General features: G+C 58.6%; 44 protein-coding genes and 1 pseudogene (1 of these 45 cut by a window edge). 31 read left to right on the top strand and 14 right to left on the bottom strand.

Features of this window, described 5'->3' with window-relative positions; genetic code table 11:
* A partial coding sequence (locus tag IGW04_RS07870) for a cadherin-like domain-containing protein (protein WP_194712501.1) occupies positions 1-1,306 on the bottom strand: 1,306 nt, incomplete at its 3' end.
* A gap of 1,115 nt (positions 1,307-2,421) precedes the next feature.
* Between IGW04_RS07870 and IGW04_RS07865 the strand changes: the two genes are divergently transcribed.
* The 18 genes from IGW04_RS07865 (at position 2,422) to IGW04_RS07780 (ending at position 21,324) form a co-directional block, all read left to right on the top strand.
* Complete coding sequence (locus tag IGW04_RS07865; RefSeq protein ID WP_194712500.1) at positions 2,422-4,089, top strand: sensor histidine kinase; 1,668 nt, start codon at positions 2,422-2,424, stop codon at positions 4,087-4,089.
* 53 nt (positions 4,090-4,142) lie between these two features.
* Positions 4,143-4,847, top strand: a complete 705-nt coding sequence (locus IGW04_RS07860) for a LuxR C-terminal-related transcriptional regulator (RefSeq protein WP_228526919.1) — start codon at positions 4,143-4,145, stop codon at positions 4,845-4,847.
* 465 nt (positions 4,848-5,312) lie between these two features.
* Positions 5,313-5,459: a Flp family type IVb pilin gene (locus IGW04_RS07855; protein ID WP_194712517.1), complete on the top strand. Its 147-nt coding sequence runs from the start codon at positions 5,313-5,315 to the stop codon at positions 5,457-5,459.
* Between the two features lie 170 nt (positions 5,460-5,629).
* Positions 5,630-5,809: a Flp family type IVb pilin gene (locus IGW04_RS07850; RefSeq protein WP_228526918.1), complete on the top strand. Its 180-nt coding sequence runs from the start codon at positions 5,630-5,632 to the stop codon at positions 5,807-5,809.
* Between the two features lie 315 nt (positions 5,810-6,124).
* Positions 6,125-6,685, top strand: a complete 561-nt coding sequence (locus IGW04_RS07845) for an A24 family peptidase (RefSeq protein ID WP_194712499.1) — start codon at positions 6,125-6,127, stop codon at positions 6,683-6,685.
* 139 nt (positions 6,686-6,824) lie between these two features.
* Positions 6,825-8,054, top strand: a complete 1,230-nt coding sequence (locus tag IGW04_RS07840) for a P-loop NTPase family protein (RefSeq protein WP_228526917.1) — start codon at positions 6,825-6,827, stop codon at positions 8,052-8,054.
* An 82-nt stretch (positions 8,055-8,136) separates the two neighbouring features.
* Positions 8,137-8,982 carry a Flp pilus assembly protein CpaB gene (cpaB, locus tag IGW04_RS07835; protein WP_194712497.1) on the top strand — a complete coding sequence of 282 codons (846 nt, stop codon included), beginning with the start codon at positions 8,137-8,139 and terminating at the stop codon, positions 8,980-8,982.
* Between the two features lie 43 nt (positions 8,983-9,025).
* Positions 9,026-10,660 (top strand): type II and III secretion system protein family protein, encoded by a 1,635-nt coding sequence (locus tag IGW04_RS07830; protein ID WP_267253683.1) that lies wholly within the window; start codon positions 9,026-9,028, stop codon positions 10,658-10,660.
* A 10-nt stretch (positions 10,661-10,670) separates the two neighbouring features.
* Complete coding sequence (locus IGW04_RS07825) at positions 10,671-10,958, top strand: hypothetical protein (RefSeq protein ID WP_194712496.1); 288 nt, start codon at positions 10,671-10,673, stop codon at positions 10,956-10,958.
* 33 nt (positions 10,959-10,991) lie between these two features.
* Complete coding sequence (locus IGW04_RS07820; protein ID WP_194712495.1) at positions 10,992-12,257, top strand: pilus assembly protein TadG-related protein; 1,266 nt, start codon at positions 10,992-10,994, stop codon at positions 12,255-12,257.
* 10 nt (positions 12,258-12,267) lie between these two features.
* Complete coding sequence (locus IGW04_RS07815; protein WP_194712494.1) at positions 12,268-12,750, top strand: TadE/TadG family type IV pilus assembly protein; 483 nt, start codon at positions 12,268-12,270, stop codon at positions 12,748-12,750.
* Positions 12,747-13,217 (top strand): TadE/TadG family type IV pilus assembly protein, encoded by a 471-nt coding sequence (locus tag IGW04_RS07810; RefSeq protein ID WP_194712493.1) that lies wholly within the window; start codon positions 12,747-12,749, stop codon positions 13,215-13,217. Before IGW04_RS07815 ends, IGW04_RS07810 begins: the two co-directional genes overlap by 4 nt.
* Before the next feature lie 97 nt (positions 13,218-13,314).
* Positions 13,315-14,478 (top strand): AAA family ATPase, encoded by a 1,164-nt coding sequence (locus IGW04_RS07805; RefSeq protein WP_194712492.1) that lies wholly within the window; start codon positions 13,315-13,317, stop codon positions 14,476-14,478.
* 60 nt (positions 14,479-14,538) lie between these two features.
* Complete coding sequence (locus IGW04_RS07800) at positions 14,539-15,897, top strand: CpaF family protein (RefSeq protein WP_407672074.1); 1,359 nt, start codon at positions 14,539-14,541, stop codon at positions 15,895-15,897.
* A 10-nt stretch (positions 15,898-15,907) separates the two neighbouring features.
* The gene (locus IGW04_RS07795) at positions 15,908-16,885 is read left to right on the top strand and encodes a type II secretion system F family protein (protein ID WP_194712490.1); all 978 of its coding nucleotides are present in this window, start codon (positions 15,908-15,910) and stop codon (positions 16,883-16,885) included.
* Positions 16,886-16,921: 36 nt separating this feature from the next.
* Positions 16,922-17,866, top strand: coding sequence for a type II secretion system F family protein (locus IGW04_RS07790; protein ID WP_194712489.1), 945 nt, complete (start codon positions 16,922-16,924; stop codon positions 17,864-17,866).
* Positions 17,867-17,885: 19 nt separating this feature from the next.
* Positions 17,886-19,076: a LytR C-terminal domain-containing protein gene (locus tag IGW04_RS07785; protein WP_194712488.1), complete on the top strand. Its 1,191-nt coding sequence runs from the start codon at positions 17,886-17,888 to the stop codon at positions 19,074-19,076.
* A gap of 262 nt (positions 19,077-19,338) precedes the next feature.
* Positions 19,339-21,324, top strand: coding sequence for an Ig-like domain-containing protein (locus tag IGW04_RS07780; RefSeq protein ID WP_194712487.1), 1,986 nt, complete (start codon positions 19,339-19,341; stop codon positions 21,322-21,324).
* 72 nt (positions 21,325-21,396) lie between these two features.
* Here IGW04_RS07780 and IGW04_RS07775 read toward each other — a convergent pair whose 3' ends face one another.
* From IGW04_RS07775 to IGW04_RS07755, 5 genes and pseudogenes are all read right to left on the bottom strand, one after another.
* Complete coding sequence (locus tag IGW04_RS07775) at positions 21,397-21,852, bottom strand: hypothetical protein (protein WP_194712486.1); 456 nt, start codon at positions 21,850-21,852, stop codon at positions 21,397-21,399.
* A 270-nt stretch (positions 21,853-22,122) separates the two neighbouring features.
* Positions 22,123-22,881: a flocculation-associated PEP-CTERM protein PepA gene (gene pepA, locus IGW04_RS07770; protein ID WP_194712485.1), complete on the bottom strand. Its 759-nt coding sequence runs from the start codon at positions 22,879-22,881 to the stop codon at positions 22,123-22,125.
* Positions 22,882-23,170: 289 nt separating this feature from the next.
* Entirely contained in the window at positions 23,171-23,920 is a 750-nt protein-coding gene (locus IGW04_RS07765; protein WP_194712484.1) for a PIG-L deacetylase family protein, read from the bottom strand.
* A gap of 868 nt (positions 23,921-24,788) precedes the next feature.
* Positions 24,789-25,880, bottom strand: a complete 1,092-nt coding sequence (locus IGW04_RS07760) for an acyltransferase family protein (protein WP_194712483.1) — start codon at positions 25,878-25,880, stop codon at positions 24,789-24,791.
* 479 nt (positions 25,881-26,359) lie between these two features.
* A pseudogene (locus tag IGW04_RS07755) lies at positions 26,360-26,506 on the bottom strand (IS5/IS1182 family transposase); the annotation flags it as partial.
* A gap of 935 nt (positions 26,507-27,441) precedes the next feature.
* Here IGW04_RS07755 and IGW04_RS26200 point away from each other — a divergent pair.
* The 4 genes from IGW04_RS26200 to IGW04_RS07735 all read left to right on the top strand — a co-directional run bounded on the left by IGW04_RS26200 (position 27,442) and on the right by IGW04_RS07735 (position 30,605).
* Positions 27,442-27,702, top strand: a complete 261-nt coding sequence (locus tag IGW04_RS26200) for a glycosyltransferase family 2 protein (protein ID WP_194712513.1) — start codon at positions 27,442-27,444, stop codon at positions 27,700-27,702.
* A 58-nt stretch (positions 27,703-27,760) separates the two neighbouring features.
* Complete coding sequence (locus IGW04_RS07745; protein ID WP_194712482.1) at positions 27,761-28,201, top strand: glycosyltransferase family 2 protein; 441 nt, start codon at positions 27,761-27,763, stop codon at positions 28,199-28,201.
* A gap of 290 nt (positions 28,202-28,491) precedes the next feature.
* On the top strand, positions 28,492-29,568 hold the full coding sequence (locus IGW04_RS07740; RefSeq protein ID WP_323744831.1) for a glycosyltransferase family 2 protein: 1,077 nt from the start codon (positions 28,492-28,494) through the stop codon (positions 29,566-29,568).
* A complete protein-coding gene (locus IGW04_RS07735; RefSeq protein WP_194712480.1) occupies positions 29,565-30,605 on the top strand; it encodes a glycosyltransferase family 2 protein in 1,041 nt (346 codons plus the stop codon). Before IGW04_RS07740 ends, IGW04_RS07735 begins: the two co-directional genes overlap by 4 nt.
* 70 nt (positions 30,606-30,675) lie before the next feature.
* Here the strand turns inward: IGW04_RS07735 and IGW04_RS07730 are convergent, their stop codons facing one another.
* The 3 genes from IGW04_RS07730 to IGW04_RS07720 form a co-directional block, all read right to left on the bottom strand.
* On the bottom strand, positions 30,676-31,659 hold the full coding sequence (locus IGW04_RS07730) for a glycosyltransferase family 2 protein (RefSeq protein ID WP_194712479.1): 984 nt from the start codon (positions 31,657-31,659) through the stop codon (positions 30,676-30,678).
* Between the two features lie 62 nt (positions 31,660-31,721).
* Entirely contained in the window at positions 31,722-32,597 is an 876-nt protein-coding gene (locus tag IGW04_RS07725) for a glycosyltransferase family 32 protein (protein ID WP_194712478.1), read from the bottom strand.
* 124 nt (positions 32,598-32,721) lie between these two features.
* A complete protein-coding gene (locus IGW04_RS07720) occupies positions 32,722-33,618 on the bottom strand; it encodes a glycosyltransferase family 32 protein (protein ID WP_194712477.1) in 897 nt (298 codons plus the stop codon).
* Between IGW04_RS07720 and IGW04_RS07715 the strand changes: the two genes are divergently transcribed.
* Together IGW04_RS07715 and IGW04_RS07710 are read left to right on the top strand one after the other, a co-directional pair.
* A complete protein-coding gene (locus tag IGW04_RS07715; RefSeq protein WP_194712476.1) occupies positions 33,617-33,769 on the top strand; it encodes a hypothetical protein in 153 nt (50 codons plus the stop codon). The genes IGW04_RS07720 and IGW04_RS07715 overlap by 2 nt on opposite strands.
* Positions 33,770-34,185: 416 nt before the next feature.
* Positions 34,186-35,649 (top strand): oligosaccharide flippase family protein, encoded by a 1,464-nt coding sequence (locus IGW04_RS07710; RefSeq protein WP_323744830.1) that lies wholly within the window; start codon positions 34,186-34,188, stop codon positions 35,647-35,649.
* Between the two features lie 76 nt (positions 35,650-35,725).
* On the opposite strand, the gene IGW04_RS07705 is transcribed toward IGW04_RS07710, so the two are convergent.
* From IGW04_RS07705 to IGW04_RS07695, 3 genes are all read right to left on the bottom strand, one after another.
* Entirely contained in the window at positions 35,726-35,917 is a 192-nt protein-coding gene (locus IGW04_RS07705; RefSeq protein ID WP_194712474.1) for a hypothetical protein, read from the bottom strand.
* A gap of 118 nt (positions 35,918-36,035) precedes the next feature.
* Positions 36,036-36,434, bottom strand: a complete 399-nt coding sequence (locus IGW04_RS07700) for a GtrA family protein (protein WP_194712473.1) — start codon at positions 36,432-36,434, stop codon at positions 36,036-36,038.
* A gap of 57 nt (positions 36,435-36,491) precedes the next feature.
* Positions 36,492-37,541, bottom strand: coding sequence for a glycosyltransferase family 2 protein (locus IGW04_RS07695; RefSeq protein ID WP_228526929.1), 1,050 nt, complete (start codon positions 37,539-37,541; stop codon positions 36,492-36,494).
* Positions 37,542-38,186: 645 nt separating this feature from the next.
* Here IGW04_RS07695 and IGW04_RS07690 point away from each other — a divergent pair.
* Positions 38,187-39,218 carry a VWA domain-containing protein gene (locus IGW04_RS07690; protein WP_194712472.1) on the top strand — a complete coding sequence of 344 codons (1,032 nt, stop codon included), beginning with the start codon at positions 38,187-38,189 and terminating at the stop codon, positions 39,216-39,218.
* A gap of 266 nt (positions 39,219-39,484) precedes the next feature.
* Positions 39,485-40,690: a GGDEF domain-containing protein gene (locus tag IGW04_RS07685; RefSeq protein ID WP_194712471.1), complete on the top strand. Its 1,206-nt coding sequence runs from the start codon at positions 39,485-39,487 to the stop codon at positions 40,688-40,690.
* Between the two features lie 21 nt (positions 40,691-40,711).
* Here the strand turns inward: IGW04_RS07685 and IGW04_RS07680 are convergent, their stop codons facing one another.
* Positions 40,712-43,249, bottom strand: a complete 2,538-nt coding sequence (locus IGW04_RS07680) for a PAS domain-containing protein (protein ID WP_194712470.1) — start codon at positions 43,247-43,249, stop codon at positions 40,712-40,714.
* Here IGW04_RS07680 and IGW04_RS07675 point away from each other — a divergent pair.
* The 3 genes from IGW04_RS07675 to IGW04_RS07665 all read left to right on the top strand — a co-directional run bounded on the left by IGW04_RS07675 (position 43,248) and on the right by IGW04_RS07665 (position 45,210).
* Complete coding sequence (locus IGW04_RS07675; protein ID WP_194712469.1) at positions 43,248-43,388, top strand: hypothetical protein; 141 nt, start codon at positions 43,248-43,250, stop codon at positions 43,386-43,388. The genes IGW04_RS07680 and IGW04_RS07675 overlap by 2 nt on opposite strands.
* A gap of 342 nt (positions 43,389-43,730) precedes the next feature.
* A complete protein-coding gene (locus IGW04_RS07670; RefSeq protein ID WP_228526916.1) occupies positions 43,731-44,438 on the top strand; it encodes an alpha/beta hydrolase in 708 nt (235 codons plus the stop codon).
* A 208-nt stretch (positions 44,439-44,646) separates the two neighbouring features.
* Positions 44,647-45,210 carry a glutathione peroxidase gene (locus IGW04_RS07665; RefSeq protein WP_194712468.1) on the top strand — a complete coding sequence of 188 codons (564 nt, stop codon included), beginning with the start codon at positions 44,647-44,649 and terminating at the stop codon, positions 45,208-45,210.
* A gap of 43 nt (positions 45,211-45,253) precedes the next feature.
* Here IGW04_RS07665 and pstS read toward each other — a convergent pair whose 3' ends face one another.
* Complete coding sequence (pstS, locus tag IGW04_RS07660; protein ID WP_194712467.1) at positions 45,254-46,294, bottom strand: phosphate ABC transporter substrate-binding protein PstS; 1,041 nt, start codon at positions 46,292-46,294, stop codon at positions 45,254-45,256.
* 252 nt (positions 46,295-46,546) lie between these two features.
* On the opposite strand from pstS, the gene IGW04_RS07655 reads away from it, so the two are divergent.
* Positions 46,547-46,903: a hypothetical protein gene (locus IGW04_RS07655; protein WP_194712466.1), complete on the top strand. Its 357-nt coding sequence runs from the start codon at positions 46,547-46,549 to the stop codon at positions 46,901-46,903.
* A 106-nt stretch (positions 46,904-47,009) separates the two neighbouring features.
* Positions 47,010-47,346, top strand: partial view of a CYTH and CHAD domain-containing protein gene (locus IGW04_RS07650; protein WP_194712465.1) — the start only. 1,193 nt of this gene lie beyond the right edge of the window; only the first 337 of its 1,530 coding nucleotides appear in the window; the start codon lies at positions 47,010-47,012; its stop codon lies beyond the right edge, outside the window.

The following is a 47,346-nucleotide window of genomic DNA, read 5'->3' as shown; positions in this document are numbered from 1 at the left end:
CATTGTCGGCAACCGTGCCGTGGTCGGCTGTAACCGCGCCAGATACGCTCAGCACCTGGCCGTTGGTAGCAACGTCCACATCGCTGAAACCTTGCAGCAGCTGTGCTGCGGTCACGGTGTATGCGGTGTCTTCGGTGCCTGCAGCCAGAACAGCCGTGGCGCTGCCGGTCACTGCATCATTGACTGCCGCGAGGTTGAACTGCTGGCTGGCTGCCACTGTGCTGCCGTTGCTATCGGTGACGCTGTAGCTAAGAGTGACTTTGCCGTTGTAGTTCGCGGCTGGCGTCATCGTGTAGGTGCCATCGCCATTGTCGACGACCGTGCCGTTGCTGCTTTTCAGGTCAGCTACTGACAGCTTGTCGCCATCGACATCACTGAAGCCCTGCAGCAGATCAGATGCCTTGACGGTGTAAGCCGTATCCTCGGTGCCGCTTGCCAGAGTCGCCTGCGTACCGGACAGGACTGGCGCATCGTTAGTGCCGATAACGTTGACTGTAACAGTGCGCTCAACCGTACCGCCTCTGCCGTCGCTGAGCACGACAGTAAAATGTTCCACTTTGGTCTCGCCCGCAGCCAGATATTCCACTGCCGAAGCGTTTACGCTGTAGTTCCATGTGACCACGCCGCCTTTGCCGGTGCCGGTGGTGTCTCCGCTGATGCTAGCTGTTAATTGACCCAATGCGCCTGCTGTGGAAGTAACCACTGTGGCTGTATGAGTGTCAGCCAAATCTGCGTCAGTGAAGGCAATATTGCCTGTAGTGACAAGGGTCCCCGTCGGGATGATTTTTTCTGTTACCTGGCCTGTCAGCGTTTCGGCGCCAATCACTGGCCCGTCATTTTGACCCAATATGTTCACTGTTACGCGGGCTTGGCTAAGAGTGCCGTTACCCAGGCGGATCGCATAGACGAATGAGTCGTGTACAACTTCATTGCCTGCCAATGTATTGATACTCGTTCCGCTAGGGCCTGCCACCCCATCTGTTACCGCGCCAAGTGCAAACTCAATTTTTCCATTATTAATCCGTACCCAGTTCTGCTGCTCGGTTTTTTCCCATCCCGAGACACCGTTTGCATTCACGTCTTTTATCAATAACTCAAAGTCAGCAGTTAATGGATTTCCATTGCCGTCGTCAACTGAATAAAGCGTTTTCGCATTGCCGCCGAGATCATTACCCATGACGTCCAAGGTAAGGACGGAGTTGGTATTGTTATAGTTCGCCAGCCCTAAGATTTGATCCTCAGAATAGTTGTATACGTCATTGCCTGCTTGGGGCGTATTCGTGAAAGACGTCTGGTTAATTGCCATGAAAATTTTCCCTTGGATTTCTTGATTTATGCAATGAAGAGATGACTAGCAGTCGAATTATTCGCATGTACTTTGCGCAGGCAAAAAGCGGCCCATTCCTATATCAACAGACTTTTTGTTTGCCTTACCGCACAGCGTATTTCTCTGTGATTTTCTTGCGGCCCACCTCTGCCCCCTCCAAGTCGTAAATGAAATTCATCACGCTTTCAGGTAACAAAGTCAAATATTTATAAATTCTCAATGTTGCGTCAGCAAATGTAGGACAAATTCTTACAATGCACTTCATCAGTTCCTACAAGCTTGATGCATGGTACCCGGCGATTCCTCGACTTGAATGGACGATAAATCCCCTCTTACATAGGACATACAGACTGTTTTTAAATCGGGAAAATAGTTGCTTTGTACTACTTCTTGCCTTGTAACAAGCTACGTGTATTACCATCGGTTGCTATCAAAGCAAGCTATCTTCAAAAAGAATGTAGCGAACATCACACATCGATGCAGGCATGGCGCTGAAGGGCTTTATTTGACCTGGTTGCTTTCAGCAGATTTGCTTACACATGATCTATAGCCCATTGTCAATTAACTGACCATCATTAATTCACAAAGAGTAAGCACGCTTCCGGGCTTTAAAGTTAAATCCTGCCCAGCCTCATAATTAATCATTAACAGCGCCACTTCGGCAGAGCAGCCGATGCCGCCTCTACACGTGGAATGGGCCAAGACTCCGTCTTATCCCGACATGAGCCACAAACCGCTCGCAGCAGATGCCCTGAAAAGCCTTTCGGTCAATCTTTTACATTAACTAGCTTCAACAACTTCTACACAAAATAATTTCCTGAATGAAAATATGTAAACCGTAGGAAACGAAGGGAGGCGGCAAAAGATTTCGCCTTGTGTTGTTGCAAAATATCAACATTTTTTTAAGCAATCCAATTTTTAGAACGATTGATATCCGCACCAATTTTCCGGTGGTAAGATCGTCGCAGCCTACTAGCAGTAATCCCATCTTAAATAAAGGTTTGTTTAATCCGTTAGCAATTTAACGATCGCTTGATGCACGAAGCGAAGCAACTTGCTGACCTGTTTGCGATGCCTAACTCTGTGAACCGAGCATGTTCAAGAACAAGAACGACAGTCATGGCCAGTTAGGGCTGGATTTTTCGGATGGGTCGATGGTGGCCCATATCCGGCTGCTGCTCGCTGTCTCGGCCCTGCTGACCATTTTTACCGAGTCCGCACCCGAACCCGACCATCTGGACTTGGCCGTGTTTATCGGCTACACGCTGCACACCACCGCGCTGTTCGTGCTTTCCCTGCTGCACAAGCCGATTGCCCGCAGCAGGCTGATCCCCTGGCTCGACGCCTGCTGGTACGCGATGATGGTGATCTCCACCGGCGGCAGCGGAAGCCTGTTCTTCCTCTTCTTCTTCTTCGCCATCCTGACCGCCTCCTTCCGCTGGGGCTTCGAGGAAGGCGCGCGGGTGACCGTGGCGTCCACCCTGCTCTTCTTTGCGGCATGCGGCCTTGAACAAACCGTCGACGTGCCTTCCACCCTGCTGCTGCGCGCCACCTTCCTGCTGGCGCTGGGCTACATGATCGCGCGCTGGGGGCAGTCCGAAATGGCGCTGCGCAATCGGCTGGCGTTGCTGCGCGACGTGAACCAGCTCTCCAACCCGCGTTTCGGCGTCGACCACACCGTGACCTCGGTGATGCGCAAGACCCTGGAATTCTTTGGCGGCGACAGTTGCGTGCTCGTGGTGCGCAACGATGACCAGCCCACCTGCATCTACCGCACCGTCAAGCGCAATGCGCCGGACGAGATCGCCCGGGCGCAGCATGTGGACGCACGGGCCATGGCGCCTCTGCTCGACTTCGCGCGCGAGCAGGTGGCGCTGTACCAGTCTCCCGCCTTGCCCGGCATCAGGCTGCGGGCAGGCTGGCGCATCCATGACAATGCCACCGGCCACTGGAGCAAGGGCGCCGGCCAAGATGGCGACAGCGTGGTGGAACTGCTGGACAGCCCGGCATTCATCGCCGCGCCGGTGCCGCTGCGGCGCGGCGAAGGCCGCATCTACGTGGCATCGAAGCACAGCGACCTCACCCGCGCCGACGCGCTGTTTCTTGCGCACATTGCCGCGCAGGCCTTTCCCGTGATCGAGAACATCGAACTGCTGGACCGGATCGCCTCGGAAGCCGCGTCCCAGGAACGCAAGAAGATCGCCCATGACCTGCATGACGCGGTGATCCAGCCCTACATCGGCCTCAAGATCGCGCTGCATGCCATGAGCCGCAAGGTGGCGCCAGAAAATCCCCTGGCGGAAGACCTGCACCGGATCAGCGAGATGGCCAGCCAGGTCATCACCGACCTGCGGCAGTATGCGGGCCGCTTCAACAACGGCGCGGTGCAAGGCGAATCGGCTTTCCTTGCCAGCCTGCACCGGCAGGCCGAGCAGGTGCGCAAGTTCTATGGCATCGACATCACCATCAGCGTGGACGGCAACTTCTGCGTCAGCGACCGGCTGGCCGCCGAGGTGTATCACGTCATCAGCGAAGGCCTGGCCAACATCCGCAAGCACACCAGCGCCCGCCGCGGCGCCGTCCGGGTGGGTTGCGCGGAAGGCTGGCTCAACATCCAGATCGAGAACGAGGGCGCAGGCGCGCAGCCGGCCGACTTCACCCCCCGCTCCATCGCAGACCGCGCGGCGGCACTGGGCGGGCGGGCCAAGGTGCTCAAGGCCAACGGCGGACGCACGGCAGTCCATATAGAGATACCGGTATAAGCAAAACCAGAACAATCATGAACACGACAACGACAATACAAACAGGCACAGACATGGAAACCACGCAGCGCGCCATCCGGATCATGCTGGTGGACGACCACCAGACCATGTTGTGGGGGCTGGAACAGCTGGTACGCAGCGAAGCGCCGCGCATGGAAGTGGCAGGCACGGCGCGCACCGCCGAAGAGGCCGTGAGCGCGGCGGCACGCCTGGCGCCGGACGTGATCCTGCTGGACGTGGATTTGGGCGGCAGCTGCTCGGTCGACGTCGTCCCGGTGCTGATTGCCAACGGCGTCTCGCGGGTGCTGCTGCTGACCGGCACCAGCGACCAGGACATTCTGGACCAGGCCATCAAGCGCGGCGCGCGCGGCATCCTGCACAAGAAGGCATCGCCGGCGGAAGTGATCAAGGCGATCGACAAGGTCCACCAGGGCGAGCTGTGGCTGGACCAGACCGCGCTGGGCCGCGTGCTGGGCCACCTGCTGAACCCGGCCGCCGCGCCCAAGCCCGACCCCGACGCCCACCGCCGCGCCAGCCTGACGGCCAAGGAACGCAAGGTGATCCAGGCGGTGGTGGAAGGCAACGGCGCGCTGAACAAGGCGATTGCGGAGCGGCTGTTCATCTCGGAATACACGCTGCGGAATCACCTGACGTCCATCTACCAGAAGCTGCAGGTGGCGAACCGGCTGGAGCTGTATGTGTATGCGGTGAAGCATGGGCTGGGGGTGGAGCAGGAGAAGATGAAGGCGGTGGGTTGAATGCTGCATGGGCTGCTGATGGCCAGGGCTGCGGCTTCCGGCTGTGATGGCACCGAACCGGCGAGGCCTGAGCGCACAATCAGTATCACGCTCCCTCGCCGCCCATGGCCAGGCGCTTGCCATGACGGGCATTTTCCTTCTACCCACGACGCATCCCGCGCACACCGCTGCGGCAGCCATGCCGTACGCAACTTGCTGAAACGGCCCGCCCGGGCCGGCCGCTGATTCATTCATCACCACATCCGGCGCGACGGATTGCCGCCGGGCCAGTGGCGCAATTTTTCCCATCGACATCAGGTACGAAAGTACTAGTTCCCTCATCAAACAAGGGTTATCGAGTCCTACATGGAAAAGGACTTTTGTCAGTCTCGCTCCTACACGCCAATCTTTATAGTTCATCCCATCAGGAAGCATTTTCCGCTGCCTGATACGCGGTTCAAGCGGTTCTGAAAATCGGAGAGTGGGATGTATTCATTAAAGGGCGTGCCGAAAGGCTTCATGCGTTTTCTGCAGGAAGAAGATGGCGTTTCCTTTATCGAATGCGCACTCGTGGCCTCGCTAGTGGCAGTGGTTGCTGGTATTGGACTGCTGGCGCTGGGCAAGGTGATGTAAGGCTGGTTCTTATTCCGGGCTTCGGCAGTGGAATGGACAGACAAGGAGCGGGAGGTCGCCGGGATTTATGCTTGGATGGACAACGGCTAACAATAAAATCCGCGCAGTGGCATTGGCATTGACAAAGAAATTAAAAGATCTCTTGTAGATAAATTTGAAAAGGAAATATCATGGAATTCATTAAGAATTTTATGCAGGAAGAAGACGGCGTTACGGCAATTGAGTATGGCCTAATTGCGGCGCTGATTGCGATCGCAATTATCGTTGGCGCCAAAGCAGTTGGCACCAACCTAAATGGCTTGTTTAATCGAGTAGCTACTTGCTTGACCACCCCAGCCACCTGCACTTAATTCCACAGCCCAATATTTTAAGCCGTCTTCGGGCGGCTTAATCTTTTACAAAAAAGAGGGAAAGACAAATACAACAGCCTAGACAGAAGTGTCGGATTATCTTGCTCGACTGAGAGGAGGCACAAGCGCCCTCTACCGAATATGCGCTGTTTGCATCCTTCATTTTAATATTATTTTCTTTTTGATTTAATCAATATTGAATTGACGATTTCTCTATGGCCGCAGATATAACGCTGTGTAATTTCTGCAATCAGCCATAGCAACCTCTGTCAATAAATAATCCTACTGCATCCTTACAGAAAAAGTCGAAATGAAATGATTGAGTTTGGAATTTTCCATCTTGGCAATTTCTTCATTGGTCTGGAGTTCGTTTTCCTTTCGGCTTTTGTCATTACTGCAGCCATTTATGACATTCAACTCCGGCGAATACCCAATTGGCTTGTGCTGAGCGGAATTGCAAGCAGCCTTCTATGGGCAACCGCCTCAGGATATGGATATGGTCTTATCTTCTGGGCAGCCGGACTAGCGGTCGGCTTTTTTTCTTTTCTGCCGCTTTATATTTTTCGCGCAATGGGCGCGGGAGATGTAAAGCTCATGGCACTTGTTGGCAGTTTCCTAGGTGGTTTCGCCGCTTTTCAAACCGTAGTCCTGACGCTGCTCGCAGGAGGCGCACTAGCACTGATGGTCATGGCTTTTAAACGCAGTTGGAAACTGGTTTTTTCCAACCTCAGCGTGATGATGGCAAACATAGCGATCGCCGCAATGTGTAGGCAATTGCCAAAGACTGAAATGCCTGCACAGTCCGCTGGCAACTTACCTTACGGCGTCGCCATTGCTGCTGGCACCCTGGTCTACGTAGGCTTTTTCCGTCAATGAAACCGGAGCTTCCACAAGGCGCAAAAATTACAAGGCTGAAAAACCTATGTCTAGCTTATTGAATTCGCCCATCTTGGAGCAATCAAGCCAGTCTTCAGCATCGTCCATTCCAGCCCCGCGCTCGCCCGAGCAGACGGGTTTGCCCTTCCTTTTCCTGGTCGAACTAGTTTCGAAGGTGCTGTTCCTGCGCGGTCAAGTGCGGCTGGTGGAACTATCTTCGCATCTGAAGCTTTCTAACAGCGTGCTCGACCCGCTGATTACCTTCATGCGCGCGGAAAAACTATGCGAAGCAGTCCGGCGCGGCGGTAGCAACACCGATGCAGACCTCACATTCACCCTGACCGACACCGGCCGCGCCCGCGCCGCCGAATTTCTGAGCCGCAGCGCCTATGCCGGCCCGGCGCCGGTCACCGTGCAGGATTATTGCGCTCAAGTAGAGGCCCAAAGCGTGGCCCACATGCATGTGCTGCGCGAAGACATCGCACAGGAATTCGAAGGCATAGTCGTCAGCCCAACCGTGCTCGAAAAATTCGGTGCCGCGATGAATTCCGGCCGCGCGCTCTTCATTTATGGCCCGGCCGGCAGCGGCAAGACCTTCCTTGCAGAATGCCTGGCCGGCCTTCTCAAGGGCAATATCTGGGTGCCTTATGCCATCCTGGTGGATGGCGAAGTGATCCAAGTTTACGATCCGGCCGTCCACCATGAAGCAGCGAGCGAAGTAGCGCAAGCCAACCTGCTGGACAAGCGCGACGCACCCGACCCACGCTGGGTGCGCTGCAAGCGTCCCGCAGTATTGACCGGCGGCGAACTGACGCTGGACATGCTGGAACTGCAGTTCGACCCCGGCACCCGCTACTACCAGGCGCCGCCGCATCTGAAGGCCAACAACGGCATCTTCATCATCGACGACCTCGGCCGCCAGCGCTGCTCGCCGGCCCAGTTAATGAACCGCTGGATCGTGCCGCTGGACCGGCGCATGGACCACCTGGCGCTACACACCGGCCACAAGTTCATGGTGCCTTTCGATGTGGTGGTGGTGTTCTCGTCCAACTTCGGGCCGGAGCAAATGGGCGACGGCGCCTTCCTGCGGCGGCTGGGCTACAAGATCGAGATCGGCGCGCAGACCGAGCCGGACTACGAGCGCATTTTCCGCCAGGCCTGCGAAGACCACCGCGTGCCCTACTCGCACGATGCCTTCCAATACATGCTGCGCGAGCGGCATCAGAAGGAAGGCAAACCGCTGCTGGCCTGCTATCCGCGCGACCTGGTGTCGCAGGCGCGCGACCTGGCCCGCTACGAAGGCCGGCAGCCGGAACTGAACCCGCAGGTGCTGGACTGGGCCTGGAACAACTATTTCGCCGAGCGCTGAAGGCCGGCATGAACCGCAACGATGTTGAACGCAACAGCGGCCGCAACAGGCCTAGCCTGCCGGCCCGACCAGGGGAACTGAAATGAGAAATACCCGCGCAATGATGATGATGGCCATCGCCGTCGTGCTGGCCTTCGCGGCCGTGATCGTGGCGGCGCGCTGGATAGGCGCGCAGACCCAGGGCAACTCGGGCAAGATCGCGGTGGCGCTGGTGGATATCGGGCTGGGCGCGCGCATCAATCCCGAGATGGTGCGCATGGTTGACTGGCCCACCGGCGCGATGCCGCCCGGCGCCTTTACCGACCCCAAGGAGCTGGATTCCCGCGTGGCCCGCAGCAGCATGCAACGAGGCGAGCCCATCATGGAAAGCAAGCTGGCGCCGCCCGGCACCAAGGGTGGCCTGTCGGCCGTGGTGGCCGAAGGCAAGCGCGCCATCACTGTGCGCGTGAACGACGTGGTGGGCGTGGCCGGCTTCGCGCTGCCGGGCAACTACGTGGACATCCTGGTCAACACCCAGGAGGAAGGCGCGAAAACCCCCAACCGTGATTCGACGATTTCCAAGATCGTGCTGGAACGCATCCTAGTGCTGGCCATTGCGCAGGAGTCCAACCGCGACGACACCAAGCCCAAGGTGGTTAATGCGGTGACGCTGGAAGTTTCGCCCGAGCAGGCCGAGCGGCTGGACCTGGCGCGCAGCGTGGGCAGCCTGTCGCTGGTGCTGCGCAACCAGATCGACCCGGATCCGGTGAATACCGGCGGCGCGACCAAGGCCACCCTGTTCAACGTGCAGGCGCCAGTGGCGCCGGCGGCGAAATCCGAGCCGGCGCCCAGGCCCCGGCCCGTGATCAGGCAAGTGGCCGCGCCGAAGCCGCCGGCCGACCAGGTTGAACTCATCAAGGGACTGTCCCGCACCACCCAGCAGTTTTGAAGCTAAGCCATTTGAAGAACAAGAAAGCAAGGGAGAAGCATCGATGACCAGAACCTGGACCGAGGTAAGGCCGGCCGCACTGCGCACGGCGCTGGCGGTGGCGGGCGCCGTCGCCGCCTTTGCCGCGCACGGCCAGGCGGCCGTGGAGTACGGCACGGTGGGCACGCGCACCGCGCCCATGAAAGCCGCTGCGCCGCTGCCGGCCGCCGCCCAGCCCGGCAAGCCGGGCAGCCCCGGCGTGGCCCAGCCGGCAGCGGCAACGACCGCGGCCGCTCCCTCACCGCAGCAGCCGCGCATGCAGCAGCCGCGCATGCCGGCCACCGGCAAGGTGGAGATGGCGCCGCAGGTATTTTTGGCCGAGGGCAAGTCCACGCTGATGCGCCTGCCCTACCCGGCATCGAGGCTGTCGGTGGGCGATGCCTCCGTGGCCGACGTCATCCTGCTCAATCCCAGCGAGGTCTATATGCTGGGCAAGTCCATCGGCACGACCAACCTGATGATGTGGAACAAGAGCAATGACGCCACCATCATCGACATCGCGGTGGGCCTCGACACGGCGGCGCTGCAGTCGCGCATCGCCGCGCTGATGCCCGAGGAAAAGGACATCAAGATCACGACGGCGGCCGATACCCTGATCCTGTCCGGCACTGTGTCCGACGTGGGCAAGGCCGAGCAGGCGATGGCGCTGGCCAATGCCTACGTGCAGCGCAGCGCCAAGGGTGCCCAGGCGGGCGGCGCGGCAGGCGGCGACCAGGGCGCGGCGGCAGCCGGCGGCCAGTCCGGCGCGGCGCCCAAGGTGGTCAACATGATGGGCATCGCCGCGCCGCAGCAAGTGATGCTGGAAGTGAAGGTGGCGGAAGTATCCAAGACCCTGGTGGACCAGCTCGGCGCAAGCATAGGCGGCAGCAAGACCCGCGGCAGCTGGACCTATACCCTGCTGTCAAACCTTCTGACCGGCAGCCCGAGCGTGGTCGACGGCTTTAACAATAAAAACGGCAACTTCGCCACGCTGGATGCGCAGAAGCGCGACGGCCTGGTGAAGGTGCTGGCCGAGCCCACCGTGATGGCCATCAGCGGCCAGGAAGCCAGCTTCCTGGCCGGCGGCAAGATCTTCATCCCGGTCAGCCAGACCAACAACAACGGCATACCGACCATCTCGCTGGAGGAAAAGGAATTCGGCGTGGCGGTGAAGTTCACACCCACCGTGCTGGCCGGCGGCCGCATCAACCTGAAGGTGGCGCCGGAAGTGTCCGACCTGAACCGCGAGGGCGTGGGCATTACCGCCACCGGCGTCAACACCACCGCCATCCTCCCTTCCTTCACCACCCGCCGCGCCACTACCGTAGTGCAGTTGTTCGACGGCCAGAGCTTCGCCATCGGCGGGCTGATCAAGAACAACGTAACGGCCAACATCAAGGCGCTGCCGGTGCTGGGCGAAGTGCCAGTGTTGGGGCCGCTGTTCAGCAGCAACGACTTCCAGAGCGACAAGACCGAGCTGGTGTTCATCGTCACGCCGCGCCTAGTCAAGCCGCTGGCGCAGGACTATCCGCTGCCGACCGACGCCTTTGTCGAACCGACCCGCGCCGAGTTCTTCCTGGGCGGGAAGATGGAAGGCAGCAGGCCGCCCCAGCCAGCCCGGCCCGCGGCCAATCCTGCAGCCGGATTCGAAGTGAAATAGGAGAAAGAGGATGAACCATACCGTTACCCGCGTGGCGCTCGCCTGCCTGCTGCCACTGCTGGCCGCCGGCTGCGCGCAGCGCGCGCCCTACCTGGAAAGCCAGATGGGCCAGTCGCTGACCATGCTCAGGGCGCAGCAGACCATCAATCCCGACGCCTCGAACAATACCGACGCGGTCGCCGGCATGGATGCGCGGTCCGCCCAGGTAGCGCGCGAGCGCTATGAGCAGTCATTCAGGACGCCGGTGGCCCCGCCGCCACGCAATGCCTTCACGATAGGAATCAGCAGCGGGCGCTGATGCCCGCTGCGCCTGCTACATGGAGGAGCTGTAATGCAAAGGCCTTTCTTTCATCGAACCCGGCAAGGCGGCGCGGTCGCCATCATCGTCGCGCTGTCGATCGCGGTACTGATCGGCTTCGGCGGACTGGCCCTGGATTCGGGCCAGCTCTTCGTTTCTAAGACCGAGCTGCAGAATGCCGCGGATGCATGTGCGCTGTCTGCCTCGGCCGCGCTCACCGGCGCCAGCGCCAATCAGCTGGTGATTGCCGAGAACTACGGCAAGACGGCCGGACAGGCCAACCGCGTCGGTTTCCAGCAGAATGCAGTGCAGGTGGCCGGCACCGACGTGACATTCAGCCAGACCCTTAACGGCGCCTACTATTCCAAGGACGCGATCGCGGCGACAGACGTACTGAAAATGAAGTTCGCCAAATGCACGCTGGCGCGCACCGGCATCAAGACCTGGCTCATCCAGGTGCTGAATGTGCTGCCGGGGGTCACGATAGGCGACCAGGCCGTAGCATCGATGGGCGCGGCCACGCTGCAGCCGTCGCAAACCAGCTGCGCGCTGCCGGTTGCCGTCTGCCAGGCGGCAACGCCATTCGTCAAAGGCCAATGGATAGAAGGCGCGGTCGGCGCGCAGGACAACTTGACCGGCGACTTCAAATGGATCAACTATATCAAGGCGAACAGCGCTAAGGACATCAAGGACATCCTGACCGGCGCCGGCGTGTGCAACCTGCCTTCCACAGGTGAAAAGGTGGGTGCGCCGGGCGGCAAGGGCAGCGAGTCGGCCGCGTGGAACACCCGCTTTGGCATTTATGCCGGCGGCTACAAGGGTCCGGGCGATGGCGTTCCGGATGAAACCGGCTATGCCTACACCGAGTTTTCCTGGCCGGCCAAGTTCAATGCCTACGCCGGCACCAGCCCCTCGGGCTATCCCAACTTCAAGACCGCACGATCCAGCTATGCGGCTTATCAGGGCGACGGCAAGAAGGCCGGCGAAAGCGGGCTCAACACCAACGGCACCGCGATCAGTTCGGCAACCCACCAGGCCTCGGGTTCCGACCGGCGCCTAGGCATCGTGCCGGTGGTGAATTGCACGGAATTCGACGGCGGCTCGCATGAAGCCGCGATCCAGCGCTTTGCCTGCGTGCTGATGCTGCACCCGCTGGAACAGGGCGCGGGCGGCGGCAGCACCCGGATGTTTCTCGAATACCTGGGCGAGTCCAACGACCCCACCAGCCCGTGCGCCTCGGTCGGCCTGCCGGGCAGTTCGACCAGCGTCGGCCCGCTGGTACCTTCACTGGTGCAATAGGCGACTGATCATGAAGAAGACACTGAAATGGCAAAGAGGCGTGGCGGCGGTGGAATTCGGCATCCTGCTGATTCCGCTGATTCTGATCGCCTTTGGCACCACCGAGTTCGGCCGCGCAATCTACCAGTACAACACGCTGGCAAAGGCCACGCGCGACGCAACGCGCTTTCTTTCCCGGCATGACTCCACGGCTACGGATTATCCCCTGGCCGATGCCCGCTGCCTGGTGGTCTATGGAAAGCCCTGCACCGGCGACTCGGGCACCCCGCTGGTTCCGGGCCTGACCACCTCCATGGTGAAGGTGTGCGACCGCAGCAATTCTTCAAGCTGCCCCGGCGAATCGTTTTCGGCGGTGGACACCGGCAGCGGGGTGATCAACCTGGTGAAGGTGAAGATCGCCGGCTACCAGTTCACATCGCTGGTGCCATTCGTCACGGGCTTCACCACGATTACCTTCGGCGACATTGGCACTACCATGAGGCAGGTGTTATGAAGACCCGCGCCGCCACCATGCCAGTCGGCCGCGCCTTGCAGCGCGGCGCTGCCGCCGTTGAATTCGCGCTGGTGTGCATGGTATTCCTGACCCTGCTGATCGGCATCATGGAAATGGGCCGGGTGCTGTTTTACTGGAATGCCGCCGCCGAGGCAACGCGCTGGGGCGCCCGTCTGGCCGTGGTGTGCGACCTCAACGACAGCATCATCAAGGAAAAGATGCGGGTGATGCTGCCCATCCTGAAAGCCACTGACATTTCGGTCAGCTATTTCCCCTCGACCTGCGCCGGCGATGCTGCCACCGCACGTGCCAGTTGCGAAAGCGTCACCGTAGAGATTAGCCCAACAGTGGTTGTAAAGACATTCATACCGACGCTGGCTGCGTCACTGACCCTGCCGCCCTTCGTGACCACATTACCGAGGGAAAGCATGGACAGCGCCACCGAGGCCAACCCGGTATGCAAATGAAGAACGCAATCGTGCCTGTGGCAGTGCACGGTTTTTTCCACATAAAAAAAGCAGCCGACTTGCCGGCTGCAACAGGCAACAAGTAACAGGAGCTATTGTGAAAATCGCCGTCGTATCACCTAATGACAGGCTGGCCATGGACATCGTCCGGCTGCTGCGCGAGCGCAGCCCGTCGGACGAAGTCGAAGTCATTGCCGGTCTTGCCCACGTGCTGGCGGCAGGCGCGGGAGCAAGCACATCCGACGTCCTCGTGCTGGATGCGCCCTCGATGGGCGAGGGCGACCTCGACCAGCTGGAACGCCTGAGCCACGTGCATCCGCGCCTGGCCTTCATCGTGCTGTCGCAGCAAACCTCGCCCGAATTCCTGATGCGCGCGATGCGCGCCGGTGTGCGCGAGGTGCTGCCGCTGCCGCTGGACGGCCAGGCGCTGTCGGCCGCGGTGCGCCGCATCGAGGAGAAGCGCGGCAGCCAGGCGCAGACCCATGGCAAGGTGCTGGCTTTCATTTCCTGCAAGGGCGGCAGCGGCGCCACCTTCCTGGCCACCAACCTGGCCTATGCGTTGGCCACGCTGAAGAACAAGCGGGTGGCCCTGATCGACTTGAACCTGCAGTTCGGCGATGCCTCGCTGTTCGTGTCGGACCAGAAGCCGGGCGCCACCATCGCCGACATCTCGCAGCAGATCCACCGGCTGGACGCCTCCTTCCTGCAGGCCAGCATGCTCAATGTCACGCCCAACTTCAGCGTGCTGGCCGCGCCGGAAGACCCGGCGCATGCCAACGACGTCAAGCCCGAGCACGTGGACCAGCTGATCAAACTGGTCCGCCGCCACTATGACTTCGTGATTCTGGATCTCGGGCGCAGCCTGGATGCGGTCAGCATCCATGCGCTGGACCATGCCGACACTATTTTTCCGGTGCTGCAGACCACCCTGCCCTACATCCGCGACGGCAAGCGGCTGCTGGGCGTGTTCCGCTCGCTGGACTACCGCAAGGACAAGGTGCGGCTGATCGTGAACCGCCATGAAAAGAATGGCGACATCAAGCTGCGCGACGTGGAAACGGCATTCAGCGCCACCGACATCCGGACCATACCCAACCACTATGACGCGGCCGCCGCTTCCGTGAACCAGGGCGTGCCGGTGCTGAAGCTGGCCAAGTCCAGCCCGATCTCAAAGGCGCTGCAGGAGTTCGCGGAGGCGCTCTGTCCGGAAGAAGCGAGCGCCTCCTCCGGCTGGCTGTCGCGCGTGCTCAAGCGCGCGTAGGGCCTGGCAAACCATATCGAATAGCGACGAAAGGACCACTGCACCATGAACGCCGAAAACATGTCACTGAGGGACCGGCTGCGCAGCAGCACCCAGGTCAACGGCCATGCCGCCGTGGCCGCCGCGCGCACCGGCGGCATCGAGAACCGGGCCTACCAGGAACTGAAGAACCAGATCTACCAGGTGCTGATGGACCGCATCGACCTGGAAAGCCTGCAGCGGCTGTCGCAGGACCAGATCCGCCGCGAATTGCAGGCGCTAGTGGAGCGGCTGCTGGAAGAGGAATCCGCTGTCCTCAACGATATCGAGCGCAAGACCCTGGTGCGCGACATCCAGAATGAAATGCTGGGCTTCGGGCCGCTGGAGGAACTGCTGGCCGACCCTAGCGTATCCGACATCCTGGTCAACAGCCACAAGCAGGTATACGTAGAGCGGCGCGGCCGGCTGGAGCTGACGGACGTGGTGTTCTTCGATGACGCCCACCTGCTGAAGATCATCGACAAGATCGTCTCGCGGGTGGGCCGCCGCATCGACGAGTCCAGCCCCATGGTGGATGCCCGCCTGCCGGATGGCTCGCGCGTGAACGCCATCATCCCGCCGCTGGCCATCGACGGCCCCTGCATGTCGATCCGCCGCTTCTCCGCGGTGCCGCTGAAGATGGACGACCTGATCGGCCACCGCAGCCTGACCGCGGAAATGGCGGAGATCTTGCAGGGCTTGGGCAAGGCCAAGATCAACATCGTCATTTCCGGCGGCACCGGCAGCGGCAAGACCACCATGCTCAATGTGCTGTCGGGCTACATCAGCCATTCCGAGCGCATCGTCACCATCGAGGACGCGGCCGAGTTGCAGCTGCAGCAGCCGCATGTGGTGCGGCTGGAAACCCGGCCGGCCAACATCGAGGGCAAGGGCGAAGTCTCGCAGCGGGCGCTGGTGAAGAATGCGCTGCGGATGCGGCCGGACCGCATCATCCTGGGCGAGGTGCGCGGCGGCGAGGCGCTGGACATGCTGCAGGCGATGAACACCGGCCATGAAGGCTCGATGGCCACCATCCACGCCAACACGCCGCGCGATGCGCTGACCCGCCTGGAGAACATGGTCAGCATGGCGGCCGCCAGCCTGCCCACCAAGGCGGTGCGGCAGCAGATCAGTTCCGCCGTGGGCGTGGTGGTGCAGATCGGCCGCCTGACCGACGGCAAGCGCAAGGTGCTGTCGATACTCGAGATCACCGGCATGGAAGGCGACATCATCACCACCCAGGAGATCTTCACCTTCAAGCAGACCGGCACCGACCAGAGCGGCGCCATCATCGGCCACTTCAGCGCCACCGGCATACGGCCGCGCTTCCTGGAGCGGCTGCGCGCCTTCGGCATTGCGGTGCCGGACACGCTGTTCGACCCGACCCGCCAGTACCACTAAGCAGAAGGCCATGGACACCCTCTATTACCTGTTCGGCACGCTGATTTTCATCGCGGTGGTGCTGTTCATCGAAGGCGCCTACCTGACTTGGAATTCCAGCAAGGGGCCGGAGGCGAACCGCATTGCGCGCCGGCTGCGCATCCTGTCGGCCGGCGCGCATGGCGAAGGCGGCGATGTCTCCATCGTCAAGGACAGGCTGCTGAGCAACAGCCCGGCCATGCAGCGCCTATTGCTAAAGCTGCCGCGCGTGCACGCCGCCGATCGGCTGCTGCAGCAGTCGGGCCTGTCATGGAATGTGTCTACCCTGCTGGGCATCAGCCTGGCGCTATTCCTGGTGACCTTTTTTTCCATGGGCTTGCTCGCTATTCCGCTTCTGATCAAGCTGGCCGGCGCGGCTGCGTTGGCTACCCTGCCCTACATGCATGTGGCCCGCGCCCGTGACAAGCGCCTGACGCGCTTCGACCAGCAGCTGCCCGATGCGCTGGACCTGATGGGCCGCGCGCTGCGCGCCGGCCATGCGTTTCCGACCGCGCTGAAGATGGTGGCCGATGAAGCCAGCGAGCCGCTGGCCAGCGAATTTGCGGTCGTGTTCGACGAGGTGAATTTCGGCATTGCGATGCAAGACGCGCTGATGAATCTGGCCACCCGCGTGCCCAGCACCGACCTGCGCTATTTCGTGATCGCGGTGCTAATACAGCGCGAAACCGGCGGCAACCTGTCCGAGCTGCTGTCCAACATCAGCAAGATCATTAGAGACCGCATCAAGCTACTGGGCCAGATCCGGGTGCTGTCGGCCGAGGGCAAAATGTCGGCCTGGGTGTTGGGCCTGCTGCCCTTCGGCGCAGCGCTGTTAATTCACCTGATCAATCCAGAGTTCTTGGCCGTTCTTTACACCGACCCCGGCGGCCGCAAGATGGTGGCTTTTGCCTTGACGATGATGGCCGTCGGGGTGATTGCCATGCGCAAGATCATCAAGATCAGGGTTTGACATGGACCAGCCGACATTATCAGGAGTAACCACGCCATGAGCACACTGCACCTTGTCTTTCTCGCGCTGGTCTTCCTGGCCGTGATGGGAGCCGCCATGCTGGCCATGCGCCTGTTCGCTGGCGACCCGGTGCGTGACCGGCTCGACGCGGTGATTGGCCCTGTTACGCCCCCGCCGGGCAGCGCCGAGAACGAATGGCTGGCTCGCATCGTCAAGCTGACTGGACCGCTGGCCAAGCTCTCGGTGCCCGAAGAAGGCTGGGAAAACTCGGCATTGCGCACCCGCTTCATGAATGCCGGCCTGCGCAGCGCGTCGGCTCCCGCGATCTTCTTTGGCGCCAAAACGCTGCTGGCCCTGGCCCTGCCTTCAGTGCTGTTCATCGCATTGAGCACCTCCGGCGGCAACTACGGCACCAACGCCCTGCTGTTCTGGCTGCTGCTCAGCGCCGGCCTGGGCTACTACCTGCCCAACATCGTGCTGCGCAACCTGATCTCGCGCCGGCAGCGGGAAATCTTCGAGACTTTTCCGGATGCGCTGGACCTGATGACGGTGTGCGTGGAGGCCGGCCTGGGCATGGATGCCGCGCTGGCGCGGGTGGCCACCGAGATCAGCCTGAAAAGCGAGGTGCTGGCCGAGGAACTGCAGCTGGTGACGCTGGAACTGCGCGCCGGCAGCGGCAAGGAAAAGGCGCTGCGCAACCTGGCGCTGCGCACCGGCGTGGACGACGTGGATGCACTGGTGGCGATGCTGATCCAGGCCGAGCGCTTCGGCACCAGCGTGGCCGATTCGCTGCGGGTGCAGTCCGAGATGCTGCGCACCAAGCGCCGCCAGCGCGCCGAGGAACAGGCGGCCAAGATCGCGCTGAAGCTGCTGTTTCCGCTGATCTTCTTCATCTTCCCGTCGCTGCTGGTGGTGCTGATGGGGCCTGCGTTCATCCAGATCTACCGCGTGCTTCTGCCCACCATGGGCGGCGGCCAATAACCACAACAAGGGGAAAATCATGCCAACAACCAGCCCTATCCTGGCCGCCGTTGCATCCGTCTGCCTGCTGCAGGCCTGCGCCACCGCGCCGGCCCCGACCGAGCCGCGCGCAATGAAGATGGAACCGCTGCTGCAGGTGCGCGGTTCCGGCGACCAGACCGCGGCCACCTATTACCAGCTCGGCAAATTCCACCAGGCGCGCGGCAACAGGGAGCAGGCGCGGACCGCCTACCTGCAGTCGATCAGCCTGGACCGGCGCCAGGTGGAGGCGCGCAATGCGCTGGCGGTGCTGAACTCGGAAGACGGCAAGCTCGACGAAGCACGCGCCATGCTGGAACAGCTCACGCGCGACTATCCGCGCATGGCCTACCTGCATAACAACCTGGCCTATGTGCACCTGCTGCGCGGCGAGCCGGATGCCGCCATTCCTTCCCTGGAAAGGGCGCTGGCGCTGGAACCGGGCAATGCCCGCGCGCTGAACAACCTGGGCCTGGTGCAGACCGCGCTGCTGGAAAAGCGCGACCGCCTGACGGCCGCGCTGGGCCTGGCCGATGTGATCGTGGAGAAGGCCGGCGGTGGCGCCGACACCGCCACCACCACCGCCGCCAAGCCGGCCGAGGAAGCCGCCGCCGCTGCACTCGCTGCGGCCAGGCAGGCGACCTCGCTGGTGAAGCCCGCGCCGGCGATGGCGCTGCCCAGCAAGCCGGCCATGCCTGACGTGCTGGCGCCGAATTCCCGCATGGAAGTCGTGCAGGTGCTGCCCAATGTGATCGAGCTGCGGCAGCGCCAGCCGGCAATGGCCGAGCGGCGCGAGGAAAAGACGCAGCAGGCCGCCGCCATAGAAAGCAAGACGCTGGCAGCCACGCCGCCGCAGCCGCGTGCTTTCCGCTTCGACGTGGCCAACGGCAACGGCGTGCCCGGCATGGCGCTGAAGATGCGCGATGCGCTGGCCCGGCGCGGCATCCACGCGGCGCGCGTCACCAACAAGCGGCCGTTCAACACCGAGAGCACCGAGATCCAGTATCTCGCCGGCTTCGAGAAGGAAGCCGAGCGCGTCAGGGCGGCGATGGCCTCCCATGTGGCGATGAAGCCGGTTTCCGTCATTGCCGGCACGCAGGACGTGCGCCTGGTGCTGGGCAGGGATGCGGCGGGCCATGTGGCGCTGATGGGCGAGGCGCCGCTGCTGGCCTATAGCGCCAGCCGCAAGTAACTCGCAAGAAATCAGAAAAACGGGCCGCAAGGCCGGCCCGGCATCAATAACACCAGGGGGATTTATGTTTGGGAAGTCAGGAAGGTCAGTAAAAGCCGATCTCGTTGTGATTGGCGCGGCAATGGCGGTGCTGGCGGGCTGCGGCGGCGGAGGCGGCAGCGACGGCTGCAACAGCTTGCCTGGTCGCAGTTCCAGCCTTCCAAGCTGCAGCACGGGCACGGGTACGGGCACACAGTCAGGCACGACCACAGCGGCGGCAACGGTGGCGCTGTCTCTCGCCAACAGCACCGGCAGCACCACAAAAGCCGTATCGCCCGACCAGCCGGCCACCCTGCTGGCGGTCGTGAAAACCAGCACCGGCACACCTGTGCCCAATGCTGCCGTGACCTTCACCACCACGGACAAGACCGGCGTATTCATCCCCTCTTCCGGCACTGCGATGACCGATGCCAGCGGCGTAGCCCGCGTGAGCCTGCCGGCAGGCACCCAGGCCGGCGCCTTTACCGTGACGGCGACGACCACGGTCGATGGCAAGGCCTACCTCGGCACCACGAATTACAGCGTCACCTTCCCTTCCCTCACGTTCAGCGAACTCGCCATCGCACCGGCCACGCTATCGGCCGGCGGCACCGCCAGCCTTGCAGTCACGGTACTGAACGGCACCACGCCATTCACGCCTGCGCAATCGGTCAGCTTCACCTCGCCTTGCGTGGCGGCCGGCAAGGCCACCATCAGCTCGCCGGTCACCACCGTCAATGGCGTGGCCAGCACTTCCTACACCGACAAGGGATGCGGCGGCAGCGACGTGATCACTGCCTCCACTACGCTGTCAGGGGCCACGTTCACCAAGACCGGCACGGTCAATGTGCAGCCCGCCACTGCCGGACAGCTGACCTTCGTATCCGCGCTGCCGCAAAACATCTCGCTCAAGGGCACCGGCGGCGCCGGACGCCAGGAAAGCTCCACCGTGACCTTCAAGGTGCTGGACAAGAACGGCAACCCGGTTTCGGGGCAGGTCGTCAGCTTCAGCCTGAACACCACCGTGGGCGGCCTGACATTGAATCCGGCATCGGCCACGACCGGAGCGGACGGCACCGTCAGCACCGTGGTGGCGGCTGGCACGGTCAATACTCCGGTGCGGGTGACCGCGACCTTGGGCAGCATTTCCACGCTGTCCGACCAGCTCGTGGTTTCCACCGGCGTGCCGGACCAAAACAGCTTTTCGCTCAGCACCAAGATCTTCAACGTTGAAGGCATGGGCCATGACGGGTGCCCGGCGCCGGTAGGCTCGAACGTGACGGTGCGGCTGGCTGACCACTTCAACAACCCGGCGCCGGACGGCACCGCGGTCAGCTTCACGGCCGAAGGCGGCACCATCGATGCCTCCTGCCTGACCGGGCTGACGGAAACCACCCTGACAGATGGCACTGTGATCAAGCAGAAGGGCGTGCCCGGCGAATGCAGCGTGCGCTTCTGCGCCGCCCAGCCGCGCCCGGCTGACGGACGGGTCACCATTCTTGCCTATGCGCTGGGTGAAGAGGACTTCACCGACATCAACGGCAACAACGTGGTGGATGCGAACGAATTCGATGCCGCAACGCAGGACCTCGGCGAGCCCTTCCGCAACGACCGCGCCATCTATACGTTCAGCCGCAACGACACGCGCGCACCAGGCGAAGTCTTCATCGATTCCAACGGCGATGGTAGCTGGACTCGCACCGGCGACGGACAGTACAACGGCGTGCTGAAGTCACCTTCCAGCGTCAACACCACGGGTGCGGCGGGTGCCAACACCATCCACGTGCGCGGCTCGCTGGTGCAGGTACTGTCGGGCAGCACGGCCGAAATCACCCCGCTGGATGGCAACTCGCTCCCACTCAGCCAATGCCAGAACGGCGTGGCTTTCGCCAATGCGGCGCAGGCATTCCGCTTCGCAGTGAGGGATACCAATCCAACGACCTTCTCCCCCAACACCTTGCCGGGCAACATCCTGCCCGCCGGGACGAAGATCGAATTCTCGGTATCCAACGGCAAGCTGTTGAGCGAAGGTAGCTTCATCGTCCCCAACACCGCCGAGCCGAATTCTGCCGTATGGACTTACGCCGTGCTGCTGCAGAGCGATGCAACGCAATCCGATGCTGCAAGCGGCTATGTCTGCACCAACCAGGTAAGCAGCGGCCTGCTCACGGTGAAGGTGACGACGCCGCTGGGCTTGATCACTACCCAGTCGTTCTCGGTTACCGACTGAGCCATGCGATGGTCGTAGCTGGCCGGCGCTGCGCTGGCCAGCTACGACCGACAGGGAAGCGGTTTGATTTCGTCATGCGCCGACAACAGCAACGCGCTTCACTTGCATTCCAACCCTCAATACGAACTCTTCCCGCTGACGCTCAACGATTCCTGATGCGTCGCCAAGTCTTCCGGTTCGTCCATTTCCCCGCTGCCCTTGCCCCTCGAAGCGTCCGATGCCGCCAGTGATGCCGCAGGTGACCTCCTTCGTTTCAAACACCGTGCCGCCCGTCGGGACGAAGCTGCCGGGGTAGGTGGCTATCAGCTTGTCGCTATTGGTGACCGGCACCGTGATGAGGCCGTGGAGGATGACAACGCTTCCATGCGCCTGCGTAATGCAGTCCGTGGCGACGACGGCCGACTTGCCCAAGCGACTCAGTCTGCCGATGCCAACCATCGTGCCAGCAAGCTGGCAGGCGGGGTCGCTGGGCTGGTCCAGCGTGCTGGCAGGAAAAGCCGCCGGTCTTGGGCACAAGGGAGCTTGCATGGGCCGATGCGCCAGCCATGAAGGCAAGCGCGCCTGTAAGCGCAGTTGCGCCGAATGCTGGTTCGTTCTTCGCATTCATCGCAAAGCCTTTCGCGGATGAACGGAAATGGAATGGGTGCGATTTGGGGATGGTCAGGCTGGCAGGTGTGTGCAGGTAGCGCATACCGGCTTTCCTGCTGCTTCACATACCTTAAATATATTTGGAATTACCCAAAGCAAATGGGCCAGCAATATGCTGGCCCATCGTAATTCCCTACCCTACGCCGGAAATCAGGCGCGGCGGCGACGGCTCAGGCCAAGACCGAGCAGGGCGATGCCGAACAGCGCCACCGCAGTTGGCTCGGGCACAAAGAACACGTTGGCAGCGCCCGATATTACCGAGCTCGTGCCATTGAGGTTGATTGGCTGAGTGCTGCTGAAATTGCCGTCAATGGTCAGCTGCTGATAGAACGGCGCGGGAGAGGTGAAGTAAGCAGCGCCTGCGGTAGTCAACAGCAGGTCATTAAAGGTCAGCGAAAAATCACCGTTTGCCTGGGTAATACTTCCAGGACGCAATGAGCCGGAGCCAAAGCTGAAGTTTTCAGTGGAAGCAAGCAACAGATCGGTTTCGCCATTGGTCACATTGATGGCAGCGCCGCCAACTGCAGGCAGTGTGAGCGTCGACCTGATGCCACGATCCAGATAAAGCTGGATACTGCCCGAGGTTCCGACAAACGTGCCGCCATTGTCGATCACTTGGCCGTTTGCTGTAAAAATCGCATATACATTGAAATCAGTTCCCACTGGGAGACTAGCCTCATTACCCCAAAATACGGGCACCGCTGCGAATGCCGATGTCTTGAAGGTGGATGCGCTATCGACAGTCAAAATCTCCTGATACCCGAGCACCATTTTGTCAGCGGTAAAGCTCGTCCCATTCTGATTTACAGTGAAATCCTGGAACAGTTCCGCATGTGCAGGCGCAGCGAAGGAAGCTGCGGCAAAAGCAATTATCGACAGGCTACGTTTGATGTTGGCAACAATATTCATTTTATTCTCCCCTGGTAAGTGTTCCGTGGAAGTTCCAAGCAGAAATCATGCCATGAATAAATTAATTCCTATAATCAACCGCTTACGTTGTGCTTAAGGGAAGTAGTTTCTTTTCTGTAAAGAATCCCGACATCAGGAATATTTGGTATTCCAGAGACGCGCGATAGAAAAGCTGCGTCAAACCTCATCAGGCTGCGATAGCCAATGAATATGGCTGGCCACTGCACTGCCAAGACCGGCCCAGCAACGCAGCCTGATGGTGTTCGCCCACAAGCGCGCCATGAAGTGCTCACAGGCCGAAAGCCCGCAGCTCGAACACTTCCGCATACGGCATCAAGCCGCCCGCATCCGCAGCGGCCTGCCGGTTGACATCCAGCACCCGCTGGTCGAAGCCCTGCCCCCGGGTCTTCAGGTTGCGGTCCTGCTGGGAGCGATGAAAGCGCAGCAGCTGCGCTTTCCATGCGGCCTCCTCTTCGCCGAAATACGCATACAGGTCGGGCCGCATGGAGACGGTCTTGGCATCGAGATTCAGGCAGGCATGAAGTTGCAGGCCGTCCGCAGCGGCGATGGCATGAAAGGCTTCATAGGTGCGCCGGTGGGTGCGATTGCTGTCGTTGCCATGTGGCAGAAAGACGAGCGCCGGGTGCCTGGCATGCAAGTAGGCGCGCAGCACCTGCCTTCCCTCCTGTTCGTTCTGCTGTTGGTCATTGCCTTCCCAAAGGCGCATGAACACCAGGCGCTCCATGGGCAAGCCGAAGAAGCTGCAGCTCGCCCTTTGCTCCGCTTCGCGCAATGCAGTCTTCTGCGCCGCTCCATGCGCTCCCTGCCAGCCGTCTTCAACACCATTCGCGCCGGAGGTCAGGACGGCGAGGTGGATCTCATGCCCCTGGCGATGCAGGTGGCGCATCGTGATGGCGATGGCGTCGAAGTCGTCCGGATGCGGCGCCAGCACGACGATGCTGGAATTTGCCGGTAGTGCCAGGTCGGGCAGCAGCAGGGGGCGGTGTTGTGGGAATGGGGCAAGTGGACGGTGAGGCATGGTTTCCGCTCCAAGTGTGAGTAAGTTGACCATCGATGGGAGAAAAGACGCCAGGAAGCGCTGGCCAGTGCGGTGGCAGCGCGATTGATTCGCTCATTTCCGCCGAGCATATGACACGCACCACCATGTATGGCGTTTCATGCCGTAGCCAAGGCTTATAAGCCTGATGGCTAGGAACCGCCCTTACTGATGTGGATAATGCAAGCCAGGACGCTGGCGCACTCTCGCAACTCAGCCATTTAATGATCAAGGTCGTGGCAGAAATGGTTTGCAGGCATACCTTCTCTGCATTCACAGCCAGTCGATTTCTACTGTTGTTTTCCGGCTTGACAAGCGGATACATAAATCAGCCAAGAAAAAATCTCGGCAATTCGAACGTGCACCACCAGCCTTGGCGCTTGATTTGAATTTTTTCAGGCATTGACTGATGGATTACTGCCGTTCAGCGCGGAACATCCCATGCCAAGGCTTTAATTTAAAAATGCAACTACGAAATAAAATTGTTATATATAAATATTCCTAAATGATAACATCATCGCCCGCCGCTTCTCCATTGGTGGTTGATCTGGACGGCACGCTGATTCTGACAGATAGCCTGGTCGAATCCGTTCTTCAGTTGATCAAAGCCCGCCCTTTCGCAATTTTTTCCCTTCGTTATTATCTCTGCAAGGGGCGCGCCAGATTCAAGAACTATGTTGCCGAAAATACTAGCCTTTGGATTCATTCTGTGCCATAGCAAATCGCATTGCTTTCCGATTATTTTTTGGTTATAGCAATACCATGCATTTTAATTGAAAATATCGTTGGAAATTTTTTGCTAAAAAGAAGAAAACCTACAATTTTTCATAAAAATATACACTAATCATTATTAAGCGCCAGTTAATCCAGCACGTGCCTTCCGACGTTTTTCCCTAGCTGACAGATACTGCCGAATGCATTGCATAAGTGGATATTCAACAGTGCGCGAAATTATGACGCAAATGACAATTGCCCCACCCGACAGTAATAAGTAGAGCAAGCCCAAGGGGATGACAGTCAACATTCCAGCCACGCCAAACAGCTTGTACATCACTCCAATACAAGGCAAATGCAACAGGTAGATTGAATAAGAGGCGGTCCCGAGTTGTGCCAGGGCAGAGGGTGCAGCTAACCGGCCGGTCAAGTTGGCACTAGCTAAGCCGATCACAATCAACAGGGAACTGAAACCATAAGCAATCTTGGCTGAGTCTGCGTAGCCATTGAACACGCCAATGTCTTCCGCGAATGCGAAACCGGCAAAGATGACAATGCCAGCTGCAAGCAATAAGTATCCCCGCTTGAGTGGATGCGTTTTTACGATATACGCAGCTAGAATCCCAAAGAAAAATTCAAGATTGAATGTTGAGGCCAAGCGTGCAAAAAGCAGTGAATTTTCGTAGGTATGGCCTGTTGCCCAACAGGTCAGAATAAAGACAAACCAGACGGCAAATACCGCAATGCCAATTGCCCGGTGGAGCATTGCCATAGCGAAGATCAAATAGAATAAAATTTCATGCTGCAGGGTCCAGGCAACACCTACATCATCATGAAATGGTAGCAAAGTGGCGTGCTGGATAATGGTGAGGCCGCCAGGAAATACTTTCGTACTTGACAACCCAGCTAGTGCCAAACCGATGACCAGCGATACCCAAAACAGCGGATAGATTCGAGTAAAGCGCCGCTCAAAGTAAGCAAACAATCGGGATGGACGCCCGATATCCGGTTGATGTACAAAAAAGATAATGAAACCGGACAGGACGAAAAAGAAGTCAACGCCGGCATGGCCAAACTTGAAAATACCATTCCAAGGTAAAACGCCAAAATCTGCTTTTAAGTGACGAGCAGCATGATAAAAAACCACCATGAGAGCGGCAATGCCACGTGCCGCCTCAATGCTGGAAAGCTTTTGCTGCCCAGCGGGCAACTTTTTAGAACTAGTCATTATGTCTCCCCGTAACTTCTCATTTTATATATTTTTATAAATACTTTTTTGCGTAAAGCCCTATGATGCGCATAACTTCACGATAGCTAGGATGACTGCCCTGGCGCTACAAATCAGCAACGTGCGCAAATAGCAATCGCCTCCTTATTGATGACTGGCAAAGTGGATTCACTACCAGTGGATGCTGTCTTGGATTTCAATGCCGCTCGTGATTTGGCTCTTCCGCACTGTATGTGACAGTTTATAGCCAGTGAGACATATTTCGGACACCTGGTCTAAGTATGTTTGCACTGGAGAAGGTTACCTCCATCAGGCAGTATGCAACACCGCCAGCCGGCTGGCCGGCGAAGAATGTGGTCCTTCACCGAATGAGCACCCAGCCGATCCTCTTGTAAAGGAAAGGACCGTGTCACAAGGCTTTGTTACAGAAATAAAGAAAAGGGCAAATTACCCTTTCCGTAGACGAATTTACGGCATAGCTACCGTAATACCGTAATAGGCGTGCCAAGACGCGTAAAGCGATTCAGCACAGCGGCACGGATCTGTAATTCAGCGATTTGGCGATCAAAGTCGCACGCCATGATGTGTTCCCCAAGTAGCTTGAAGCAGCGCATTTTCGTCTCAGCGAATGCAGACCAGAATTACGTCGACCGGAAATCACATCCCTTTGGGATTCAGCATAGCTGCCCGCTCGTTATTCAAAGGTGGCAGTTTACCCGACGGCCGGGACCTGCTCGCTTAATGCGACAAAGCAAAATTGAGATCCACTACCTAAGTATCATCAAGCTGGCCATGATTCGTCGATAACTGCGCTTGGCGACCTTATCAAACACATCCTGGTCGCCGTGACGCTCATGCTACCGTTGGATTAACAGGAACTAGGGGGGAAAGCGGTATGCTTGCTTGCTTGCTCGTATTGTCTTTGACTGAAAGCAGGACACATCTCAGGCGCTTGTTGTTTTCGTAGATTGCGCCGTCTATATCCGCCATTCCGCATTCGTGTTGAGCAGAGCGCCCCAGCAACGTCCGAGCTGCTATGAATGGCGTTTTAGCACTTATAGTTCCTACTTCTCCAGTACCGAGCTTATAAGAAAAAAACATCTCCCTCTCCAATCTAGTTGTTATTTGGAAATATAAAAGATTTGGCTCTAAATATCTATTTTTACCGAAGAATTTTTAAAAAAAGATATCCGAGCACAGCTTTGTTGTTAATTAGCATCAGAGCTAAATGAAATTTTAGTTAAAAATAAATTAAATTAGTGATGTGCCTTCGGATGAAAATCGTTGCAATTCTGCAATACTAATAACCGCCTAGAAACGTGTCATGAATATGGTTTTGCTAAGTTGGGATCACAAAGTCTTGTTTATCATCCTGAGCTTTGAGGGGTTTGAACACATCGTGCAGTGCCTTGATAACTTTGGCAATGCACTGCCGACGTTTGCTGCAGTCTTGGCTTGCACATTAAAATTTGAACCTATAGTGCTACGCTAGCAAAAGAAAATATTTATGAAAACCGCCACATTTACATTGGTCATTCCCTCGTTTAACTGAGCGGACCTCATCACCGAAACGATCCAGAGCGCACTGGACCAGACGCGTCCTTTCCACGAAATCATAGTTGTGGATGACTGCTCAACCGACGACACATTAGCGGTATTGGCTTCCTTCGGCGATTGGCTCACCGTCATTGCGTCCGATAAGGTAGACGTTCAGGTTGCCCGCAACAAGGGCATGGCGGCGGCACGCAGGTCGACGCCGAGAAATTCGGCACGGTGCCGCCAGGCTATTTCGATGGCGCTGAGCGCGATGGTGATTTTCTAAGCGACATCCCTGAGCTGTACAGCAAGACGATCCAGTTTCAGCCATTGTTCCAACTGGAATGACGACGAAAAAATCCTTCTACGACGCTATTGGTAGCTTCGACCCCTCGTTCAACGGCATTGGGTCGGAAGACTGGGAATATACGTTGCGCGCCATCGAGAGAGGCAATACGGCCGTCTGCACTAAACCTCTGGCGCTTCTGCGGCGTCATGCTAACAATGATTCACGCAACGCGATGCGGCAGGCTGATGGTGAGATTACGGTGCTGACGCACGCGCTGATCCACCACCTGCTGGCGAGGCAGTACAGTGGAGCCATTCTGGACGACATTGACCGGCGCCGCCTGAGTATCTTCGACATGGCATTTGGCACGAAACGCTATGACATCGCGGCAGACACCTTGTGCCTGATTCGCAAAAAGCCAACTTCGCTCAAGTTCCGTGTCAAACAGGCCTTCCTGTTCGCACATCATTCGTTACGGTCTGCCGCGCCCGCTTGACTCTGTCGCCTTGGCGTCAGCCTTCGTTCTCTGCTGCAAACTGCCCCGCCTCTGTGGCGCTATGGCGCTTCTTTGGCAGTTGGATTCCTTCGCTGGCGTCCTCGATCCGCCTGTTGCAGGCGCGTAGGCCCGCCATAAAGCTTTGGCCGCAGCCTCGTAAGTGACAGATGAAGGCATTGCACAAGTCCATGGCCATCGTGCCAACGCATCATTATGGTTACGAGATAAAATAATGGAAAAATCAAATATTGAAGATGCACCCTTCAAATACATAATTGTTGGTTAGCTTGGTGCTGATTTACCGTGATGTTCGTGAATGTGGACTTAATGTACAAGGTGTAATTTTGAATCAACAGCCAAACGTTTCCCTAGTCATACCGACACATAACCGGGCGTCGCTTGTCGTTCATACTGTGCAGTCGGCGCTAGACCAGACCGTTCCCTTTGCCGAGATTATTGTCGTCGACGACGCATCGACAGACGACACCTTAGTTCAGCTGCGACGCTTCGGCCAGCGTATTCGCGTTATTCCATCGAAAAAAATCGGCGTGCAGGCCGCTCGTAACTTGGGCGTCGCAACGGCGACAAGTAAATATGTCACTTTATGCGACTCCGATGATTTGCTGCAGCCAGAATTTCTGCACACGATAGGAGGATTGCTTGCAGCGCATCCTGAAATCGATAGTATTTATTCGAACTACCAGAGCTTTTGTGGCGAAAAGGTGGCGGAAGACATTTTGTCCGGGGCACCGAAGGGCTTTCTCGATGGCGGTAATGTCGACGGCGACCTTGTGACAGACATCCCGGACCTATATGCTAAAACAATCGTGTTTCAGCCACTGATGCCAACCGGCGCAACGATTAAAAAGCTTTTCTATGAAAGTATTGGTGGCTTCGACCCGGTATTCGACCGGGTTCCATCCGAAGATTGGGAGTACACCTTACGCGCGATTGCGAACGGCAAGATTGCGATATGTACCATTCCATTGGTGCGGATCAGGCGTCATGAGGGCAACGACTCATATGACCTCCTCCGCACAGCTTTAGGAGAAGTGGAAGTCATGAAGTTTGTTCTTCGGCATCATCCATTTGCGCAACGCTATCGTAACGTTTTTTTGGAAGCGATCCGCAAACGCTACGATCGGGTGTTTTACGAAAGTTTCCGGGCCCGACGGTTCAATATTGCAGGCGCCGTTTTTCCTTTACTCGAAAATAAACCGGCGACTTATCGCTTTCGATTAAAAAGTTTGATCATGTTTTTATATACAAAATTTAAGACATGCGAGCTCCACAATGTCTTGCAGCTTCCAAAAGAAAAGACTGATGTTTCTGTTCCAGTCCCGTATTCTCATAGAACCCGATCGTGAATCCTGAAACTCAGCAGATTGTCAGCATTAATGATGCTGAAAAAAAGTTTGTCCTCATTAGCGTTCTGAACTGGAACACGGCATCCACTACTCTCGAGTGCATAGCGTCGTTGCTTGCATTGGATGATAATCCCTCAATTGTGGTCAGAATCGTTGTAATCGACAACGGCTCTACGCAGTCCGATTGGGATTTGCTAAATGCCGGAACGGCAGCCTTGCCCGTTACCCTGGTGCGACAAGAAGTCAACCTGGGTTTTGCCGGTGGACACAATCTCGCAATTCAAATGGCAATTGACGAAAAGGCTGATTTCATCTGGCTCGTCAACAGTGACGCCGTCGTCGACCGTGATTGCCTGGGAAAACTTGTCCAATTGATGAATGAACATTCTGACTGCGGTGCCGTATCACCGGTTACGGTTGCCGCTGACGATCCAACCTCGATTGACTTTTGTGGAGCGAAGCACGACTGGCAACGGCTTGAGTCGGTGAGAGCCACGTCTATCGATGAAGCACGTGCCTGGGAAATCGAATCGCCGGAAACGATGTGGGTGCGAGGCACAGTCGTCCTGTATCGGATCGAGGCACTGAAACAGATAGGCTCGCTCGACAGTGGGCTATTTGCCTATTATGAGGACGACGATATCGGCGCGCGTTTGTCCAAGGCCGGATGGAGTAGCCGTATGGCCTTCGACGCCCGATCCAGGCATGTGCGTTTTGCGTCTGACGAGGCGCACCGTCCTCCTTACTTCTTCTATCTAATGACGCGTAACGGTCTGCGCTTCTGGCTTACACACACGCCGACGAAGCACCGGCGCTGGATACGCCTGAGGCTGATCGACCGCTCCATATTTATGGCAAACATTCTGGTGTCGAAGTCGCGCCATGACAAAGCGCAAGCCTGCCTGCTCGGCATTGACGATGCCATGCGCGGCACTGGCGGCCCACCTGTGCTGGCGCGCAAGGTACCGTATCATATCGAGCTGTTGCGAAGGGTGTTGATGATTCAGCATGCCAAGCATCTGGCAAATAAACTTTGACGAAATAAAGCTAAAAGTAGCAGTGCAATAAGCGGACCTGAATATCTTTTGTACAAGGTCGATTTCAATTTTATTTGTGCACCAGGTCGCGGAAAACAGCGCTTTTCCACGAGCCTTCAAACTGCCGGTATTCACCTTTCACCGCTATCGATATCACGGCTGGCAGGCGCAATAAAAAGCGCCTAGGCAGAGTTGCGCGGAACTGTGCAAAATCAAGCGACTTTTGGCATCGTTGCACGATGTTGCCTGGAGTGCCGGGAAGTAGCTTCAGGCGTTTCGCCAACGCGGACCGAAAATCGACCCGTTCGGCTGCAAAGTGGCGCGACCGGGCTTCATTCATGCTCCATCTGAGGCGCTTCAAGGTCTCGATGGACGTCAGTTTCTTCACGCCGATTACATTATTACCATGCTGCCGATACTTGATCGTCGGCTCTGGTAATTTCACCACCTTGCCCGTCGCTGCAGCAAGCAGCCCCAGCCATTCATCATGCAAGTAGGAAGCAGGAAATGGCAACGCCGCATCAAGCAGCGAGCGGCGGAATGCAGTGGTGGCGCCAGTAATGACGTTGCGTCGGCACAAGACTTCAAACGCCCTACCTTGACTCAAGGCCCATTCCTCCGAGCGACTGATTTGCAATTCCGAAAACAATGACTCGCCCAACTCTTGCCCCTGTTCATCGACCAGCACGGCGTCGGTAAAAACCAGGGTTGCCTCGTGGTCGGACTCAAACAGCGCGGCGATGGTCGATATTTTTTCCGGAAGCCAGAGATCATCCTGGTCGCACAGGAAAACGATATCCGTTTGAAGTAGCCCCACTGCGGTTTCGAAGTTCCTGACGACGCCCTGTCGGTCCGCATGCCTGACAATCTTCACAGGCACCGGCGATGCAGTCTCAAAGGCCTGCAGAATTTCCCACGTCTGGTCGGAAGAGCAATCGTCACAGATCACGATCGAATCGGGCAATTGCCGCTGGGCGATGATGCTCGCTAATTGTTCTTCTAGGAATTTTTGCCCGTTATAAGTACATAAAGCAATGCCGCAGGTAAGGCGCATCTTTTGCTCTTGAATCTATAGAGGGTAGTAAACGAAAGCGATTAAGGATTACCAATTGGCGTTCAGACGGGCTTGCGTCGGATCCTATCGTCTACCTTGTTCAAACCTTGGAAAAGCGTTGAATACAAGCGCTTCATGGGACTGATTTCGACAACAGGTTCTGTACGTTGTGAATAATGGGTGGAAAGCAGGCCGATGTGGGCATCGTATGGGTAGATGCTGTATCGAAATGGAAATGGTGTTTGACGGGTGATCACCCGATGCCTGTATGCACCAAGTAGCGGTTGGATTGCTAGCGTGTAGGCGATCGGCCCTGTTAAGCGGAGCACGCCGCGCTTGCCCACGCCGTGTAAGGCAGGAATATAGAGATTGATGTTTTTCAGCACGTTTTGTAATACCGAACGCAGGAAAGGATGTCCCGGCGCCGCCGCGACATGCCACTGCTGGTACTCACCACCTTTTATACTACGCAGGTCGTAATGAAAACCCCATCCGGCAAATTCTTCTTCTTTCTCATTTTCCCATTGAGCAAGAAGATAAGTGTCGTCTTCCTGCAAGAAGCGATCAAAAGGCAGATTCAGCGAGCTTTTTATGTCAAGGTAAACACCGCCGCATTTATACACGACCAGATAGCGAAATAGGTCAGCACGAGCCGCACCGTACAATGGGTTAATTCGATTGTAATAGCGCAGTATCTCCGGCCCATAGTTCTTGCTAATGAACTCGACAATATCGTCATTTTTGTAGAATCGGTATTCCCACCCGGGGTTCATGGCCTGCAAACGGCGCTGGTTTTCCAGTAGTTCCGTGGGCAATTCGCTTTTTGCATAGGTCTGGTGAATTATCTTCGGAATATGTGTACCTTCGACCACGTGCGGTAGAACGTGCAATTGCGGCTGCTGGTTCAGTTTTGGGAAGACGTACTTAAATAATCTCATTAACGACCTATGTGAATGCGATATGGCAGTTTCAATTTTACGCCAGCCGGTGCTTCAATGGCACAACAAAACCGGTTCTTTCAAAAGCCAAGCTGTTCAAAGTCCAAGCTTGCCAGCCACATGACTAGCTATTTTTCCTTGCAGATGCAAGCTTTTTACCTTTTAGAAAATCAGCCGTTCCTTGCACCTTTGCCATAAGGCTGGAAAGCATTCTTCCCCCGGGTCCGAGACGGACAATCGGTTCCTTGAGTACAGTGTAATGCTTCGCCTTGTAAATTTTCATATGGGAAAATTTTGCATAAATGCTGTACTTCAGCCCCAGGTCCACGGTCGCATCGACCATTCGATAGCGATGTAATGGCATAAGCGGCAAGATGCTTTTCGTATAGGTAATTGGTCCGGTGACGCGCATTACCCCGTATTGTCCCACGCCGTGCAAGCTCGGCAGGTAGAGGTCGATGTTCATAAAAATAGTTTCGATCACTGCCTTCAAAAAAGGATGACCAGGCGCCGAGATGACGTGCCATTGCTGAAACTCACCATCCGGCACGTCCAGGTCCCAGTGAAATCCAAACCCTTCGTATTCTTCATTTTTTTTATTCTGCCAATGAGAGAGAAGAAAGCAATCGCTGTCTTTCAAAACGCTATCGAGCGGCAATGTGGCAGTACTTTTTATATCAATGTAGACGCCACCGCATTTATAAATGACGAGATACCGGAACAAATCAGCGCGTGCTGCGCCATAGGCTGAATTAATGCGATTGTAATATTCGAGGACTTTATCGTTGTAGTTCTGCCTTATAAAGTCCGAGATGTCCTTGTCATCATATAATCGATATTCCCAGTGAGGATTCATCGCCCTTAAACAAGCGACGTTTTCCTCTATTTCGTTGGGCAGCTGACGAGTCGGAAAAGTCTGGTGGATAATCTTGGGGATAACATCTCCGGACGCTACGTCTGGTAGAACATTCAGCTTACGTTGCTGATTAAGTTTCGGCACAAGAAATCTGAGAAATTGCATGAAAAGCCCGATTCTGATGGAAATTGGGAAAACGTATTATCTTGTAATTTTGACACACATTATCGCTATTTTGCGCAGTGCAGGCTTAGCCCATCTTGCTGTTGAACAAACAGAACATACTTATCATTTTTGCATTTTCAACAACTCATGAAAATCTTCGCTCGCTTTGAGCGTGAGGCGGCTCCGGAGATTCACAACCCTAGAAAAGTGAAAGATTTTCTTCACGTTCCCGGTTGTACCATCGAGTACATGCGCAGAGGCACATGACGAGAAACAAGATGGAAGCGTTTAGTCAACTTTTAAGCCAAAGCGCCAAGGGTGCTGTTGCGTGGCGACAAGATGCCTACCGGGTTCCTGGAATAATGTCTAACCATGTGACCCGCGGCTGACTCCTTGCAACCAGCCTCGATAAGCGCGTTCTTGCCCAGTCGCCTCTTCTTAGGACGGAGGATAAAGCGTTAAAGTACTGTCCTGCTCACAAGCATGTCAGCGGCTTCTATTCAAATTGCTTAAATTGTCTATTTGCACTTTTCTCTCCTGCTCATGGCAAAACTGCGACGATCTTTAGTGATCAACTTCTTTTCTTCCTCAGGATCGACCATCGCTGGCTTCGTGGTCAGCCTGGTGCTCGCGCGATTGCTCAGTCCAGGTGAGATTGGCGTCTACTCGATGACGATCGTGTTCGTTAACATGGTGCATATTTTTCGAGATTTCGGCATCGGCACCTATCTTCAGCAGGAGCGCGAACTCACCCCACAAAAGATACGTGCCGCAACCGGCGTCGTTTTTACGAGCTCCTGGTTGATTGCTCTCGGGCTGTTCCTTGCAAGCCCATGGTTTGGGCGGTGGTTCGCGGAACCCAGGATGGTGCCGGTCATGGAAGTGCTGGCCATCGGTTTCCTTTTCATTCCCTTTGGCACGGTGACGACTTCCTTGCTGGCGCGCGAGTTCGAGGCTGGCAAGCAGGCAATCGTGAACGTTATAGGCACTGCCGTCTTCGCCATCACCTGCCTTGGCCTTGCTTTTCTTGGCTTTGGCACCATGAGCATGGCATGGGCGAATTTGGCAAACATCATTGCGACCGGATGCGCTTTGGCGCTGATGCGGCCCAAAAATATGCCATGGATGCCTTCGTTCCGACATTGGCGTAACGTGCTTCACTTCGGCGTTGGCACGCTGTTGTCCAACTTCATGAACTCTATCAATAATGCAATCGGGGACATACTTCTCGGCAAGCTGGGTAACGCCACGCTGGTGGGATTTTTCAGCAGAGCAAGCTCGACGATAGGTATTTTCGGGTATGTCGCCGGGAGCACGATGAATTACGGATCGATTTCGTACATTTCACAGGCGCACCACCGTGGAGAACCGCTGGGTCCGCTGCTCAATCGGGCTACATCTCTGGTAACTGCCGTTGCCTGGCCAGCCTTCGGCCTGACCTACCTGCTCGGCCGGGAAATCATCATCACCCTATACGGACCTCAGTGGCTGGAAGCAGTGCCGGCCATCAATGCACTCGCCATAGCCGCAAGCATTGGTATCGTCTTTAATTACACTTCGATTGCATTGACCGCAGTTGGTCGCCCCTACCTATCGGCAGTGCCGACAGTCGTGACAATTATCACGCGCATCACATTTGGCGTGGTTTTGTTTAATGGACACATCGAAAGTTTCGCCTGGGCGATTTGCGCCGCGACTATCGCTGCTGCTCCGGTGCTGATCGCTCAGCATTACATCGTTTTGCACCACCGCTTCACTACCATGCTCGTGGCATTATGGCCGAGTGCTGTAGTGACGTCGGCTTGCATGGCTACTGCAATGCTGCTGAAGGCGGTTTTACCGGCGTCACTGCCGGCGATTGCGGTTCTTTTGATAATGGCGGTACCGTTGGCGACAGTATGGTATGTCGGTTTGCGCTTGACTAGGCATCCGATGGTTTCGGAGTTGCATTTGCTTGGCGCGGGGTTTTGGGCTCGGGTCAAAAGGCGAATGGGGCAGAAGCGAGACGTTTTGCCGCGTGGGCTTAACTGAAATGGTGGTCGGGCATCGGTAGCGGTCTGGGTTTTACGTAAACGTTCGGCGTAGGTTTTTGTCCAGCCAGCCTTCTTCAGCGCGACATCAAGCGGCAAGCTCTGATTACTTCCTTGCAGCGCATCGAAGTCGGCATCACGAACTGATGATCCATCTGGCGGCGCTTCGCTCTGTTTGCATAATTGGCGTTTGCTAGGCTGGTGATGGCATCTTCTTCCAAAGCAAACACCGACTGCTGTAGCGGCTTGCTGCCATGCAGCTTTACCAACTGGTCTGCTTAGTTAGGTTCCACCCAGTGAATACATTGGGCGAGTTGCGCTTTCAAGTCATGTTCCCCGAGGATATCGCCCAGAAATTTGTTTGCAAGCTCATCCGGCGGCGCTACGCTACTGGCGAAACACCAGCACCTTGGTGCTAATGAAGTTCACCACCATCCCGCCGATGGAGCCGATCGCGACGCTGATCATCGGCAGTAAGGGGCTTGGCCGCAGCGTCGCGACAGCCAGACTGAAGAGCAGGTAGTTCACCAGCCCACCTCCCAGCACGGCCAGCACATAACGCCACCATTCCGCCCAGGCTGACATCGTCGTCGCGGTCGCGAATGCAAAGTTGCGGTTGACCTGCCAGGTCGCGAACGTGGCGCAAAAGAATGACATCACCCTTCCCAGGTAGACGCCCGAGCCAAGCGCAACCGCGATGTAGAGCACCAGCACGTCGACAACAAAGCCGATCCCGCCCGCGATGCCGAAACGCCAGAACTGGCGCAAGGTGCGCCTATTCAGCATGGCTGGCCTGCCGCGTCGTGGCAAATGCGACTGTGCTTGATTGTCAATACCCGTTGTTCATCGTTCCACATGGCCAGTCGCCACAGCCGCAATGGGTAACGGCACTTCAGGAGACAAGCCATTCGCTTCGTTCAACAGCGAATGGGCGGAGGTTGCGGCTTCAGTACGTGGAAAGCCTGCGGCAGGCGCAGGCACGCCCAAGTAGGCAAGCCTCTTGATTTCCCGCCGTCCGTGCGTGACGGTATCGAGAATGAGCCCGCAGGTCAGGCTTAAAAAGCCCAGCAGCATGATGCTTGCCGACAGCAGCGCGGTGGGTAGGCGGGGCACCAGGCCCGTCTTGAAATACGTTTCGATCACGGGGATGCCGAACCCCAGCGAAAGCAGGCCAAGGCACAGGAAAATGATGCTGAAAAATAGCAGGGGCCGTTCGTTCTTGAACAGTTTCAATATCATGTGCAGGATCTTGAAGCCGTCCCGGTAGGTCGAAAGCTTGCTCACCGAGCCTTCGGGGCGCGCCCCGTAAGGCGTATCGACTTCCGCGATCGGCATGCGCAGTTCCAGCGCATGCACTGTCAGTTCGGTCTCGATCTCGAAGCCGTGCGCCAGTGACGGGAAGGACTTGACGTAGCGGCGCGAGAAGACGCGGTAGCCCGAGAGTATGTCGGAAAAACGGTTACCGAAGAGCTGCGCCACCGCGCCGGTGAAGAGCGCATTGCCTAGGCGGTGTCCCTTGCGATAGGAAGCAGCATCGTGGTCCACGCGGCAGCCCACCACCATGTCGAGCTGCTCTTCAAGCAGTTTCTCTATCATGGCCGGCGCACTTGCCACGTCATAGGTGACGTCGCCGTCGCACAGCACATAGATGTCCGCATCGACGTCGGCAAACATACGCCTCACCACATTGCCCTTGCCCTGCAGCGGCTCCCTGCGGACGATAGCGCCGGCGGCCCGCGCGACTTCGACGGTCCTGTCCCTGGAGTTATTGTCATAGACATACACCTCGGCCTGCGGCAGGGTGGCGCGGAAGTCCTGCACTACTGTCCCGATCGCCGCCTCTTCGTTATAGCAGGGCAGGATGACGGCAATTCTTGGATCAGTGGGTTGCATTTGCGGCGAGCGCATGAACGGCTTGTCGGCCTGGTGAGATGGGGTGGCATCCATGTTGGATTTCGAAAATAGGGTTGATAGCCTTTGAAACCTTAGCCGATGCCTTGTTGCGGCATTGCAGTCAGATCAGGATGTGTATTGAGCAACGAAGCCTGGTACCCGTCCCGCGGACCGGCTCTTGGCCCAGGCAACGTACGGGGATATATCCTGTTCGCGCATGCGATGAAACGATGGAAGAACAGCCATCATGCATGGACGGCCTTTGAACGCAATCCCGCTTGCCTCTATTCTTTCAGAAGCGCAATTATAGCTTCACCCATCAAGCAATTTTCCGGAAACGAAGCCGGAACCTCCTTACGCACCGGACATCTGCGCGGTTTGCAACGCTGGAATGGATCACCGGGCTCGGCTTGAAGCCGTCATTACGCAAGCTTCTCCCCTGCCCGCCGCGCAAAAACTTGCATTAGGGGTTACATTCCCATTAAGCCTCGCGTATCCGGCAGGCCAGCCGAGGCAGGATCAACCGGCTGGTGACGATCCCAAAGAAGATCGTTGCAGTCGCAGGAACGGTTCCTCCCTACGGCTTTCAAACAGTGACCATGGTCCGCCGGCTTCATGGCGGCGCCTCAAGCAAATCGGACCACCATGACCTTTCTGCTACCGGAAATGCTGTGGCTGCTGGCTTTACTGCCCGCAGCCGCCCTTGCCTATGTGCTGCTGCTGCGCCGCCGCAAGAAGCTGGTTGCGCAGTTTTCCAACCTGGCGCTGGTGCGCGGCGCAATCGGCCCGCGCGCTTCGCTGCGGCGCCACCTGCCTCCACTGCTGTTCTTCATCGGCCTGGCAGCCGCGCTGCTGGCGGCGGCCAGGCCGGCGGCCAGCCTGCGGCTGCCCTATGCCTACGACACCGTGATCCTGACGCTGGATATCTCGCGCAGCATGGCCGCCGACGATGTGAAGCCGACCCGGCTGGCGGCAACGCAGGCAGCCGTGCGCGGCTTCATCGCCGGGCAGCCGCGCCATACCCGCATCGGCCTGGTGGCGTTCGCCAGCACTGCCGCGGTCGTGCAGACGCCCACCACCGACGCCGAAAGCGTGCTGGCGGCGCTGGACCAGCTGCAGCTGCAGAACTCGACCGCGATCGGCACCGCGGTGCTGGTGTCGCTCGGCGCGATCTTTCCGGAACGTCAGTTCGACCTTTACCGCAACAGCCGTGGCGCCCGCGCGCTGCTCGCTGAACGAGATCGTGCCGCCGTCGAGGAGTCGGCGCCGAAGCCGGTGGCGCCGGGGTCGTACAAGTCGGCCGTGATCGTCCTGTTGAGCGATGGCAGCGCCACCACCGGCGTGCATCCGATCGAGGCGGCGCGCATTGCCGCCGAGACCGGCGTGCGCATCTTCACGGTCGGGGTGGGCACGCCGAATGGCCGGGTCACGCTGCCCAACGGCGCGGAAATCCGGGTCGTGCCCGACGAGGAAACGCTCAAGGAAATGGCGGCAATCACCAAGGGCGACTATTTCTATGCCGGCTCGGCGCCCGACCTGACGCAGATCTACAGCCGCCTCGCCCAGAATCTTTCCGCCGAAAAGAAAAACCAGGAAATCTCTGCCGTGTTCGCGGCGGTGGCCGCCCTGCTCTTTTTGTGCGGCGCCACGCTGTCCGCAGTCAGGGCAAGGATCTAGCGTTCGCCATGCAGCTCGGGAAAGCGGTCTGGAAGCCGCCATGACAGGCTCTGGACGGCAGGGAGAAACCGTAAGGTTGGCAAACGCAGACATTCTGCTGCTGGATGAGCGTTAAATGCCCAGCAATATTTATTAAAAGAAACTTTTCCTGTATATTTGCACGACGATGATTTCCGGGCCTGCCTGCGCGTTGCTTTCCTTGTCGGTTTCGGACCGGCGCTTCCTGCTTGCCGGTGGATGAGAAAAGCGCCTGAATCGTTACCGCCATGCCCACCTTCGATCCCCGCTCCTTCATCATCACCTCCGCAGTCGCCGGCATTCTTTGCTCGATGATCTTTTTCGTCCTGCGCCGCAGCTTCCCCAGGGAGATCGGCGGCATCGGCGAATGGGGCTGGGGTTGCGTGGCGATGGTGGGCGGCGCGTTCCTGTTCGCTTTCCGCGATACGCTGTCGCCGCTTCTGACGGTCGTGCTGGCCAACACGCTGATCGTCGGCGGCATTGTGCTGATGCACGTCAGCCTGCGCCGTTTCACCGGCCTGCGCGCCGGATACGGCTGGGCGGCAGGCCTGCTGCTGGCCGTGGCCGCGGGGCTGCTGTGGCTGACCATGGTGGCCGACAACTATCGCGGCCGGCTTGAATTCATCACTTCCATCAACACGCTGCTGTTCGGGCTCAGCGCATGGTTCCTGTTCCGGATGAAGAAGCAGGGCTTTGCCGAGCGCTTCACCGGTGCGCTGTTTGCCGTCGAGGCGCTGGTATCGCTGGGCCGGTTTTATTTCGCCCTTGCCGGCCAGAACAGCGACGACTACTGGAATGACAATTCGATGGTCCACATGTTTTACCTGGCCAGCTTTTCGATCGCGCTGGTCGGCCTGAGCTTCGGCTTCATGCTCATGGTCACCACCCGGGTGCAGGAAAAGCTGGAATATGCCGCCTCGCATGACGATCTCAGCGGCGCCTACACCCGCGCCACGTTTTTCAGGATGATGGCCGGTGAAGTCCTGCGCGCGCGCCGCCAGCGCAGGCCGCTGTCGCTGCTGCTGATCGACATCGACGACTTCAAGCGCATCAACGACGGCCACGGCCACCCGGTGGGCGACGCGGTGATCAGGACATTCGCCACAGTCACCGCCGGCGAACTGCGCGCCCATGACCTGCTGTGCCGCTATGGCGGCGAGGAATTCGCACTGCTCCTGCCCGACACCGCGCTGGACGAGGCGACTGCCGTGGCGGAGCGCATCCGCGCCAGGTTCAGCGAGGGTGTGTTCGACGGCCTGCCATCCTTTACCGCCAGCCTGGGCGTGCAGTCGGCCGAACAGGGCGCGCTGGAGGTGGCGCAGATGATCGAGGGGGCCGACCGGGCGCTCTACATTGCCAAGAAGCTGGGCAAGAACCGGGTGGAGATTGCGCCCGAGGTCGGCCATGCGTCCGGCAGGGACGGTATGGCGCCAAACCGTCCGCTGGCGCAATAAGCGTCCCTGCGCCGCAGCGCTTCAATGAACGTGCCGGGCGGGCTCGTCATCGGCCGGCCCCCTGGCGCCATACAGTTCCTCGTTGAGGGCAGTCACCAGCGTGTCGACCGCATAGGGCTTGGCCAGGGTGCGTATCCCCGCGGTTTCCACACGGCGCTCGGAGTAGCCTGTCGCCAGCATGATGCGCATCGCCGGGAAGCGGCTGCGCACGATCTCGGCAAGCTCGATGCCGCTGACGGCGCCCGGCATGACGATGTCCGAGAACACCAGGTCGAATGGCTGCCGGGATTCCAGGCGGCGCAACGCTTCCTCGCCATTGTCCGCCACATCGACCGTGAAGCCGGCTTTCTGCAGCGCCGGGCTCACCGTCTGGCTGACCAGGGTATCGTCCTCGACCAGCAGGATGCGGCCACGCGAGCGCGCCGCCGGCGCGGTCGCATTGGCGGACGGCGCCGCCGCGGGCGCTTCCTGCAGGCTGCGCGGCAGGTAGATCGCCACGTCCAGGCCTTCGCCCCTGCTGCTCTGCAGGGTCAGCGTGCCGCCCATCTGGCTGGCAAAACCGTAAGCCTGCGCCAGCCCCATGCCCGAGCCCTTGCCCACCACCTTGGTGGTGAAGAACGGGTCCAGCGCCTTTTGCATCACCTCTTCGCTCATGCCTTCGCCAGTGTCCCGGATGCGCAGATGCACATAGTCGCCGGGCGCAAGGCCGTTGGCGGCGGCCGCAAGGTTGACATTGCTGGCGCTGATGCTGAACTGGCCGCCCTGCGGCATCGCGTCCCTGGCATTCATGGTCAGGTTCAGCATGGCGAGCTCGAATTGCAGCGGGTCGATGCGCACCGGCCACAGGGTCTCGGGCATGCCGACGAAAAATTCGATATTGCTGGGCAGCGCGCCGCGCAGCAAAGAATGGATTTCCTGCATCTGCCGCGGCAGGTGCACCGCCTTCAAATGCGCCTCCTGGACGCGGCCGAATACCAGCAGTTGGCGCGTCAACTGCACGCCGCGCTCCACCGCGCGCTGGCAGGCCAGGAGCGCGGTCTGGATGCCCTGGTCCTTCACGGAAAACAGCGACAGCTGGATGCCGGTGGTCAGGGTCTGCAGGATGTTGTTGAAGTCATGGGCGATGCCGCCGGTCAGGCGTCCCAGCGCTTCCAGTTTCTGCGCCTGCTGCAGCGCGCGCCGGCTTTCATCCAGCGCCTGCAGGCGTTCACGGTCGAGCTGCTCGGCCTCCTTGCGCTGGCTGATGTCGGAGAAGGTGCCGACCATGCGCAGCGGCTGGCCGTCGGCCGCATGGCTCACCACCATGCCGCGCTCCAGCACCCACTTCCAGCCGCCGTCCTGGCAGCGCATCCGGTGCTCGCTGTTGTAGGTCGGGGTCGTGCCGTCGAGGTGCGATTCCAGCTCGGCCAGCACCCGCGGCTTGTCTTCCGGGTGGATCCTGCCGTTCCACTCGTCGATATGGCTGCCGATGGCGTCGTCGGCATAACCGAGGATTTCTTTCCAACGCCGCGAGAACTGGACCTGCCCGCTGCGCACATCCCAGTCCCACACGCCTTCGGCGGCGCCTTCCAGCGCGAATTTCCAGCGCGCCTCGCTGTCGACCAGCGCCTCGGTGGCGATGGCGCGCTGGCGCATGCCGGCCAGCAGGAAATAGCCTATCGTCGCCAGCAGCACCGAGATCGCGGCGCCGATCGAGAAATACGCGGCTCGCTGCTGGCGGTAGGACGCCAGGATGGTATCGAGCGACTGGCCGACCACCACCACCATTTCTTCCTTGGGCAGCAGGCGCCAGCCCGACAGCCGCTCGATGTCGTCGAGGCCGGAGCGTCCTTCATACTGGCCGTATTCGGCCGGGCCGGACGCAAGGAAGGACGCATCGGCGATGGTCTTGCCCATCGCGTTTTCCGAATCGGGCGATTGGGCAAGGATCTCGCCGCTGGCGCGCGCCAGGGTGATCGAACCATTCTTGCCGAGGTCGATGGTGTTATAGAAGCGCCCGAAATAATTCGGCGATACCGACAGCACGATGACGCCGGAGAAATTGCCGCTGGCATCGATCAGGGGCCGGGTGAACTGGATGCTCCAGCGCTTGGACAGGCGCCCCATCACCGGCTTGCTGATGAACAGCCGGTCGCCGAATGCCAGGCCGAGGTGCACGCGGAAGTGTTCGCGGTCGGCGAAGTTCATCGTCATGGCTGGCGAGCGGACGCTGGAAAACACCAGGTTGCCGGCGGCATTGATGATGGCCACCTGGAAGCCGATGTCCTTTTCCAGGAAGGCCTGGCGCCGGCTGACCACCTGCGAGAAATCGTTGTAGCCGCCCTGCCATTCATCCCGCAATTCAACCAGTGTCAGGTCGATCGAGCTGATGGACGACTTTACTTCCTCGGCAAAGGCGCGTGCCAGGTTGTCCATCTGTGCGCCGCTCAGGGTGCGCGCCTGGTGGTTGAGCCGATGCAGATCGAATAGAAGCAGGGCCCACAGTATCGGCAAGGTGCAGGCCAGCAGCAGCAGTGTCTGCAGGGGCAAGGAGAGACGCTGGAATGATGAAAACTTCATGAATAATCCGCAATCCGGTTCGACACTGCGGCGAGGCTGGACGCGCCGCGGCGCTATTGTCCACTGTTCTGGCGGGAAATTCGAAATTCTTTACCAATTGATCATTGGATCGGGCAAAGAGACGGGAACAATTCCTTGATTTTGCCGAACACAATGTTCTGTCCGGCAATAAGGCGCAAATTATAGTTGCGTTTGATCAACTGTTTTGCCGTCTGTCCATTGCACTATCTTCAACATGAGCACAGGGAGATCGTCATGAAGTCCATCGCGGAGCTGGTTTGCATTTCATTAATCGTGGTGTCGTTCGCCGCCATCCTGTATTCGGTATCGTTCTGATGGTCGCATGGCGGCATCCAGGTCTTTGCTGCGTCAAATTCCGGCGATAACACGCCTGTCGGGTTGAACCGACAGGCAGGCGCACATTCCAAGCATCTGATCCATGTTGATATTTTTTTAATCTTCTGAAGGATGCAGCCGACCCATGCCCGCCGACTCCCACCTGCATTCCCGGCCCAAATCCATTGCCCATCCCGGGCCGACCGGCCTGCAGGCGCTGCCCGATGCCAATGGCCGCGACAGCTACCTGTATGTGCCGCCAGGCTACCGTCCCGATTGCCCGGCCCCGATGGCGCTGCTGCTGCACGGCGCCGGCGGCCATGCGCTGCATGGCCTGGACCTGCTGCGCGAGCATGCCGACGCCGCCGGCCTGATCCTGCTGGCGCCGGCATCGCGCGACTCGACCTGGGACCTGATCGCCCGCCATTACTACGGCGCCGATGTGGAACTGATAGAGCGCAGCCTGGCCATGGTCTTCGCCGACTATGCAATCGACACGACCCGCCTTGCCGTCGGGGGCTTTTCCGATGGCGCCTCCTATGCGCTGTCGCTGGGCATGGACAATGGCGACCTGTTTTCCCATGTGATCGCCTTCTCGCCCGGCTTCATCCTGCCGCTGGCCAGCCGCGGTTTGCCGCGGGTGTTCATCGCGCACGGCGATGCGGATGACGTGCTGCCGGTGGCGATCTGCAGCCGGCGCATCGTGCCGCGCCTGGAAAAAGAGGGCTATCCGGTGACGTATGTCGAGTTCGCGGGCGGGCATGTGGTGCCGCCCGGGATCGCGCAGCGGGCGCTGGGCTGGTTTCTCGAGCACGACAACGCAACGATGCCGGATCAGGCCGTGCAGGCCTGATTGCTTCTTGCAGTAATCAACGGCTCGGTGGAATGCTTCTCCGGGGTATTCCACCCCACCCTACGCCATTGCGACCCTGACAGCCGCTACAAAGGCGCGGGTTCCAGCCAACCCTGGTGCAATGCCCTGCGGGTGTCGCACCCTGCCTGACATGAGAAGCAAGGTTTCGACTACCGGTTTATCATGGCTTTTTCGTCGGGAGGCATCCATGAGTTTGCATCGCCTGTTTCTGTGTATCGGCATCGCGCTTGCCAGCGGTCCTGCATTGGCGCAGACGCCGCCGGCGCCGTCCTGCCCGGCGCTGCTGGACCACCAGTTCAAGCGGCTGCAGGACGATGCGCAGCAGAATCTCTGCCAGTACGCCGGCAAGGTGGCTCTGGTGGTCAACACCGCCAGCTATTGCGGCTACACCAGCCAGTACGAAGGCCTGGAAGCGCTGTACGCCAAATACCGCGAGCGCGGGCTGGTGGTGCTGGGATTTCCATCGAATGACTTCGGCGGACAGGAGCCGGGCAACAGCAAGCAGATTGCCGACTTCTGCTACAACACCTACGGCGTGAAGTTTCCGATGTTCGCCAAGTCCGTGGTGACCGGCAAGCAAGCCAATCCGCTGCATGCACAGCTCGCTGCGGCCACCGGCCAGATGCCGGCCTGGAACTTCCACAAGTACCTGGTGGGACGGGACGGCAAGGTGATTGCCAGCTATCCGAGCCAGGTCACGCCGCAGGACGCCCGGCTGAAGGCCGCGATCGAAAAGGCGCTGGGCTCCTGACCCCGAAAGCGGGTCAGGAGCCCAGCGCCACGGACCGGGCGACTTACCACATGGCCTTGCCGCCACCGTCTTTCACTTCGCCCTTCCACAGGTCGGCCACCTGCTTCACCACCGCCGGCGGCATCGCCACGTAGTCCAGCTCGGCGGCCATCGCGCCGCCTTCCCTGTAGGCCCAGTCAAAGAACTTCAGCACTTCGCGGCCCTTGGCCGAGTCGGCCTGGCTGCGATGCATCAGGATGAAGGAGGCGCCCGTCACCGGCCAGGCATTCTTGCCGGCCTGGTCGGTCAGCACGACGGCCATGCCCGGCGTCTTCGACCATTCGGCATTGGCGGCGGCGGCCTTGAAGGTCTCGTCGTCCGGCTGCACGAACTGGCCGTCGCGGTTCTTCAGCTGGGCATGGGCGATATTGTTCTTCTTCGCATAGGCATATTCGACATAGCCGATCGCGCCCTTCATCCGCTGCACGTTGGCGGCCACGCCTTCATTGCCCTTGCCGCCCACGCCCACCGGCCATTTCACCGCGGTGCCGGCGCCAACCGTGCTCTTGAAGTCCGGGCTGGTCTTGGACAGGTAATCGGTCCACAGGAAGGAGGTGCCGGAACCGTCCGCGCGGTGCACCACGGTGATATCGGCGTCTGGCAGCTTCACGCCCGGGTTCAGCGCCGCGATATCGGCTGCATTCCACTTGGTGATCTTGCCGAGGTAGATGTCGGCCAGCACCGGGCCGGTCAGCTTCAGCTGGCCGGCGGCGACGCCTTCCAGGTTTACCACCGGCACCACGCCGCCCATGATCGCCGGAAACTGCAGCAGGCCTTCCTTGTTCAGTTCCTCTGCCGCCAGCGGCATGTCGGAGGCGCCGAAGTCCACTGTTTTCGCCTTGATCTGCTTGATGCCGCCGCCGGAGCCGATCGACTGGTAATTCAGCCCGGTGCCGGTGGCCTTCTTGTAGGCCTCCGCCCATTTGGCATAGATCGGATAGGGAAAGGTGGCGCCGGCGCCGGTGATGTCCGCGGCATGGGCGGAAGCAGCGAGAACAACAGCGCCGACGGCGACTGCCATGGATTTTCTGATGGCTTTGAACATGATGTTTCCCTTGAGTGATGAACAAGCTGCGACAAACGAACTGCGCGCACTGTAGCCAATCACTGTGACAACAGCGTGACAGTGATGCCCTGGCAGGAACTGGCTGCCAATCGCACCTGGAACGGGTTTGCGTCAATGGTTGCAAGGAATCTTTGGTGCTTGAGGCACTCCATCTGGAAAGCCCCGCAAACAGACGGCGGCGCCATCGGCCACACGGCGCACGCCTGGCGTCAAACACCACCGGAGGAAAGCATGATGGAAACAGTGAACAACACGACCGACAGCAGCAGCAGCCCCGAGCAGCAATTCCGCTATCCGGAGGGCATGAAGGTCTACGGCATGATCATCGACGACCGCATTCCCAGCGCGCTGGTGCGGGTCGGACTGAATGCGCTGAGCAAGGTCGACGCCGACCTGCTGGTCTTCCTGTGCCTGGAGACCGATGACATCCGCGACCGCACCGACTGGGAAGAACTGGCCAGCGAGATCCGCTTCGGCAACGGCAAGCAGGGCGCGTATGAAGTCCGGCTGGTCAATTCCCATGAAGAACTGATGTATGCATCGCTGAACATGCGGGTGATCCGGCTGCCGGAATATACGGTGATCTGAATGCCGCGGTCGTGGCTGGCGACTGGTGGCTGGCGGCTTGCGCTCTACCAAGGGCCTGGCCATACCGCCGGCTATACTGGCCCTCTCCCTTTGAAGCGGCCGCCTTATGGAAATCGAACTCAAGCTCCTGATCGAGCCCGCGCATGCGCAGGCCCTCCTTGACCATCCGCTGCTGAAAAAACATGCCGTCGCTGCACCGACGCGGCATCAGATGGACACCACCTATTTCGACACGCCCGACCTGTATTTCAGCCGCCACCGGGCGGCGCTGCGGGTGCGGCATGCCGACAATGCCTGGGTGCAGACGCTCAAGGACGGCAACCAGGTCCAGGGCGGGCTGCACAGCCGCAATGAATGGGAGACCGAGGTCGATGCCGGGGCGCCCGACCTGGCGGCGCTGCGGGAGGCCGTCGGCCAGGATAGCGCCTGGTTCGAGCGGCTGG

Origin of the sequence: Noviherbaspirillum soli, assembly GCF_015352955.1 — a bacterium.
Classification (GTDB): Bacteria; Pseudomonadota; Gammaproteobacteria; order Burkholderiales; family Burkholderiaceae_D; genus Noviherbaspirillum_A; species Noviherbaspirillum_A soli.
The sequence above is the reverse complement of the archived record's forward strand: the minus strand, read 5'-3'. Positions and strand labels throughout refer to the sequence as shown.

Coding starts and splice junctions, on each gene's coding strand:
- IGW04_RS07865 (WP_194712500.1), top strand. CDS start 2,422: ATGTTCAAGAACAAGAACGACAGTCATGGCCAGTTAGGGCTGGATTTT.
- IGW04_RS07860 (WP_228526919.1), top strand. CDS start 4,143: ATGGAAACCACGCAGCGCGCCATCCGGATCATGCTGGTGGACGACCAC.
- IGW04_RS07855 (WP_194712517.1), top strand. CDS start 5,313: ATGTATTCATTAAAGGGCGTGCCGAAAGGCTTCATGCGTTTTCTGCAG.
- IGW04_RS07850 (WP_228526918.1), top strand. CDS start 5,630: ATGGAATTCATTAAGAATTTTATGCAGGAAGAAGACGGCGTTACGGCA.
- IGW04_RS07845 (WP_194712499.1), top strand. CDS start 6,125: ATGATTGAGTTTGGAATTTTCCATCTTGGCAATTTCTTCATTGGTCTG.
- cpaB (WP_194712497.1), top strand. CDS start 8,137: ATGAGAAATACCCGCGCAATGATGATGATGGCCATCGCCGTCGTGCTG.
- IGW04_RS07830 (WP_267253683.1), top strand. CDS start 9,026: ATGACCAGAACCTGGACCGAGGTAAGGCCGGCCGCACTGCGCACGGCG.
- IGW04_RS07825 (WP_194712496.1), top strand. CDS start 10,671: ATGAACCATACCGTTACCCGCGTGGCGCTCGCCTGCCTGCTGCCACTG.
- IGW04_RS07820 (WP_194712495.1), top strand. CDS start 10,992: ATGCAAAGGCCTTTCTTTCATCGAACCCGGCAAGGCGGCGCGGTCGCC.
- IGW04_RS07815 (WP_194712494.1), top strand. CDS start 12,268: ATGAAGAAGACACTGAAATGGCAAAGAGGCGTGGCGGCGGTGGAATTC.
- IGW04_RS07810 (WP_194712493.1), top strand. CDS start 12,747: ATGAAGACCCGCGCCGCCACCATGCCAGTCGGCCGCGCCTTGCAGCGC.
- IGW04_RS07800 (WP_407672074.1), top strand. CDS start 14,539: ATGTCACTGAGGGACCGGCTGCGCAGCAGCACCCAGGTCAACGGCCAT.
- IGW04_RS07795 (WP_194712490.1), top strand. CDS start 15,908: ATGGACACCCTCTATTACCTGTTCGGCACGCTGATTTTCATCGCGGTG.
- IGW04_RS07790 (WP_194712489.1), top strand. CDS start 16,922: ATGAGCACACTGCACCTTGTCTTTCTCGCGCTGGTCTTCCTGGCCGTG.
- IGW04_RS07785 (WP_194712488.1), top strand. CDS start 17,886: ATGCCAACAACCAGCCCTATCCTGGCCGCCGTTGCATCCGTCTGCCTG.
- IGW04_RS07775 (WP_194712486.1), bottom strand. CDS start 21,852: ATGCAAGCTCCCTTGTGCCCAAGACCGGCGGCTTTTCCTGCCAGCACG.
- pepA (WP_194712485.1), bottom strand. CDS start 22,881: ATGAATATTGTTGCCAACATCAAACGTAGCCTGTCGATAATTGCTTTT.
- IGW04_RS07765 (WP_194712484.1), bottom strand. CDS start 23,920: ATGCCTCACCGTCCACTTGCCCCATTCCCACAACACCGCCCCCTGCTG.
- IGW04_RS07760 (WP_194712483.1), bottom strand. CDS start 25,880: ATGACTAGTTCTAAAAAGTTGCCCGCTGGGCAGCAAAAGCTTTCCAGC.
- IGW04_RS07745 (WP_194712482.1), top strand. CDS start 27,761: ATGACGACGAAAAAATCCTTCTACGACGCTATTGGTAGCTTCGACCCC.
- IGW04_RS07730 (WP_194712479.1), bottom strand. CDS start 31,659: ATGCGCCTTACCTGCGGCATTGCTTTATGTACTTATAACGGGCAAAAA.
- IGW04_RS07725 (WP_194712478.1), bottom strand. CDS start 32,597: ATGAGATTATTTAAGTACGTCTTCCCAAAACTGAACCAGCAGCCGCAA.
- IGW04_RS07715 (WP_194712476.1), top strand. CDS start 33,617: ATGAAAAGCCCGATTCTGATGGAAATTGGGAAAACGTATTATCTTGTA.
- IGW04_RS07720 (WP_194712477.1), bottom strand. CDS start 33,618: ATGCAATTTCTCAGATTTCTTGTGCCGAAACTTAATCAGCAACGTAAG.
- IGW04_RS07700 (WP_194712473.1), bottom strand. CDS start 36,434: ATGCTGAATAGGCGCACCTTGCGCCAGTTCTGGCGTTTCGGCATCGCG.
- IGW04_RS07695 (WP_228526929.1), bottom strand. CDS start 37,541: ATGCAACCCACTGATCCAAGAATTGCCGTCATCCTGCCCTGCTATAAC.
- IGW04_RS07690 (WP_194712472.1), top strand. CDS start 38,187: ATGACCTTTCTGCTACCGGAAATGCTGTGGCTGCTGGCTTTACTGCCC.
- IGW04_RS07685 (WP_194712471.1), top strand. CDS start 39,485: ATGCCCACCTTCGATCCCCGCTCCTTCATCATCACCTCCGCAGTCGCC.
- IGW04_RS07675 (WP_194712469.1), top strand. CDS start 43,248: ATGAATAATCCGCAATCCGGTTCGACACTGCGGCGAGGCTGGACGCGC.
- IGW04_RS07680 (WP_194712470.1), bottom strand. CDS start 43,249: ATGAAGTTTTCATCATTCCAGCGTCTCTCCTTGCCCCTGCAGACACTG.
- IGW04_RS07670 (WP_228526916.1), top strand. CDS start 43,731: ATGCCCGCCGACTCCCACCTGCATTCCCGGCCCAAATCCATTGCCCAT.
- IGW04_RS07665 (WP_194712468.1), top strand. CDS start 44,647: ATGAGTTTGCATCGCCTGTTTCTGTGTATCGGCATCGCGCTTGCCAGC.
- pstS (WP_194712467.1), bottom strand. CDS start 46,294: ATGTTCAAAGCCATCAGAAAATCCATGGCAGTCGCCGTCGGCGCTGTT.
- IGW04_RS07655 (WP_194712466.1), top strand. CDS start 46,547: ATGATGGAAACAGTGAACAACACGACCGACAGCAGCAGCAGCCCCGAG.